Below are 57671 nucleotides of genomic sequence, written 5' to 3' on the forward strand. Positions count from 1 at the left end.
ATTTTATATAAAAATATATTTAAAATAGTTTTATAAAAATGATAATTATGATTTTTTTAAAAATAAAAAATTTTGTTGTTGTAGATAACTGTTAGTATCTATTTCATTGAGAGATGTATTTTTAATCTTGAAAAAAAGTTGCATAAAAATTGGGGGAGGAGGCAAAGTCTAAATATTGTATGAGTAAACAATGTAAGTGAACTTTATAGAAAATTCTTTACAGAATAATTCGTGTATTATCCTATTATACTGTACAACACCGTTGTTTAGAGCAGTAATAGGGGAAAATATATTATACATTAGGTATTTTTAGAATGAGTGCTAGGTGAAGTATTCAGGGCAGGGGGCCCATAGAGCCTTATGTAGGTGAACCATATAAGTGGTTAGCAGCATCTCCCTTAACACGTCAGATTTTTCTACAAACCGGTGCTGGGAGGAATCCTCTTCTTTTGAAGTGTGGGGAGAAGATTAAGAAGAAAAAGGGTAACACTTTAGTTACCCTTTTTTGAGCTGTTTTGTATAGATTTTATTTGTTCTTTGGAGCAATTTTTTTTCTTATAAACATAAAATACATTATGCCTAAGAAGATAAACCAAAAGATACTGTATTTTAAAGCTATTAGGGTATCGTGTTCTAATGTTAACAAATAGAGCATGAAAGCAAAAAACACTAACACAATCCCGCACATAATGACACCTCCCGGCATTTTGTAGACGGATTCAGCATGTAGATGAGGGTGATTGCGACGATACACAATATAGCTAATCAAAATGACGGACCATACGAATAAAAATGCAATAGCTGAAATACTTGTCACAATTGTAAAAGCACTTATGATGCTTGGAGATGATGATGCAATTGTATATCCTACTAAAATACATAGGCAGGAAAAGAACAGAGCATTGGCTGGAACATGGTATTTGGAAAGCTTCCCTAAAATTGGAGGAGCGCCTTTTTGTGTTGCAAGACCGTATATCATACGGCTGGTGGAAAAAATACCACTATTTGCTGAAGAGGCCGCTGAAGTGAGAACAACAAAATTGACCAAACCAGCAGCTATTGGAATGCCAGCAAGCCAAAACATGGAGACAAAGGGGCTTTTATCTGGAACTATTTGATCCCAAGGTGTAACTGACATAATCACAGCAAGAGAAAAGATGTAAAAGAGTACAATACGCACCGGTATTGCATTAATTGCTTTAGGGAGAACTTTTTTAGGTTCTTTGACTTCAGCTGCTGTTGTTCCAGCAATTTCAATCCCAACAAAAGAAAAAATGGCAATTTGAAATCCGGCAAAAAAACCTGTAATTCCTCGGGGAAATATATCTCCACCATTCCATACGTGACTGAGAGAAGCGACAGTACCATTTGGAGAGGTAAAGCCTGTAGTGATCATATAAAATCCAACAATAACTAATGCTAAAATTGCTACGACTTTGATAAGACCAAACCAGAATTCAAGTTCACCAAAAAATTTTACGGCAAGGAGATTAAGGATTAAAAAGAAACCAATGCAAGCAAAAACAACAATCCATGGATTAAGTGTTGGCCACCAGAAATGCATATAGTTAATGATTGCAATAATATCTGCAGCTCCAGTCACAACCCAGCTTAACCAATAGTTCCAGCCAACAAAAAAAGCGATTCCTGGCCCTAGCATATCGGTTGAAAAATCAATAAGAGATCGATATTGTGAATTAGAAAGCAATAATTCTCCCATTGCACGCATGACAAAGTATAGGGCACATCCAATAACGGCATAAACGAGTATGATGGAAGGGCCGGCTACACTAATCGTTTTTCCTGATCCCATGAAGAGCCCTGTTCCAATAGCCCCACCGAGGGCTATAAGTTGTACGTGACGGTTATCTAGACCACGTTGTAGTTTTTTCTGAGGATCATCTTTTAAATTTTGTTTACAGTTCATTTTTTGGGGGTTCCCTTTAATTATTTTGAGATTAAATTACACTCAAAGAGATATTATTCGTATCGAAGCATGATATAAATGAGGTGTAAAGGAAAAAAACATTTTTTATGGTTTTGTGTGGATAAAGATAAAGGGGGATAAACAAAAGAACATGGTTTTGAAAAAAGAGAATGTATTTCTCTTAAATAGCATAACAGATATTTGCATAGGGAGTTTATTTGTTATGAATAACAAATAAATAGCTCATGAAGAGGTTTTGATAGAGCGCCCTTTAAAATTATTTCAGAAAGTTGTTAGGTGTTTTTATAACTTTATGAAATTTATCGTTTATAATCAATATGTTGTTATTCATAATAGAGAGAGTTTAAATTTTTTGCTCAAGTAGCATTAGAGAGTTGGCATCTTAAGTGTAGGGAAAATTCTTTAATGATAAAAAATTTAAATGATTTCTAAAATCATTTTATTTGTTTTTATGATGCTATCATAAGTAAAAAAGAGGGCCTTTTTCACAAAGGAAAAGAGGGACACTTTAGCTTTTTTCTTCTAAAGTGGTGAATAAGAACTTCATTTAGATATTGATAAAACGTTGCGATAAATTCTATTGTTTACACAAAAGTTCTTGAGACTACGATAAAAAAGCAACGTTATTCAGTTTTACAGAGAAAATAAGAAAGAATTGGGGATTGTCTCAGCTTTGTGAGAGGTTAGACTCTTCAGAAGTGAGAGGCAGCGTCATGAAAAGATTACTCTGTTAGCTTTACGACCTCTTATCAAAAGAGGAAATGTTATCCAAAGAAAATGAAAAAAGAAAATAGCGATAAAACTGTTCCTGTTGCACTATTAATACATCCTTTTATTTTTTCCTTTTTTAGAGTGGCACTTGCAAATGATATAAAAATGGTCATTAAAGTAAACCATGCAAAGATATTGAAGGAATGTATTGTTACAAGTTCAAAGCCTTTTTTATGCTACTGCCAGAAGCTAAGAATTTTGGAAAGGCTGCTATGTAAAATATTGATACTTTGGGATTTAGTATTTGTGTTAAAAAATCATCCATATAGCTGGTGAAGAGCTTTGTTTTACCGACAATGCTTTTTTCATTCGTTGATATTTTTTCTTTTGAATTTAAGCTGTGTATTCCAGATTTAATCGATTTAAAGCCCATATATAATAAATAGCAGCCTCCCATGAGTTTTACTAAAAGGAAGAGCGTTTTGTTGTTGAGAATGAGTGCTGATACACCTAATATGGAAAATGCTCCATGCGCATATGTTGCTGTACACAACCCTAAGACGTTCGTAAATGCGTTCTTTTTCCCCAATCTCGTTGCATTATCGATGATAAGGGCCATGTTTGGTCCCGGTGAGATGACTAAAAAAAATGAAACAATGAAAAAGGTCAGTATTTGATGACTCATTTTACTTTTAGCTCTGAGATTAATTGATCTTCAAGATAGAGTTCTATTCTGTCAAATTTAGAGAGTTTTCCTACGCCCTGTGGAGTGCCGGTGTATATGATATCACCACGCCTTAGCTGAATGTAGTGACTTAAAAATGATATTATTTTCTCAAAGCTAAAGATCATATTTTTCGTATTGCCAACTTGCCTTATCTCGCTATTCAACTTCATTGTAAAGGTTATTGGGGCATTCATTTTTTCTTTGTTTATGAAGTCAGAGACGTATGCGGCTCCTTTAAAACCTTTAGATAAAAGCCAAGGAAGTTTTTTTTCTTTTAATTTTTTTTGCAAATCTCTTGCGGTTAGATCAAGACCTATTGCTACGGCATCATAACATTCTTTAGCTTTACTCTCATTGACCATAAAAATGTCCTTTGAGATTCTGAGCACAATTTCAGTTTCAAAATGGATTTCTTTGGAAAAATCAGGAAGATCAATTTGGTTTCCTAACACAAGTGAACTATTTGGCTTGCTAAATATAACAGGTTCATCTTCAACAACATTCCCCATTTCATGAACATGTTCAACATAATTGAGTCCGACACAGTAAATATTATTAATCATAGGAAAACTCCAAGTTTTTCTTTTCCTTTTATATAGAAAAGGTATCACTAGGGAAACAATGTTTTTTCTCATATCGATATGTGAGCTTTGTAAAAAAATATGCATTATGTGGATTAATAACCAATTTTGATGATAAACAGACAGCATTGTCTCTCCAAGCTTTAATGAGAGGGTGGCTATTGGGTGGTTCTATGGGGAGAATATCAGGGAATGCGTGTAACTTAGGATTTTCGCTTAGATGCTTTCTAAGCAATAAAAATCGCTGAGGATTTTATCCTTTGTGGCGTTCACTAAGATAGCTTTTTTCTTACTTTTTTGAGGAATTCTGAATTAATCATTCCCATATGTTTTGTTGGTAAGAGGGCAGTGGAGTGATACCATATCAGATTATCCTAGACGTGCATTCCTATCTTTTAAAAGTTTTGAAGTTGAGTGATTGAGTGATCAATGTATGGGTCATAGACAAGAATTTTGAATCCAGAAGGACTTAACGCTCTAGCGTTGCTTTTCCTATTTTCCCGAACTCAGCCAACTCGATGGTTTTATGCTTTGGACGTAATATTTTAAGATTGTTTTCTTGCCATATTTTTTGCTAAATCATTATGTCTGGATACTTGCCAGCATCCTTCCAAAATCATTGTTAATGCAGTATCAGCTACTTCATCTATACAATAAGAAGGGTTGTTAGCAAATTCAACACCGTGCTTTCTTAGCTCTTCGTAATCTAATTGCTCAAAACGGATACCAAATCGTCCTGCTATTTTTTTACATTTATGCAATTCCTTGGTTGTTTTCTCTGTTATTTTTGCATGCCAGATCAATAAGACATCAATTTTCCAGAATTTCATCATGAATGTTGTCTTCATGTAAAAAGTTGAAGAAATAAAATTAAGCGCCTAAGTCAGTCAGCGGTTTTTCAAATTCACTTATTTCAGTTATTCTATCGATTATAGTTCATCGTAGTTTTTCTCTATAATAGATAATCATTAAGAAAAATCTTTTTACTCACCTGATGAATCAAAAGAATTAGCTTTTTTCTGGTAACATAAGTGGAGAAATAAGGATTTTAGATATGTTTCGGCGTTCCATTTCAATCACTTTAAAGCGTAAACCGTCTGTTTCAAAACTTTCCCCCTCATTCGGCAAATGACCAAACTGCCAAAGCATAAAGCCTGCCAGAGTCGTATAACGGTCTGCCTCATCAACAAGATTTCGTCCAAGATAACCACTTAAACGGCGGATATCAGCATATCCCTCTACAAGAAGACTGCCATTTTCAAGTTGTTCTGCAATCATGAGCTCTTCATCGTCATCAGGAAAGTCTCCTGCAATAGCTTCAAGAATATCGGTTGGTGTTGCAATCCCTTCAAAAGATCCGTGCTCATCAACAATAATTGCAAGCTGAATCGAAGAATGACGTAATTGCTCCATCAATCGTAAAACACTTGTGTTTTCATGAACAACAAGGGGTTCTCGCATAGCTTTTTTCCAATTAATCTTTTTACCCTCTGCCAAGTTTAAAAGAAGATCTTTTGTCAATGCAACGCCAACAAATTCATCCACTTTTTCACGCGCAAGAATTAAGCGGCTATGTTTAACCTTTTGTAATTCTTCACGCATTTCATTTTCATCAGCATTTAAATCTAACCACTCAATCTCATTGCGCGGCGACATAATAGAGCGAACAGGACGATCAGCTAAATCGAGAACACCACGAATCATCTCCTTTTCTTCTGGTCTAAACAATTCAGAAGCTGCGGCTTGTTCAGCAATGACATCTACAGTTTCAGCAAGATGATTATCTTTACTTCCCCCTCCTAAGAGTCTTAAAACAGCATCAGCTGTTTTACTGCGTAGATCATTCGTTGTAATCATCTTTTCTCGGTTACGACGTCCAATTTGATTAAACGCTTCAATGAGAACAGAAAAACCAATAGCAGCATACAAATATCCTTTTGGAATATGAAAACCAAACCCTTCAACAATGAGTGTAAAACCAATCATCATCAAAAAACCAAGACAAAGGATCACAATGGTGGGATGACGATTAATAAAACGCATAAGAGAGCCAGAGCCACACATCATTACTCCCATAGCAGTAATGACTGCGAGATACATAACTGCTGCCTGCTCTTTTGCAATCATACCGGTTGCGGTAATAATACTATCGAGTGAAAAAACAGCATCTAGTACCACAACTTGAACAATTACTTGCCAAAAAACAGCATAAGCAACGCCTGTTTTTCTTTCATGCGATACCCCTTCTAACCTTTCATGCAATTCTAATGTTCCTTTTGCCAGCAAAAAGGCTCCACCACCAATTAAAATAAAGCTATGCCAACTAAAGACAAAAGAAGAAAGTGAAAGAATGACCGTATCAAGTCTCATAACCCATCCAATAACTGTAAGAAGGAAAAGCCGCATGATTAATGCTAAAGTAAGACCTATCAAGCGTGCACGGTCACGCAAATGCAGGGGTAATTTTTCAGCTAAAATTGCAATAAAAATAAGGTTATCTATTCCTAAAACAATTTCGAGAAAAACCAACGTGACCAAACCAAACCATGCATGGGGATCAGTGATCCATTCCATCATTTCTCACCTTTTAAAAGCTTAAAAGCGCGCGATCGACAAAAAAATCATGGGCTTTTATTCGTATATTGGATCATGAATATTGAATGTAAAAAACTTACATTCAAAGGGAAAAACAGAAAAATATTGCTTAAACGCATATGATTATTGATAAAACAAAACGATGCCCCATTCCGATAAAAACGACAAGAAGGCTCTTCTAAATTTTGCTCGGGCATTATGCTCGATAATCCTCCAACGATAGATTCTGTATAACAACCAGAACATGTATTTATAGAACCTTATAATGGGTTTATTTTTATATAAGATCAAGTGGTGAATATCATATTTTAAACCCTACAGACAATGAGGTTATATAAAAAACAACAAAATATCTAGACATCTATCCTTAGGAGCGTTATAGAAACGCTCATTCTCATCTTTTGGGAAGCTTATGGGTGATTAGCTCAGTCGGTAGAGCAGCTGACTCTTAATCAGCGGGTCGTGGGTTCGATCCCCTCATCACCCACCATTTATTTTGTACATAAATAATTTATTGATTGCGTAAAATTTTTTAAGATATAAGAGGCTAAATGAAATTGGGGGGGGGGAGCAAGCTTACGCCACCACACACTTTGCGAACCTCCAATGTTATCCCGACAAGCTCTTGGCACTTGAGATTCTTCATAAGAGGCATTTTTAGTCCTTTCTTATACAGTTCCACTCCATATGGCTCTTCCCGCTTATAACGTGCAAGCGAATGGTTCTGATTGATTCAACGTGGGAGAGATTTGAAATGAGAGAATCTTACGGTATTCAATGCTTTAATTCCAGTTGAATAACGATAAATTATTATTTATAAATCAATATATTGTATGTTATAGAAACGATTATTTTCTACACGGATAGTTGCTTTCAAGTTTATGGGCGTTATTTTGAAGTAAAATAGACAAATATTACTCTGTTTCTACTTAGAGTAAGCTATTTATAAAGGGGGTATTTCAAGCATAAAGGTAAAAAAGATAAATACAAATGATAGTTTTATTAATTGCATATATGCAATTGAACTTCAGCATAAATATATCACTTATACGTATACAAAAAAGAAGCCATTGATAGCCTTTATATTTATTTAGGTGGTGTTTTGGGGGCTCTTTTCCAATATTGTTGCGCTTCAAAAATGGCGACCACAAATAATGAAATGATGAGTGGTATGATCAAATAAAGTATTCTAAAGACAATAAGTGCTGCGATAACATCGGTTGGATTTACATCGGGCATACCGGTTATGAAGAGCGCTTCAAGAACACCTACTCCTCCTGCTGGAGCATTGGAGAGAAGCGTTATTGTAAAAGATGCTAGAAAAACACCAAGAACGGAAATAAAATGAATATCTGCATTGTAGGGGAGAACAGCATAGATAATTCCTGCTGCTCCTAAAAGTTCTAGGGGGCTAATGAGGAGCTGTTGAATGACAATTTTTAGTCGTGGATAGGAAAGTTGAATTTTCTTGCCCAAGCGTAAGGGTTTCAATTGAAGCCAACTACCAAACGTATAAAGTGCTACGCAACTGAGTAAAATTGCTCCAACTGTTGTTCCAAGCCATTCAGGAAGCTCTTCATGAATGAGGGTGATAATTTCGGGTTGCAGAACCAAAACGATCCCCAACAGTAAGATTGTGCCGATGACAAAAGTAAAAGAGCAAAAACCCACTAATATGGCGATTTCTGTTCCGTTTAATCCTTTCATTTTATAGGCGCGATAACGCACGACGGCACCAGAAAAAACTGAAGCACCGATATTGTGTGAAAGAGCGTAAGTTGTAAATGAACAGATAGCGATAAAAATCCAAGAAATTTTATGGCCTAGATGTTGCAAGGCAATGCGATCATATCCAGCAAGAGCAGCATAAGCAAGGAGAGAACATAAACAGGCTAATAACCAGTGTTGTGCATTTAAATTGCTCAAACGTTCCAATACGTCACCAAACGAAATGGCAGAGAGCTTTATATAAAGAATCCGAATAGATATCAGCATTGCTAAGATACCAATTAAGGGCCATATAAATTGCTTTATTTTCACGCTTCTTTATCCATTTTATGTTTTCTATAAATTTTCATGATTATGCATATTCTTTACAGACCTTTGCTCTGCGATATGCTCTATAATGCCATTGGCAATTTCTTCATCATCCGTTACTACAACATCAGCACCTAAATCAATGAGATAAGCTGTTTCTGTGTCGGATAATGCATGTGTGATTATCTGGATATCCTTCTTCATATCACGTATATTCACGATACATTCTCCTACTTCAATGGTACTCCGCATTGTAATAACAACTTTATGTGCATTATTTATATTGGCTGCGTTCATGATTTCTTGTTGAATGATATTGCCGCAAATAGCCTCAAAGCCATCTGAAATTGCTTTATCAGCGAGGCGTTTTGATTCTTCCACAATTACTATAGGTTTATCTCTATTTCTTAAAGATAATGCAACACACTTACCAATACGACTATAGCCAATAATGACGATATGGTTGTTTTTTAAGGTCATTGGTAAAAAATCTTGGTCAGGATCTTGTGGATTAATGTCAATAATTGTTTGGGTATTTTGTGAAGAGACAGAAAATTTTTCTAGACGTTTTTTAATTTTATTACAGGCAATGAAAACAAGAGGATTGAGCAAAATAGAAAAAATTGCTCCTCCAAGAATTAAATCATGAGCGTCATTGTTTAAAAGTCCTAAGCTTAGACTTAAACCAGCAAGGATAAAGGAAAATTCTCCGATTTGGGCAAGGCTTGCAGCAATTGTCAAAGCTGTTGCATTAGAATAGCGAAAAGCTTTAACGATGAAAAAAGCAACAGCAGATTTTCCAATGACGATAATGAATAAGGTTGCTAAGAGAGGAAAAAAATGAGTCAAAAGTTTTTCTGGATCAAATAACATGCCGACAGAAACAAAAAAGAGAACAGAAAAAGCATCGCGCAGTGGTAAGGATTCTTCAGCAGCACGGTGACTTAACTCTGATTCGCTCATGACCATACCGGCAAAAAAAGCACCAAGAGAAAGAGAAACACCAAATAAATGAGCAGCTCCGAAAGCTACGCCTAGGGCAATAGCAAAGACGCTAAGACGGAATAATTCACGTGATCCCGATTGTGCGCTCATTTTTAAGAGCCATGGGATAACGCGTCGCCCAATGACAAGCATTAGTGCGATAAATATAATTACTTTCAAGATGGTGAGACCAAAAACGCCCCAAATACTTAAATCCAACCATTGAACGAGAGGATCCAATGTTTCTTTATTGGTACTGTTAAGGGTGCTTGCCAAGGATGGGATGAGAACAAGGATAAGGACCATTGCTAAATCCTCAATAATCAACCATCCAACGGCAATGCGCCCTTTTTCTGTTTCAATAAGATGACGCTCTTGCAAGGCACGTAACAGGATAACAGTACTTGCTATGGATAAAGCAAGACCGAAGATCAAACTCCCGCTAAGGCCCCATCCCATAATCAGACCAAGGCATAAGCCTAGAAGAGTAGAAAATGCCATCTGTGCAATAGCAGCAGGAACAGCAATCGCTTTGACAGATAAAAGATCTTTTAAGGAAAAGTGTAGCCCAACACCAAACATGAGCAAAATAATACCAATTTCAGCAAGTTGATTGATAATAACGGAATCTATTTTAAATCCGCCTGTATTGGGCCCCACGATGACACCAGCTAACAAGTAGCCCACAAGGGGTGAAATTCGCAAACGGCTAGCAATCATTCCTAAGAGAAATGCTAAACATAAACCGGCAACAATGGTTGTAATAAGTGGTGTGTCGTGGAGCATGGATTATTTTCTATTCTTGATTAAAAAGCGAAGGAATGAAGATGCCTCTTATTTCTTTGAGACGGGAGGAATGATGTATCATATGCATTAAAGAACATTTTCATTTCGCTTTAGTATTTACACGACTATTTCGTTCACGCCACCAATTTCCTAGCAGGAGTAAAATAGGAGCGGCAATAAAGATAGAGGATGATGTTGCAATAATAATCCCAAAGACCATGGGCAATGCAAAATTATGAACGGCACTTCCACCCCATATCGCCATGGGGAGCATAGCAAGAATTGTTGTGGCTGATGTAAAAAAGCAACGGACAAGAACCTGATTAATTGATAGATCAATTAGTTCGCGCAATGGCATTTTTTTATAAAGACGCATATTTTCGCGCATTCTATCATAGACCACAACCTTATCATTTATAGAATATCCAACAATTGTTAAGAGTGCAGCGATGGCTGTTAAATTAAAATCAAATTGAAATAAAGCAAAAAAGCCAATCATTTTTGTGGTGTCTAGAATGAGTGTGACAATGGCTCCAATAGCAAAGAACCACTCAAAGCGTAACCATATATAGAGAGTCATGGCAATTGCCGCGAGAATAACAGCCGTAAACGCAGCTGTGGCAAGTTCGCCTGAAATTTTGGGGCCAACAACTTCTATTTGATCAAATGTGGTATCGGGATAGATATTTTGTACAGCTGTTTTGACTTTATCAATGGCTATGGTTTGTTGTGCTTCGCTCCCACTTTGTTTCTGTATGCGAATGAGTATGGTGTTTTCTTTATCGATATTTTGCAGGGTAATTTCACCAATATTAAGGGTAGAAAGCTTGGAACGCAGGGTTGCTAGGTTTGCTGGTACTTTCGTAGTAATACTCATTTGGCTGCCGCCAATAAAATCAATTCCGAAATTCAAGCCAGGCTTAAAAAAGAGAAAAACTGAAGCTATGGATAAAATAATTGAGATGCCAATACCAATGAATCGCGCTTTCATAAAGTGGAAAGTTGTATTTTGAGGGATAATGTTGAAAGCAGAATGAATATGCAATTTTTTTATTTTCCATTTACGAACAATCCAAATCATGATGATGCGTACAATGGTGATATTGGTGAACATAGAGATGATAATACCAAGCAACATTGTGACGGCAAAACCACGAACCGGACCGGTGCCAAACCAAAATAGTAAAACAGTCGCTATAATTGCCGTAACATTTGCATCAACAATGGTTGCAAAAGCCTGTTTAAATCCACGATCTAGGGCAGCAAAAGCACTCACACCTTTTCGACTTTCTTCACGGATACGTTCATTGATGAGAATATTCGCATCAACGGCAATCCCGATACCTAAGATAATACCAGCAATACCAGGCAGGGTTAGCGTTGCACCGAGGAGACTGAGGGCTGCAAATGTTAAAATCGTGTGGAGCGCTAGTGCTATATTGGCAATGAGCCCCCAAATCCGGTAGAGAAGAAAAATAAAAATTGCAACAAGCATAAAACCGATTATGCCGGTATAAAGTCCCATTTGAATGGCATCAGCACCAAGATTTGGTCCTACCGTTCTCTCTTCAATGACCGTGAGTGGGGCGGGGAGGGAACCAGCGCGAAGCAGAGCAGCCAGAGTTGAGGCTTCTTTTGGGTCAAAGTTTCCTGTAATTTGACCTTGTCCATTGGGAATAACACTATTGATGGTAGGAGCGGTTAAAACCTTATTATCCAGAACAATAGCAAAAGGACGGTTAATATTTTGTCGTGTTATATCGGCAAATATTTTTGCACCAGCGGAATCTAGTGTAAATGAAATAATAGAACGTCCTGGCATTTGCGGGTCGAAACCAGCGCGGGCGTCTTTAAGGACATTTCCATCTAAGGCAATTTGATCATAAATCGCATAATGTTGTGTTTCATCCGTATATCCAGGAAGGATAGAAACACCTATAGGGGGATTATTGGGGTCCACATTAGAAGGAACAAGATGAAAACTCATCTTAGCGGTCGTGCCTAAAAGATCTCGCAGTTGTTTTGGATCTTGTAAGCCAGGCAATTGGACCATAATACGATCATTTCCAACCTTTTGGATCGCTGGTTCTGAAACACCAACTTGATCGATACGGCGACGGATGATTTCTAAGCTTTGTTCAATAGCGTTGCTTACACGGTCTTTTATACCAGCTTCCGTTAATGTAACGCGAAGAGTTTCATTTTGAGCACTGATCATGATATTATGTTCTGTCGTGCCAAAGCTACTGCGTATGGGGGTTATTAATGTTTTTAAAGCAGAGAGTGCTTTTTCAGTTTGTGATGGATCAGAAATAAGGGCAACAACGCTATCTTCAACGATACGTACACTTGAGGTACGGATTTGTTTTTCGCGCAATGTATTGCGCACGTTGCTTAAAACGATGTGTAATTGATCGCGTTTTAACGTTTTGCTATCAACCTCGAGCAGGAGAGAAGAGCCTCCTTGAAGATCAAGACCAAGGGCTACACGGGTGTCGGGTAAGAATTTCGAATTTTTAACTTGTTCGTGTGAAAATAAATTGGGTAAGGCAATATAAATGCTGCTTAAAAGGATACAGCAATAAAGGGTAGTTAACCAACCAGGTGTACGCATGATATATTCCGCTAATAGGCAATCTAACTGTGATTCAAAGTTAAAAGCACAAATAAGATAAGATGATCGTTTTATAATTCAAGGAAAAGGATTAAGTGTGTTCATTGGGAGGAGCCCGTTTATTTGAGAAATATTGCATTTTGACGTTACGAAGTCGTGCGTCAATAGCTGGAATTTTTATTAAAAAGAAATCCAATGTTAGGATTTTTTGAAAGGTCCTCATAAAAATAGATTCTACATGGAGTGTTACACGCTTTTGGGTGTCAGTTGTGGTAACATTCAATTGATCATGCTTGCTTTGTAAATCAAATCTATTCGTAATAATATTCCTAATGATGTTACTGGTGTGTGATTGTTTGATTAAATCAGCAAGCGTTCCTAGGTTACTCGTCAAAAATACACCCAAACTGGATAGAAAAATCCAAGTCATCAAAGGGAGCAAATTTTCTTTTTTGCAATAGGGGTACAAAAAAAGCATGCGAGAGGTGCCTTCTTTAATCTTATTAAATTCAACTTACGATTATTCTTCTCTCTTATTATCAGTATTATAGGATAAGGGAAAGCTTTTATAAGATTATTCTACAAAAGTTGAAAATATCTGCCTTGTACTATATTTAAAAAAGGGTGGTATAGAATCCTTTTTGTGCACATAAGGTAGATATGTATTCATTTTGTAGAAAAAACACCCATATACTTTTCCTTCTTTTGGGGATTATCTTTGTTTTTAATTCTGGTGCATGGGGAAATAGGGAGGCACAAAATACAATTGTCGAACAAACAATAGCTTCTTATTCAGTTGATGAAATTATTCAACAACAACAGCTGATTATTGAGAATCTTGAAGAAAATACTGAAACTTTAAAAAGAGATTTTGACAGAAAATCAGAAGATGAGCGTGCTTTGGAAGAACTGCGCTTACGTGCACAAGATATCAGTGAACGTGCTATTAAGGCAGCATTTGTTTTGCGTTCACCTCTTAATGAGATTAATGCACTTCTTGATCAATTAACCGAGCTCCATCATGACGTAAAAAAACTGAAAAGCTCAGTGAAGGAATACGCTTACTTGATAGAGCAAAAGGCTAAAATTAATAGTATGATGCTTCGGTTTGAAGCAATTTTTTTGGCGACAAATAGAATAGCTGAACTTTCTATTTCTCAATCTCGTGAGCTTTTTAAACGCACACTGACAGATAGGGTTGAGTTTTCGATCCCGATGATTAAACATCTTGTCCAGAAAACAAAAGAGGCTTCATCAGATTTTCTTTTGCTGTTGAGCTCGTGGTGGAATTTTATATTTTATTTCAAGCCATTACAATTTTTTCTTTGCTTTTTGATTCCACTTTTTAGCATTTTGGGACTTTCATATTTTTCTCGCAAGATTCTTGTCCATGTGTATTGCCATTTTACCAAGTCTAACGAGGAGATATCTTATTTACAACGCTTATTGATTGCCTTTATTTCAGTTCTCTTACCTTCGCTTATCTGTGTTCTTTGCGTTTATCTTGTGTTGTTTTTGTTTCGTCATTTTAATTTAGATCCAGGTAAGCTTACGACTGTTTTTGATATGATCGGTTGTCAAATTATTTTAGTATTTTTAATCAATCGCTTAGCGGTTGTTCTTTTATCATCGAATATGCCCCATATCCGTCTTTTCAATGTTGCACCATCTTCTGCTTATCAATTGGTGATTTTACTTACTTCTTTAGGGGGCATTTTGGCGTTTGATGCTGTTTTTGATAGTATTTATCAAATTATTTCAGCGCCTCTATCTTTGACAATTGCTAAAAGTTTTATTGCTGTTTTTCTTGTCGCGATATTACTGTTTATAATAGCATTTATCCCTTTGCGGTTTAGTCGTAGGCCTTTTCAGGGAGAGAAAAGAGAAGCATATTTTTTGCCATTTTATATACGCATACCTTTTATTGGCTTGGGATTATTGCTCTTTGTGTTGAATTTTTTAGGCTATGTTGGTCTCGCGCGTTTTATTATGCAGCAAATTCTGATTGGTGGGGCATTTTTAGTTCTCATGTATTTAGGCATAAAAAGTTCTCAAGCAATTGGAATTAAAGGACAATTTATGAAGACAGCGGTTGGTCATTTTTTGATGCAGCGGTTTCATTTAGAAGAAAAAACGATGAATCAATTGGGAATTGTGGTAAGCGTTTTTCTCAATTTGTTTGTTGTTGTATTTTGTGCAATGCCAATTGCTGTACAGTTTGGATTTTCCTATTCTGATTTGAAAGCAGTTTTGTGGCAATCGGTGACCGGTTTTCAGATCGGAAATATGACTCTTTCTTTGTTTTCTCTTGTAACAGGAATTATTTCTTTTTGTGTCTGTTGGTTCCTTATTCGCCGATTTATTGGTTGGCTAGATCATGTGGTGTTGGCCCATGGAGAATTCGATTCTGGTATCCGTAATTCTATCAAAACAGTGATAAGTTATGGAGGCGTTGTTGTGTCTGCTTTGACAGGATTATCAATGGCAGGTTTGGATCTTAGAAATTTTGCTCTTATTGCTGGAGGACTTTCACTTGGTATAGGTTTTGGTTTACAAAATATTGTTCAAAACTTTGTCTCTGGACTTATTATTTTAGTTGGAAGACCATTTAAAATAGGAGACTATATAGAATCCGGATCAGTAGGGGGGGTTGTTAAGCGTATTAGTGTGCGTGCAACAGAACTTGAGACGATTCAGCGTAAAACGATTATTATTCCCAATTCAAGCCTTATTAATAATAACGTTAGTAATTGGACACGACGTAATAAAGTAGGACGAATTGATATTCCAGTGACTGTATCATCCAAGGTTTCTCCAGAGCATGTTGTTGAAATTTTGTTAGAGATTGCTTCTTCGACAGAAGGCGTTTTAAAAAATCCTATCCCACAGGTGAGTTTTACGGCATTTGATCGTAAGAGCTTTTCCTTTAATTTGGCTATTTATGTGCCTAATATTATTGCATCTTCTCATGTAACCAATACTCTTCGATTTGTCTTATATAAGCGTTTTGCTGAGGAAGGAATTTTAGAATGTTGAGATATATTTATGCTTTGATTACAGTTACTCTGTTGAATATTTCTACCATAACGGCCTTTGCTGCAACAGTGAAAAATACTGATTTAAAGATACAGTCTCTCATTATTGTCGAAGGAAGTATACCTTCAAAATTTTCTTTAAATATGCATCAAACAATAACAATTTGTATGAAGGGATGCTTTATCACTTTTCCTAATAAAGACCGTTTTGTAATAAAGGCAGACGATAATATAGAGATTAGTAGGGGAAGAGCAATTTTTAAATAAAATGATTGAGGACTTTTGTTTGGAGACAAACTTTAGAAGGATAAAGGTATTGCACTTGTTAATAATCTCACCCTTTGAAAAATGCTAGGAAAAAAGGGATGATTTTAGTGTAAGATAGGTGTTATTTTATATAGATAGAATCTATAGTATTCATTTTTGATATAGAAGTATTGAGTTATATTTATAATACTTTTAATAAATATTAATTTTATAAAAATACTTACATCATTTTTAAAAAGTTTAAAAATTTATCTCATTAAAAGAGACATAAAATATTCTATTTTGTGTTTTTTGTGAGATAATTTTGATGCAAAATGTTTTATATTTACTCATTTTAAAGTATATAATAGATAATTTTATTGAATATTTGTACTTTTTAGTATTTGTTATTCTAATATTTTTAAATTTATTAAAATTTAATTGCTAAACTTCAATTTTAATGTAATGATGTATTTATGTAGTGATTGATTTAAATGTAACTATAAAGGAGTACATGTGATTTTGCGGCATAAGATTTTATAAGACTTTGTTTTTCTAAATGTGATTTTTGATTATATTTAAATTTAGCAATGGGGTATAATTTTATGAATACAAAATTTATAACAGCATCTGTTTTTTCTTTGATTTCACCTTCTATAGTACAGGCTGCAGATGTGGTGGCTCCGGAAGAGCCAGTACATGTTGCTTCAGAGATTGTTGCTTCTTCACCTTTTTCTTGGGCAGGTTTTTATTTCGGAGGTCAAATTGGTGGCTTTTCAAGTAAAATTTCTGGAACAACGCCTGATGTTGAGGTTCCTCTCTATCCTGATAAGGAGAGTAAAAATAAGCCATGGGTGCCCCTTGAGAAACAGTATAAGCCTGAACTTTCTGGGTTTGTAGGTGGTCTATATGCGGGTATTAACTTTGATCTTGGTAATAATTTGATTGTTGGTCTTGATACGGATATCCTTTTAACGGAAAAAAAGGATACAAAAACGAAATTTCTAGATGAGAAATCGGATATTGAAGAAACCGAGTCTGGTGGATCGGGCACTGAAGGAGATAAACCTGGTGGATCGGGTACTGAAGGCACAGAAGAGAAAAGTTTGAGAAGTATAAGCTTTACCAATGGACGGGGGCGCAGCTTTTCTCGATCTGATCCAGAGGATAAAGAAGAGAAAAATAGTTTAACTTTTAATCATACGTTCAAACAAAAATGGACGGGTGCCACACGGGTGCGTGTTGGGTTTTCTGCGGGGCGGGTGATGCCTTATATTGCTGGTGGTATCGCTTATGGGCAGTTTGAAGATATTTTATCGATAGTCATTACGGGAGATGAGCGCTTCAATAAGACAGAGGATGCTACAAAAACGATGATTGGTTATACTCTTGGTGGTGGTGTTGATTTTGCAATGACAGATAATCTTGTTGTACGTGCGGAATATCGTTACTCGGATTTCGGTAAAAAGAAATTTAAAGACGAGATTGAACTTAAGTATAAGACGAATGACTTCCGTGCAGGGATAGCTTACAAATTCTAGTTATTTGTGAAAATAAAGAAGCTTAAGTTTAAGAGGTCCTATCTTGATAGGGCCTTTATCTTTTGAAATTTTATGCATTGTAAATGCTATTTTATGGTGAAGAAAAAGTTTTTGACTTTGAGTGACGATGAGGAGGTAAGGAAGAGTTACTCAGATTCTTAATTATTAAGAATGAATTTTTTGATTCATAAGGTATGGCTAAAATATTCCTTCTCACAGAAAGGGCGATTCGCCTTTCGCGTTATCACAGTTTCATTTGATAATATCATTACAGCATTGTTTAAAGATCATTTTTCTATCCAAATGATTAAAAAACAAAAAAATGCATAGAATGGTGCGGACGGCGGGACTTGAACCCGCAAGGTCTTCGACCGGCAGATTTTAAGTCTGCTATGTTTACCGTTTTCATCACGTCCGCGATGAAAGTCCTCTCATAAGCTATATCTTTTATTGAATCAAGAATTAATGACAAAAGAAAAAATTTTCATTTTTTTTAGTGAAATTTTGACTGACAATGCTTTTCTTTATCGCTAGAAGAAGCCTGTATAATATAAACAAAGCATGAAATGATCAGTGTTATGAGTAAATTTATTCAAGACGTTACAAAAGCTATGGTGGGATTGCATCACGTGTTTGCTGAAACACCCCTTCAAAGAAATGATTTTCTAAGCCAAAAATATGATACAGAAATTTATTTGAAGCGTGAAGATTTAACACCGGTACGGTCTTATAAGATTCGTGGTGCTTTCAATTTTGTTTCAGAAATGCTGAGCAGTATATCGTCAGATTCTGCATTTGTGTGTGCTTCAGCGGGGAATCACGCGCAAGGGGTTTCTTTTGTTTGTCGTTATTTTAAACGTAAAGGCGTAGTTTTTATGCCTATGACAACGCCACAACAGAAAATTGAGAAGACACGTATTTTTGGTAAAGAGTTTATTGATATTCGTTTGGTTGGTGAAACATTTGATCAATGTTATGAAGCTGCGCAATCCTTTGTCGTGGAGAGCGGTGGTGTGATGGCGCCTCCTTTTGATGATATTCGCATTATTACGGGGCAGGCAACAGTGCTCTGCGAAGCTGCTTTGCAATGGAAAAAACTCAATGGAGAAAGTGAGCCGGATTTAATAATTGTGCCGGTAGGGGGAGGTGGTTTGGCAAGTGGGGTGAGCAAGTTTTTACGGGAATATGGTTGGAATACAACGCTTCGTTTTGTTGAACCCCAAAGAGCTGCAAGCTTGCTTGCTTGTTTGGAGAGTGGAAAACGGGTCAAACTGGAAAATATTGATACTTTTGTAGATGGGGCTGCTGTGGCTGAAATTGGTGCACTAAACTATACAATTTTAAAGCAATTTTCTCCTGATTCTGTCATTACAGTTCCTGAAAATCGTGTTTGTTCTACGATGGTTGAAATGCTTAATGTAGAAGGTGTGGTTCTTGAACCGGCTGGTGCTTTATCGATAGATGCGCTTAACAGCATTCCACCTCAAGAGTTAAAGGGTAAAAAAATTATTCTCGTTATTTCAGGAGGTAATTTTGATTTTGAGCGTTTGCCAGAAATTAAAGAGCGCTCTTTACGTTTCCAGGGTTTAAGAAAATATTTTATTTTTAGTTTTCCGCAACATCCTGGTGCATTGCGTCATTTTCTTTCCACATTATCACCGGATGATGATATTGTGCGTTTTGAATATCTTAAAAAATCAGCGAGAAACTTTGGTTCTGTCTTGGTTGCGATTGAAACAAAAAAATACGATAATTTTCGTCTCTTAGAGGAAAAATTTCAAGTGTTAGGTTGGCGCTATCGTGATATTACCGATGATCAAACATTATTTGATTTTGTTATTTGAGAAATTGAAATTTTACTAAAACAAGAAGTGTAAAAATGAAATCTATTTTTTATTTTGTGTTGAGTCTGTTTTTCTTTTTGATTGTTCATCAACAGAGTTTTGCATCTCAGCCAACAACAATACAAAAAACTGAACTTTCAAAAATAGTTGTTGATGTCAATAATGCTATAAAAAGTGGAGATTTTTCGCTTATATCTCATTATATGCCTGAGCGGCTTTATAAAGAGATGGCACGTCGGTTGAATACAACAGAGGATGCTTTACGTGGTGATTTTCTTCAACAGTTGCATAAGCAATTTGAGAATTTGCCTTCTGGTGCTTATTGTTTAGATAAAGAAAATATAGAGTATCTTCAAACAGATAATGGTACTTTATATGCTTTAATTCCAACGGTTCTTGAGATGAAGGATCGCATTATTCAATATAAAACTTTGGCGATTTTTGATAAAACTCAATGGTATTTAATTTATGGCGGTCAAAAAACTTTACAAAATCCAGTTTTTCTCGAGATTTATCCTGATTTTATCAAGGTACATTTACCGATGGAGACAATTATCAAGAAATAAACGATTAATATTTTTTTGTTGCGGTAAATGTATTTCGTAAAGCCCTTGCTTTTTTATCATAATCCAAGGATAATAAGGGTGAAGGTATTTAAGCTGTTTTGTTAGCTTTTTGTATAAAGTAAAATTACATACCTTTCCCTTAATTTCAAGGTGCTCATGAGTTGCGCAGGTCGCTTTTCAAGCGTTGCTTCGTTTAAAATGTCAAGGATTTCTCTTGCGCGGATTCTTGAGTGGAGAGTTCAGCTGGTTAATTCGTGAAAGTTGTTCAGCTGAGGAAAGATTTTATTTTGCCTATAAAAAAAGAAGATGTTTTTACAAAGTTAGGTTTGCCTACTCTTTTGGTTAAAAATTTACGCATTTCTGGTATGAGTAAACCTAAGCCTATACAAGAACAAGCTATTCCAATGATGTTGAAAGGACACGATATTTTAGGGATTGCACAGACAGGTTCTGGAAAAACCTTGGCATTTGGCTTACCTATTTTAAGTCAAATTTTAGCTTTGGGTGATAAACGCTGTCCTAAAACTGCACGCGCTTTGATTTTAGCTCCAACGCGTGAACTTGCTGTTCAGATTGATGAAGCAATTCGCACCATGGCGAAAGGAGCGCATCTTTCGACGTGTCTTGTTTTTGGAGGGGTATCACGTTTAAAACAAATTAAACGTATGGCAGCAGGTGTGGACGTTTTGATCGCGACTCCAGGGCGTTTGAGAGATCTTGTTCGTGAAAAGTGTATTGATCTTTCTCAATCTCGTTTTTTGATTTTGGATGAAGCAGATCGTATGTTGGATATGGGGTTTATTCATGATGTTAAGCAAATTGCAAAGCTTTTGCATCAAGAGCGTCAGACAGCCCTTTTTTCTGCGACAATGCCGAAAGAAATTGCTGTGCTTGCAAAGTGTTTACTCAATGATCCGGTTAAGATTGAAGTTGTTCCGCAAGGCACTACGGCTGTAGAGATTACCCAGAAATTATATTGTGTTCCTACCAGTGAAAAAAAGAATGTTTTAAGTAAACTTTTGACAAATCCAGCTTTTGATTCGGTTATTGTTTTTACTCGAACGAAACATGGGGCTGATGCTGTCACACGTCATTTAGCAAAGATAGGCTATTTAGTTGCAACAATTCATGGGAATAAATCACAAGGTGCTCGCCAATCTGCTTTAAAAGCTTTTCGTGAAAGATCGGTACAGATCCTTGTTGCAACAGATATTGCTGCACGTGGTATTGATATACCAGGGATAAGCCACGTTATTAATTACGACTTACCAGATGAAGCTGAAAGTTATGTACATCGTATTGGTCGTACAGGACGCAATGGTGCATCTGGTGAAGCACTTACGCTTTTTGATGAAAAGATAGAAAGGACACGGTTGCGTGCTGTAGAGCGCTTGATTCGTATGAAATTGGTGTCTGAATCTGTTCCAGAACAATTTGCAGCATTTCCAGAAAAGCTAAATGTGCCCCAAAGTGGAGAAAAAGAAAACAATAAAGAACGCCGTTTAAAAAAATCTAAGCGTCAGAAACGGTTTTTAGGTCGAAAAGATGATGCTGCACAGTTACAGCGGAAGAAATTTTCATCTCCAAATGAGAGGCATAAAAAAGCAAAAATAGCGGCAAAGCATGCAAAGTCTTTTCGTTTCCGCAAGTCAGTCAAGAAGGCGGCTTAAATAAAATCTTGAAAAGAGATCATGTCCTGGGCATTTTTTACTTTTATCGATTCCTTTTCAATTCAAAAGAGATATACAACACTCTTATCAAAACAAGAAAGGTTTTCATTTTTTAGAAATGAAAACCTTTGAATGCTTAGATTGAAAATATTTTGAAAAGAAAGCCTCATTGTAGAGGCGATTATTTATTTGCTTTATTTTGATTTTAAAAAATATGAATAAAGATAAATTTTATTCATATAAAGGATGTGTTTTAGCTTTAATGATAGCTTTTAATTTAAAAATTTGATTATCTAATAATAAATGATTGTTTTATATATTAAATAATCCACCTATATCGTAAAATTTTCTCATTTCGAATCTGTTTATATTGATCCATTAAAACTATTCGTTTGCATGTTACAAACGAGATTATTGTGTGGAAAAATTTAAGCAATCAATAAAATGATTCTTGTAACTCATTGTAAATAAAATAAATATTGCTAACATTGAGCGTGAGAAAATAGTATGATGGTATGGCTTTTATTGTGGATCAAAGATGGTGCTCATCAATGGATTTTTATACCATTTACGGGAGCCATTGTGAAACGGGTTTGGGGGGATTTAAAGGACGTCTTTCAATATGTGTGTAGATGCACAATACAATGGATAAAAACGATGGAGAAAACGCTCATGATTTGTTGAAGGCTTTCATAGCATGCTCAACAACTTAGATTGTTATACTGTTTGCACTGTAAAAACACCCTTGTTTAGGGTTGTGATATAAAGCCTATAAAATTTTACGCACTAAGGGTTTTTATGACAGTATAATGAATATTCAAGACAAGGCTGTTTTTAGAATTTATGCAGTGATTAAGTAGGAGGAACCTGCTAGATAAGAAGCTGGACTTTATTACAGACTTTTCGATTGGGAGTTTCTGCTTTTAGGGTGGGGAGGAAGTATGGAGTGTAGGGAGATAATATAGATAATTTTGATTGTGTTTTCCCGTTTTTCAAAATGATTGCTTCAAGAGCAGATTTTTGAGTTTAATTGTTTTATTGAGTAAAAATCATTTTTGGGTTGAGAAACAAAGTTTATACGAAATCTTTTTCATTACTGGTGGTGTTTAATAATTTTCTCTCATGAAAGAAATCGTAATTTATAACGTGCAAACAATTACAGTGCTCTCTGATAGAGAGCGCGGTAGTTTGAAAGAAGTAATTATTTGAAATTAACCAATAAGAAAAATACTTGTACAACAGTTTTCTCTTTAAAATAAATTAATTGTTTGCATTCATTGCAAAAAAACATCCCGTAGGATATTGCATTTCTACTCTATTGCAAAAATCCTACACCCTCACTTTTATTAACGAATCCCTCATGTTTAAAAATGTGAATAAAAACAACTTTCTGTATGGGATAAAAAAGAAGTGGCTCCCCGGGCCGGATTCGAACCAGCGACCAACCGGTTAACAGCCGGTTGCTCTACCGCTGAGCTACCGGGGAACGATGCTCAATCATCTAGCTGAAGAGGCTATAGCAAAGCAATACTGATTTGCAAAGAATAAAATTACTTTTTTTAAAAAAAATATGATAAATTGTGTAATAAGAGGAAAAAAGGCGAGAGAAAATTTCTACACCTTGACGGATGCTTTACCTTCCCTTATTGAGACTTTTGTATTTGTTGATGAGGCCTTGTGGCGGAATGGTTACGCAGAGGACTGCAAATCCTTGTATCCCGGTTCGATTCCGGGCGAGGCCTCCAGCCGATTTTAAACGAAACGGCTTTTAGGGGAGCTATAGGAAAAGAGATTATTTCCCTCTACAGTTGTAAAAACACCTTTGTATGAGAGATTGTACTGTTAGAATTGAGTTGTTGACTGTCTCATCTTTTTTTGTAACACCCATAGTTTAAGAGATCTTAGTCCCTCATTGTTGCTGTTTTGTTTGTTTTTTGTAGGTTAGGAGAAAATAGTCGTTATGGTTGCAGATTTTGCTGAGCTGCGTCGCAAAATGGTTGACAATCAAATTCGTACAGTCGATGTAACGGATTTATCAGTTCTTGAAGCGTTTTTAACGATATCTCGTGAAGAGTTTGTATCGGAAGATATGAAAGCATTAAGCTATCTTGATACCGATATTGTTTTATGTCCAGTGCGAGATGAGGTTCCAGCACGCTATTTGATGAAGCCTGCATCTCTCGCGAAATTATTACAGCTTGCTGCTGTAAAATCATCAGATGTTGTTTTAGATATTGGTGCAAATAGTGGTTATTGTGCAGCTTTGCTTTCAAAACTTGCAGGGTCTGTGATTGCGTTGGAAAATAATAAGTCTCTTTTTGAACGTGCTCTTGAAGCTTTAGAACGTAATCAATGTGATAATGTGGTTGTCATTCATGGTCCATTAGAGCAGGGATATGCCGTTGAGGGACCTTATGATGTGATTTTTATTGAGGGATCTGTCGATTTTATTCCACAAGGTATCTTTGACCAAATGAAAGACAATGGACGTCTTGTTGTGGTTGAAGGAGATGGAAATGCTGCTGTAGCACGAATCTACATCAAAGAAGATGGAATCATTTCAGCCCGGCGTGCTTTTAATCTCGCTGTAAAACCTCTTCCTTGTTTTTTAAAAACACCTGATTTTGTATTTTAGTGCTTGTTCGTTTTATGAATAAAAGATATTTCTGTTATTTGTTTGGGGTTTGTTATTGTGTGTATTGTGTTTAAAATAAACAAGAAGTTTCAGGCATGTTTTTTGCTGGTTTTGAGTCTTTTATTATCAGAGGCTGTTTGTGCTGAAACATTGATGGATGCCTTTTCTAAAGCTTATAAACACAATGCTAAGTTGAATAGTGAACGGGCGGCTGTTCGTATAGCCAGTGATGACGTTGTCATCGCGCGATCAGGGTTATTACCACAAGTTGAAGGGGTTGGGAGCTATGGGCGGAATAAGTCTTTTACAGGTCCTTATGTCACTTCTGGATCTATAGGCGTGAAATTAAATCAAAGATTATTTGACGGTTTTATCACGCAAAATATGTTTTCTTCAGCCCAAGTTAAGCTGCAGGCGCAACGTGAGTATCTTCGTAATGCTGAACAAAATACGTTTCTGGAAACTGTGACAGCTTATGCTAATGTCTATCAGACGCGTCGTGTTGCCGATCTTCGGAGAGAAAATTTGGCAGCTCTTGAAGAGCAGGTTCGTTCCAATAAAGCAAAATTTGATGTGGGTGAGGGAGGTCGTGTTGATCTTGCTCAAGCTCAAGCTGCACGTTCCGTGGCGGTTTCAGAACTGAGTCTTGCTCGTGCTGATGTAAAAGCAGCAGAGGCAGTGTATCGACAAATTATTGGTTCTGATCCTGAAAAGTTAAAACGCCCACCCGTCGCCACAGATTTTCCCGTCAATCTTGATACGGCTTACCAAATGAGCGTTGTGATGCATCCAGCAATCCTTTATGCTCAATATTTAGTCGATGCGAGTGGTTACAATGTAAAGGCGAAAGAAGGAGCGTTGCTTCCTAAAGTTGATTTTTCTGCAACAGCATCTTATAATCGGATTTACAGCGGTGCTGGAGAAGATGGCGTTTCTAAATCAATAGGATTGTCAGTGAGTGTTCCAATCTTTGAAGGGGGGCGTACGTCTGCGCAGATTCGCCAATCGAAGGAACAGCTTGGACAGGCGCAGCTTCAACTCGATTTGGCGCATAGTAATACGAGACAAGCACTTACTTCTGCTTGGTTTCAGTTGGAAGGTGCACGCGCATCTGTTATTGCTTACCGTGAAAGTGTTCGTGCTGCTGAAATTGCTCTTAAAGGTCGTGTGCAAGAAAATCGTGTAGGGCAGGCAACGACATTGGATGTTTTAAATTCTCGTACTCAATTGATTAATGCTCAGATTGCGCTTGCAATGGCAGAACGTAATGCTGTTGTGGCGAGCTATAGTGTTCAATCCTCTATTGGTAAATTGACTGCAAATTATCTAGGCTTAAAAACAATTCAATATATCCGTTAATGCATAAAAGTAGCTCTTTGATCTCAAATCATTTTAGTTTTTAAAATATTAGTTAATCAGTCGTTGGATATGTTGAAAAATAGAGCGGTTATATGTTTTTTTTAGTGCAGAAAGTTGTGTGTAGCGCCCTCTTTATGGCAAGCATATTTGAAAATATCACGAGAGGCATGTTGATCTTATGATTCTTTTGCATACACTGAAAATATGATTCTATTTGTTGTTGCGTCTCTGAGAGGTTGTAAAGTATGGTACAGAGTTCAAGCGTGTTACGTGAGCCAAGTATGGATGAAATTTTGACATCTATTCGTGAAATAATCGAAGAAAATACGGTTCAATCTGATCACTTTTTAAATGAAGATGTTGCAAATGCTTCGGAAGATCGTTTGGAAGTTGTATCAGAAGGTCTTTATGATACCACCCTATCTGTTGATGATGCTATGAAGGCTTTAGCTGATCGTATTGGTCTTTCTACTGAAAATCAAAGGGGAAGGAGCGCGCAAGAGAAAGAGGATACAGAGGTAGAAAATAATACAGTTGGTGTGGATGTGCAAAAGATGAAGTTTTCTTCTGAAGAGCGAAATTCTGTTTATAAAGCAAAAGAATATGAAGATGGGATCAGGAAGTCACAGTCAGAAGTTGGAGGAGCTGGTTGTGTGGAGTTGTCTGCCTATTGTATTTCTTCTGCAGAAAAGATTGCAAAGGATGTGTTGCGTCCGGCTATAGCAGAATGGTTACAGTCTAAATTGCCTGTTTTGCTGGAAGATATTTTACGTGAAGAGATTGTGAAGGCGATTAAAAAATCGTCTTAATTATTTTTTACATTATTTTTATGCTTTTCATTTTATGAGCACTTTGTTTGAGGTTTTGCGGGCTCTCTAGTGAGTGGTGAGGTTTGCCGGATTTTGATCGGGGTTTGGTCATATATTGTGTTTTTCAGCGGCGTTATGGATGGATAGAATGTTAGAAAAAAACTATGATGCTGCTTCCATAGAGCAACGGGTTGCAAAGAGATGGGAGACTCGTGGGGCTTTTAAAGCGGGAGCGGGCTCTAAAAGTGGTGCAGAACCTTTTTGCGTTATGCTTCCACCTCCTAATGTTACAGGCTCACTTCATATGGGGCATGCGCTCAATACGACAATTCAAGATATAATGGTTAGATTTCAGCGCATGCGTGGCAGAAATGTGTTGTGGCAGCCCGGTATGGATCATGCTGGGATTGCTACACAAATGGTTGTAGAGCGTCAACTTGCAGAGCGCCAAGAGCCAACACGTCAAGAAATGGGGAGAGAAAAGTTTATTGAGCGTATTTGGGAATGGCGTCATGAAACGGGGGGTATTATTGCAAACCAGTTGCGTCGCCTTGGCGTTTCATGTGATTGGTCACGTGAGCGGTTTACAATGGATGAGGGGTTGTCGCTGGCTGTTCGTGAAGTTTTTGTCACGCTTTATAAGCAAGGATTGATATATAGAGATAAGCGCCTCGTCAATTGGGATCCTAAATTGTTGACGGCTATTTCGGATCTTGAAGTTGAGCAAAAAGAAGTTCAAGGACATTTGTGGCACTTTAGATATCCACTTGAGGGTAAAATTTTTGATCCAAATGATGCGACAACTTTTATAACAGTGGCGACAACGCGTCCAGAAACAATGCTTGGTGATACAGGAATTGCCGTTAATCCTGAAGATGAGCGTTATAGAAATCTTATAGGTAAAAATGCTCTTTTACCACTTGTTGGTCGTAGATTATTGATTGTGGGTGATACGCATGCTGATCCTGAGGCTGGAAGTGGTGCTGTAAAAATTACCCCTGCTCATGACTTTAATGATTTCGAAGTGGGACAGCGTCATGATTTACACTTAATCAATATTTTTACCCAAAAAGCCGAGATTTTTCTCTGTGAGAATGAAGCGTTTTTTGATGGTTTGGTTTTATCAGATGAATTAAAAATGTTAGTAGAAAATCTCGATAAAGCTGATCGTTTTGTTGCGCGCCAGAAGATTATTTCTTTGATGGAAGAAGGAGGGTATTTAGCTTCTATTGATGATCATTCCCATATGGTTCCTCATGGAGATCGCAGTGGTGTACCTATTGAACCTTTTTTGACAGATCAATGGTATGTTCATGCTGCTGAATTAGCAAAGCCAGCGATAGAAGCTGTTCAACAAGGAAAAACGCAGTTTGTTCCCGATAACTGGAAAAAGACCTACTTCAATTGGATGCAAAATATTCAACCTTGGTGCATTTCCCGCCAATTATGGTGGGGACATCAGATTCCTGCTTGGTATGGTCCTGATGGAACAGTTTTTGTTGAAAAAAGTGAAAAAGAGGCTTTAGATTCGGCTTTTGCTCACTATGGTGAGGTGGTTGAATTAATCCGTGATCCGGATGTTTTAGATACTTGGTTTTCATCAGCTCTTTGGCCTTTCTCAACATTAGGATGGCCAGATAAAACGGCTGAATTATCTACTTTTTATCCAACATCTTTATCCGTTACAGGATTTGATATTATTTTTTTCTGGGTTGCTCGTATGATGATGATGGGACTTCACTTTATGGGTGAAGTTCCTTTCCCAACGGTTTATGTGCACGCTCTTGTCCGGGATCAAAAGGGTGCAAAGATGTCAAAATCAAAGGGAAATATTATTGATCCCTTAGAGCTTATTGATCAGTATAGCGCTGATGCCCTTCGTTTTACTTTGGCTATTATGGCAGCGCAAGGTCGTGATGTAAAACTTGATGCTTCCCGCATTGCTGGTTATCGTAATTTTGCTACGAAATTGTGGAATGCTACCCGGTTCGCACAGATGAATGGTGTGAAGCATGATCCAGCTTTTAAGCCAGGACAAGCAAAGTTGGCGCTTAATCGTTGGATTTTAACAGAGCTCTCTAAAACGATTTCAGCAGTGACAATGGGTATTGAACACTATAAGTTTAATGAAGCAGCAGCTGCACTTTATCGTTTCATTTGGAATACATTCTGTGATTGGTATTTGGAACTTCTCAAACCACTTTTTCAGGGTGAAAATGAAGATGCTAAAAATGAGGCTCAAGCTTGTACTGCTTGGGTTTTAGATGAAGTCTATAAACTTCTTCATCCCTTTATGCCGCATATGACAGAAGAGTTGTGGTCTCTTACAGAAACGCAAGGGATCAAGCGTGAGGATATGCTCGCATTGACAAAATGGCCAGAGGGAACATTGATAGATGAGGAGGCTGCTGCTGATATTAATTGGCTTATTGATGTGGTCACGGGGATTCGGTCTGTACGTTTTGAAATGAATATCCCTGCTGCTACACAAGCACCTCTTGTCGTTGTCGAAGGAGGGGAAGTAACGCGAGAACGTGTGCAGCGTTATGATGCACTTCTTAAAAAGTTAGCGCGTATTGAAGTCATTGATTTCTCCGATAAAGTTCCGGAAGTATCGGCACAAATGATTTTGGGTGAGGCTGTTTTTTGTTTGCCATTAGGACAGTTGATTGATTTGGAGGCTGAACGTATTCGTTTGAGGAAGGAGGCCCGTAAAATTGAACAAGATATTGAAAAAATATCGCTTAAGTTAAATAATCCCAAATTTATAGAAAATGCGAAAGCAGAAATTGTTGAAAGTGAACAAAATAGGGTTGTAGAATTGCGTGCGGCGCAGAAAAAAATATCTGTTGCTTTAGAGCGGTTGGGCTGATTCTAGTTTCTGTTTTTTTGGGTGATTTCATAGCATTACGGCTGGTATCGCTTTTTTTAAAGAAAACTTTTTCTTTTGTTCATCTTTGGTGAATGCGATCATGAAATCTCTACTGGGAGCCCCATTTTTATGTTCATCATTTAAAGAGAAACCTCTTAAGATACTTAAGCTCATTTTGCGCCGGCGCCCGTGAATGGTATAACAGTAAATCCATTGAGCCTCCCCATCTTTACGCTTGTGAAGTAACCAGTCGGCGCCATTACACACTTTGCCAGCGGCCCAATGGTGTGGGGGGATAGCCCTTGGCACTTAAAACGGTTCAATTGGTGTTGTTAGTCCTTTCTTACACAATTTCACTCCATACGGTTCTCCCTGCTTGTAACGTGAAAGTGTATGATTTTGATTGATTCAACATGGAACAGGTTTGGAATGAGAGAATCTTACGATATCCGGGGGGATCGTTCAATAAGCAAAAAAAGTATATTATCTTTATCAATCAATATTTATCTATGAAGCAAAGCATATAAAGTGAACAGCAGTTAGAATCTACCGAAAAAACCAGATTTTTTACCGATTGATGGGAGTGAGAAACTTCATCTTTCAACTGGAGAGACAGTCGTGAAGTTATAAGATAACGATCATCATTATATTTATCCATCTTTCATGTTTTTTTTCTACTTAAATGTTTACAATTCACCGTATATTCTCTCCATTCTCGAAATTCTATTCAAAGCGCAGGTTGTTTTATTGAACGATTTTTACTCATTCATATAAATTTTAAAGACAACACAATCCTATAACGTTAAAGAATGTGTTACAAAATATAGAGTGGTGATTTGTATTTAAAAATCAAATTGTTGTATATAAAAATGAACGCTTAATTTTATTGAATGCTTTTGATAATTTTCATTTATTTGTCTTTTCTTTTAAAAATTTTACTTTAAAATCTCCCATATTTCTTATTAAGAAGAAGAGTTTACAGATCTACAAAGAAATTTGTAACAGATAGAACATTAACATTGAGGGAGGGGGAAATGGTCAAGAGATTTCAGATATGGAAAAAAGCTACGATTGTTGTGACTTTAGGGGGATTTTTTTCGACTGTTTATACAATAGATGTTAATAGCTTGCAGGAAGTGCATGATGGTTCGTTTTATTTTTTGAAACGTGGCATTTCTGCTTATAAAAATGGGCAGATAAATCAGGCACTTTCAGCGCTACGTTGTGCCGCTAAGAGGGGCTATATTGGTGCGAATTGGAAACTTGGCTCTATCTACGCAAACGGTGATGGTGTTCCTAAAGATGATTACAAGGCTTATCATTTTTTTGCCTATATCGTTGAAAAAGGTGCTGATCTTGGCTCAGAGGATGAAAGTTATGTTTCTGATGCATTGGTTAAGCTTGCTGGGTATATAAAAAAAGGTATTCCTCAATCTCCTGTGAGACCTAATCCTTCTTATGCTGCTCGTCTTTATATGCAGGCTGCGGTGAACTATGGGAATCCTAAAGCTCAGTATCATTTAGGAAAAATATTTTTAAAGGGAGAGGGAAGGGAGAAGAATCTTATACAAGCAGCACGGTGGTTTCAACTTTCAGCAAAAAAAGGAAATCCTTCTGCCCAAGCGATGCTTGGAAATATGTTGCTTCAAGAAGGAAAAATCATTCGCGGTGCGGCAATGCTAACTGCTGCTTATGAAAAAGCGAACGTAAAAGATAGAAATTGGATTCGCCCTTTGCAAGAGCAGGCTTTTTCTCTTTGTAATGAATTTGAGAGACGTACAGCAATTTCAATGGTTGCTGATATTTTAAAAAATAAGCACTTTTAACAATCTGATTGTAATATCTTTTATACTCTCTCATTTGTTATTAAATTCTACTTTCTTGTGTCCAAGTTTACAGTAGAGATAGCTTTTTGCGATAATATAACGGCTAATGACTTAGGATTTTAGACAAAAACTCTTGTGTTCTTGGTGTCCTTTCTTGCGGATGAGAAAAGAACTCTTTAGATGAACAGTCTTCAAGAATTGTTCCTTGATCTATGAAAATAACACGCTCCGAGACTCTTTGTGCAAATCCCATTTCATGTGTTACACAAATCATTGTCATACCTTCTTCTGCTAAACTGATCATGACATCAAGTACTTCACCTACCATTTCAGGATCTAGAGCAGAAGTTGGTTCATCAAAAAGCATAACAAGTGGATCCATGGTTAAGGCACGTGCAATAGCAACACGCTGTTGTTGCCCTCCAGAAAGTTGACCTGGATATTTATCTTTATGCTCAATGAGTCCAACGCGTTCAAGATATAACAAACCACGTTCAAGTGCTTCTTTTTTGCTTCGTTTTAGGACTTTGGTTTGTGCAATTGTCAAATTTTCTGCGACAGATAAATGGGGAAAAAGCTCGAAGTGTTGAAATACCATTCCCACCTGACTCCGCAATTTAGGCAGATTCGTTTGTTTTGAATGAACAGGTATTCCATTAATCCAAATTTCACCTTTTTGAAAGGGAACGAGAGCATTAATTGTTTTAATGAGTGTTGACTTTCCTGATCCAGATGGCCCACAAATAACAACCACTTCCCCTTTACTAATATTGGTTGTACAGCTTTTAAGGACTTGAACTTCGCCATACCAATTAGAAACATTTTTTATTTCGATCATATGAGTGGACATTTTTTCCTCGTTAGCGAATAATGGATACTTTTTTTTGTAAATATAAAACGATTTGTGACAGTGTAAAACAGATAACAAAATAGAAAATAGCCGCTAAAATATAAGCTTCTTGTTTTACACCAAAATTATTAGCAGCAATATCAAAGCCATTCAAAAGGCTATGACCGCTGATGGCATAAACAAGGGTTGTATCCTGAAAAAGAATAATGACTTGTGTTAAAAAGACTGGAAGCATATCCCTAAAGGCTTGAGGAAGAATGACAATGTACATACTTTGCCAATACGTCATCCCAAGAGCTTGCCCCGCATATTTTTGTCCTTGCGGAACTGAATTGATACCAGCACGCATAATTTCAGCAAAATAGGCTGTTTCAAATGCGGTAAAGGTAATAAGTGCTGATTTATTGGCTCCGATGGATGTCCCCGTAAAAAAAGGCAGAAGCACAAAAAACCACAAGATAACCATTACAAGTGGTATTGAACGCATAGCTGTTATGTAAATGATTGCAAACCAAGAAAGAAGTTTTATGGAAGAAAGGCGCATCATTGCTAAAAGGGTGCCGAAAACAAATCCCAATATTGTTGCAAAAAGCGTTAGAAAAACGCTAAAGAGTAAACCTGATAAAATGTAAGAACGAAATACATCAAAGGTAAAAAAAGAAAAATCAAAGTCGGAAAAATTGAAAGGAAAATAAAGTCCAAACTGAGAGCTTATGAAATTTATCATATTCAATTTCCCTTTGTTTGAAAATTAGGAATTTTGAGCATTTGTTCAATGACTGTCATCACAATGAATACGAATAAGGCTATAAGAATATAAAGAATCGTAACAAGCAAATAGTTTTCGTAAACATGGCTTATCTCTTCAATTGTTTGGTATTGAAATTGCATGAGTTCATTTATTGAAACGGCAAATGCTATAGACGAATTCTTCACAATGCCCATTGCTTCTGAAGTAAGCGGCGGCATAATTGCACGCATAGCACGCGGTAATATGATATAGCGATAGCTTTGATAAGTTGTAAACCCCATTGCCATAGCAGCATAGCGTTGTCCTGAAGGAATGGCTTCAATGCCTGAACGAACCTGTTCTGCAATACGTGCCGATGTGAAGAATCCCAACGCGCATGTTATTAAGAGAATGGGGGAAAATTTCATCGCCGGTGGATAAATCTTAGGAACAACAAAATACCATAAAAATACCTGTACAAGGAGAGGAATGTTACGCATAATTTCTACCCAAATAGCACCAATAGTGCGACATACACAATTGATGATGGACGTTTTAGGTAAAGTGCGCATTGTTCCTATAATAACACCACAAAATATAGCTAATATAAGTGAAGTGATGGACAATATAACCGTATTTTTAAAGCCATCAAGAAGTGTATCTAAATAGGTATGACTTACGCCGGGAGTGCCCAAGCATCCTGTTACCAGTGTTTGAGTAAGGTCATCTCTACAAAGGAAAGAAAAGTCCATTAATTGATATTCCCTCAAATTAGTCATTCACAAATAGGACAATAAATCAAGCGTATCTACATAGGCGGAATTTATTAAAAAGTGAACTAAAATATAAACCACACTCAATTTTTAAAGAGTGTGGTTCTTTTTTTCAAATTCTATAAATCTTTTTCTGTGTAGCTTTCCCGTGGCTTATTGTTTGGGTGATCCCAAGCATATCTTGTTTGTTTTGATAAGGGAAGATTCATAACAGTATTAGCAGGTGGAATAGGTTTCATAAACCACTTATTATAAAGCTTTTCAAGTGATTCGTCTTTAATCTGACGTAGGATACTATCGTTAATGGCTTGTTCAAAGTTTTTGTCATGTAATCTAAGCATGCAGGCGATGGGTTCGACTGAAAGTACGGTGTCAAGAATGACATAATCAGATGGATTTTTTGATTTCGCAATATGTCCAGCAAGAATTGAAGCATCCATAACAAATGCATCGGCACGACCAGATTCGAGTAATAAGAAACTATCTCCGTGATCTTTTCCTTTGACGACTTTAAAGTGAATGTTTTTTGCACGTTTGTTTTTACGAATAAGTTGAACAGATGTTGTACCGGTAGTTGTTGCAACTGTTTTTCCATTTAAATCGTCAAGAGATTTAATGTTAGAGTTTTTCTTTACAGCAATCCGAACCTCTTCAACGTATGTCGTATAAGCAAATGCTGCTTCTTTACTGCGGGCAATATCATTTGTTGTTGAGCCGCATTCAAAATCATAGGTCTTATTTTTTAAGAGAGGGATTCTATTTTGAGAAGTGATGGGAAGATAATGAATTTTAATCGGTTTACCAATTTTTTTTGAGATATCATCAATGATACGTTCTGCCATTTCTGTATGAAAACCTACATATTTATTATTACCAAGGGCGTAGGCCAAACCAGATGATTCACGGACACCTAAAGTGATTTCTCCTGTTTGTTTTATTTTTTCAAGCGTATCATTTTCAGCATGAGCGACACTTGTGAGCCCAATGGCTGCTGCTGCAATAAACATTAACAATGATTTCTTCATTTATGTCCTCCATTCATTTATTTTTATTTTAGTTACTTAAGATATACTGTTTGCACGGTGTAGCATAGTTATTCTCTTAAGTGGAATTTTTTTGTTGTCTCATGAAATAAGGACTATACTTTCTTAATTGACATTAAGGTGAATCCAAACAGGAACATGGTCGGATGGTTTTGGGTATCCCCTTACTTCTGTTTGACTATGAGCGCAAATAAGGCGATCAACCGCTTCTGGTGATAAGAGTAAATGATCAATGCGAATCCCATTATTTTTAGGCCATGCCCCAGCTTGGAAATCCCAAAAACTGAAGGAGGGCGTATCAGTGACATTCCGGATAGCATCGTACAGTCCTAAATGAAGAATACGTTGGAATGCTTTTCTTGTTTTTTGAAGAAATAAGGCATCTCGATTCCATTCTTGAGGATTTTTGGCATCTAATGGGGTAGGGATGACATTATAATCACCGGCTAGAACAAGGGGTTCTTCATAGGCAAGCAATGATTTTGCATGTGTATATAATCTTTCCATCCATTCCATCTTATAGGAATATTTTTCACTCTCAATAGGGTTTCCATTTGGCAAATAAAGAGATGCAATACGCACAACACCTTTGTCTGTTGAATAAACGGCTTCAATGTAACGTGTTTGTTCATCGTTATCGTTGCCTGGTAAGCGATGGATCACTTCATCTGGCGTTTTTTTAGAGAGAATCGCAACGCCATTAAAACTTTTTTGTCCGTGTGTTTCTATATGGTAACCTAGATTTTCAATTGCATCACGTGGAAAATTTTCATCAATACTTTTAATTTCCTGTAGACAGACTATGTCTGGCTGACTTTTCTGTAGCCATTGATACAATGTTTCATGTCGTGCTTTTATTCCGGCAATATTCCACGTTGCTATTTTCATGGTGATCATCATTCGATATCAAATATGCAATTTAATTTGCTGCATTAATGTTTTACTGCAGTTACATCGTTGCTTTTTTATTTATAGGGCGATATTACTATGGTAAATTGATTTATCAAGAGTCCCGATAAAAGCAAATTTAAAGTTTAAAATTTAATTTATTTTCATTTTTGAAAACTTTCTGCTGTTTAGTTCTTGACGAATGTCTGTGTTCTCGCTATTAGACAAAAACATAACCGATGTGGAAGTGATCATTTATGATCGTTGAAATGGGTGTTAAAAAGATTAAAAGCAAATGCTAGTGCAAAAGGCTATTGCCTTCTCTGCTTGTGATCGGGTAAACTGTTTTTAGCAGGTGTGCCCGATTTTGTGTGTAGAATGAGGCATCTATTCCAATTTTGTTGGAGTGGATGGAAATAGAAATAGAAAAGCCCGATTGGGTGAGACGAATGTAGATCGAAAAGAGGAAGGTTGCATGCCTACCGTAAACCAGTTGATTCGTAAGCCGCGTGTAGCGCCAGTTAAACGTAATAAGGTTCCTGCTCTGCAGTCGAACCCGCAGAAGCGTGGTGTTTGTACCCGTGTTTATACAACAACGCCGAAGAAGCCTAATTCTGCTCTTCGTAAAGTTGCTAAAATTCGCTTGACGAATGGATTTGAAGTGATTGGTTATATTCCTGGAGAGGGGCATAATCTTCAAGAGCACTCTGTAGTGATGATCCGTGGTGGTCGTGTGAAAGATTTGCCAGGGGTTCGTTATCACATTATTCGTGGTTTGCTTGATACGCAAGGTGTCAAGAATCGTAAACAGCGTCGTTCAAAATATGGCGCTAAGCGTCCAAAATAATATTGAGAGACAAAGCCAATGTCCCGTCGTCATAGAGCAGAAAAGCGTGAAATTAATCCAGATCCTAAGTTTGGTGATTTGGTTATTACAAAATTTATGAATGCCATTATGTTTGATGGTAAAAAGTCAGTTGCAGAGCGTATTGTTTATGGTGCGCTTGATTCTGTAGAGAAAAAAGTAAAAACAGATCCAGTGGAACTATTTCATCGGGCTTTAGAGAATGTTGCTCCTCATATTGAGGTTCGTTCGCGTCGTGTTGGTGGTGCTACTTATCAGGTTCCGATTGATGTTCGTCCTGATCGCCGTCAGGCTCTTGCTATTCGTTGGTTGATTTCGGCGGCGCGTGGACGGAATGAGACGACGATGATTGAGCGTTTATCTGGTGAATTGATGGATGCGGCTAATAATCGTGGTTCTGCCGTGAAAAAGCGTGAGGATGTTCATCGTATGGCTGAGGCTAACCGTGCATTCTCGCATTATCGCTGGTAGAGTTTTTAAACTAAGGCAAATATAATGGCTCGCGAATATAAAATTGAAGATTATCGTAATTTTGGTATTATGGCGCATATTGATGCCGGTAAGACTACGATGACTGAACGTATTCTGTTCTATACGGGTAAGAATCATAAAATCGGAGAGACCCATGATGGTGCTTCTACGATGGATTGGATGGAGCAGGAACAAGAGCGCGGTATTACAATTACATCTGCTGCGACGACGACTTTTTGGGAAGGTAGTGACGGTCGGAAGCGTCGCTTCAATATTATTGATACGCCAGGGCACGTTGATTTTACAATTGAGGTTGAACGCTCTTTGCGTGTTCTTGACGGGGCGATAGCGTTGTTGGATGCTAATGCTGGTGTTGAACCTCAGACAGAAACTGTTTGGCGGCAGGCTGAGAAATATAGTGTCCCTCGCATGGTTTTTGTTAATAAGATGGATAAAATAGGTGCTGATTTCTATCGCAGCGTAGAAATGGTTGGTTCTCGGTTAGGGGCTAAAGCGCTTGTTGTACAGTTGCCGATTGGTGCTGAAAATGACTTTGAAGGTGTTGTTGATCTTGTTGAGATGAAGGCTTTAAAGTGGGATGGTTCTATTGGTGCTCCGGCGGTGATAGGTGAAATTCCTTCTGATTTAAGAGAAAAGGCTGAAGAGTATCGCGAGAAACTCATTGAAATGGCTGTGGAGGTTGACGAGGCTGCCATGGAGGCCTACTTAGAAGGCATTATGCCAACCAACGAGCAACTCGTTTCTCTCATTCGTAAGGGAACCGTAGAGGTTCAGTTTCATCCGGTTCTTTGTGGTACGGCTTTTAAAAATAAGGGTGTGCAGCCGCTTTTGGATGCTGTTGTCTCTTATCTTCCTTCTCCGGTTGATATTCCGGCAATTAAGGGGATTGATGTGAAGACTGAGGCTGAGACGACGCGCGAATCTTCTGATGATGCTCCACTATCTATGCTTGCTTTTAAAATTATGAATGATCCTTTTGTTGGTTCGTTGACTTTCTGTCGTATTTACTCTGGTAAAGTTCATAAAGGTATTTCTCTTGAGAATACTGTGAAGAAGAAAAAGGAGCGTTTAGGGCGTATGCTTCAAATGCATTCAAATTCTCGTGAGGATATTGAAGAAGCATTTGCTGGTGATATTGTTGCTCTTGCCGGTCTTAAGGAGACAACGACAGGGGATACGCTTTGTGATCCTTTGAAGCCTGTTATTTTGGAGCGGATGGAATTTCCAGAACCTGTTATTGAGATTGCAATTGAACCGAAAACAAAAGCAGATCAAGAAAAAATGGGTATTGCTCTTAATCGTTTGGCAGCGGAAGATCCTTCATTTCGTGTTAAGTCAGATGAGGAGTCAGGTCAGACTATTATAGCTGGAATGGGTGAGCTTCATCTTGATATTATTGTTGATCGTATGCGGCGTGAGTTTAAGGTTGAGGCAAATGTTGGGCAGCCTCAGGTTGCTTATCGTGAGTCAATTACTAAAATGGCGGAAATTGATTACACTCATAAGAAGCAATCAGGTGGTGCTGGTCAATTTGCTCGTGTAAAAATTATTTTTGAGCCTCATGAAGGTGATGATTTTATTTTTGAGTCGAAGATCGTTGGTGGTGCTGTTCCTAAAGAATATATTCCAGGTGTTCAAAAGGGGATTGAAAGCGTTATGGGGTCGGGGCCTCTTGCAGGATTCCCTATGCTTGGTGTAAAAGCAACTCTCATTGACGGTGGTTATCACGATGTTGATTCTTCTGTGCTGGCTTTTGAAATTGCTGCTCGTGCAGCTTTTCGTGATGGGGCAAAGAAGGCTGGTGCACAGCTTCTTGAACCGATTATGAAGGTAGAAGTCGTTACGCCAGATGATTATGTTGGTGATGTTATTGGTGATCTCAATTCTCGTCGAGGACAGATTTCAGGAACTGAAGCGCGCGGTATTGCAACGGTTGTCAATGCGATGGTTCCATTGGCAAATATGTTTGGTTATGTGAATACCCTTCGCTCTATGAGTCAGGGTCGTGCGCAGTATACAATGCAGTTTGATCATTACGAACCTGTTCCTTCGGCTGTTGCTTTGGAGATTCAAAAGAAATACGCGTAATTTCAGGTTGGTAAATTAATTTTTAACTTAGTCCTTGGCTTGGACAGAAAATGGAGAGCTCAAATGGCGAAGAGCAAATTTGAACGTACAAAACCGCATGTTAATATAGGTACGATTGGTCACGTTGATCATGGGAAGACATCATTGACAGCAGCGATTACGAAATTTTTTGGTGAGTTTAAAGCATATGACCAAATTGATGCAGCACCAGAAGAGCGCGCCCGTGGAATTACCATTTCTACAGCCCACGTTGAGTATGAAACAGAAAATCGTCACTATGCCCACGTTGATTGCCCCGGACACGCGGATTATGTGAAAAACATGATCACAGGGGCAGCGCAGATGGATGGTGCTATTCTGGTTGTTTCTGCGGCTGATGGTCCAATGCCTCAGACGCGTGAGCATATTTTGCTAGCCCGTCAGGTTGGTGTTCCTGCGATTGTTGTTTTTCTTAATAAAGTTGATCAGGTTGATGATAGCGAACTTTTAGATCTTGTAGAGCTTGAGGTTCGGGAGCTTTTATCTAAATATGATTTTCCTGGTGATGATGTGCCAATTGTTAAAGGTTCAGCGTTGGCTGCCCTTGAGGACAAGGATAAAAGCATTGGTGAAGATGCGGTTCGCCTTTTGATGAGTGAGGTTGATAAGTATATTCCAACCCCTGAACGTCCTGTTGATCAACCATTCTTGATGCCGATAGAAGATGTCTTTTCGATTTCAGGTCGTGGAACGGTTGTTACGGGTCGTGTTGAGCGCGGTGTTATTAAGGTTGGGGAAGAAATCGAGATTATCGGAATTCGTCCAACATCTAAGACAACAGTCACGGGTGTAGAAATGTTCCGCAAGCTTTTAGATCAAGGGCAAGCGGGTGATAATATCGGTGCTTTGCTTCGTGGTGTTGATCGTGAAGGGATTGAGCGAGGTCAAGTATTGGCGAAGCCCGGATCTGTTACACCTCATACACGTTTTAAAGCAGAGGCTTACATTTTGACGAAGGATGAAGGCGGTCGTCATACACCGTTTTTCACGAATTATCGCCCTCAGTTTTACTTCCGTACGACGGATGTTACGGGTATTGTCACGCTTCCAGAAGGAACGGAAATGGTTATGCCAGGGGATAATGTTGCGATGGATGTGTCTTTGATTGTTCCAATAGCGATGGAAGAGAAGCTTCGTTTTGCTATTCGTGAAGGTGGTCGTACTGTTGGTGCTGGTATCGTCTCTAAGATCATTGAATAAATAATGCTTGCTGAGCGCCTTGATTATTGAAGGCGCTTTATATGACAGGGAAATAAAGAGCATGAACAGTCAAAATATTCGTATTCGCTTGAAAGCGTTTGATCATAGAATTCTTGATACGTCGACGCGTGAGATTGTATCGACTGCTAAACGGACTGGTGCAAATGTCCGTGGTCCCATTCCGCTTCCGACGCGGATTGAGAAATTTACGGTCAATCGTGGACCACATATCGATAAGAAGAGCCGTGAGCAGTTTGAAATGCGTACGCATAAGCGTCTTCTTGATATTGTTGATCCAACACCGCAAACAGTGGATGCGCTTATGAAGCTCGATCTTTCTGCTGGTGTGGATGTAGAAATTAAGCTCTGAGGTTTGAGGACAGAAGGAACAGACCCGATGCGTTCAGGTGTAATAGCACAGAAGCTGGGCATGACCCGTATTTATAATGATGCTGGTGAACATGTGCCGGTGACAGTACTTCGTTTGGAGAATTGTCAAGTCGTTGCTCAGCGTACAGTTGAAAAGAATGGTTATACTGCTGTTCAATTAGGTGTAGGCTTTGCTAAGGTTAAGAATACTTCACAAGCTCTTCGTGGACATTTTGCTAAGGCTTCTGTTGAGCCTAAGTCCAAAATAGCAGAGTTTCGTGTGAGTCCCGATAATCTTCTTGATATCGGTACTGAGATTACGGTGGAGCATTTTGTTCCAGGGCAGCGCGTTGATGTGACGGGTACCAGTATTGGTAAGGGGTTTGCCGGTGTTATGAAGCGGCATAACTTTGGCGGGCACCGTGCTTCCCATGGTAATTCGATTACACATCGTGCTCATGGTTCTACGGGACAGTGCCAAGATCCTGGTAAAGTTTTTAAAGGGAAAAAAATGGCTGGCCATATGGGGCAGGTGCGTGTAACAACACAAAATATTGAAGTTGTTTCCACTGATATTGAGCGTGGTTTAATTTTAGTGCGCGGTGCTGTTTCTGGTTCTAAGGGTTCTTGGATTTTGGTGAGAGATGCCGTGAAGAAGCCGCTTCCTGATAATGCTCCAAAGCCTGCTGGTATTCGCCGTCTTGTGAAGGAGAAAACGGAAATGGTTGCTCCGGTGACGGAAGCCTCTGAAGTTGAGGGAGCCTAATAATGGATCTTGTAATTAAAACTCTTGATGGTCATGAAGCTGGTAAATTAAAGGTTTCTGAATCTATCTTTGATCTTGTTCCGCGTGAGGATATTTTACAGCGTGTTGTTCGTTGGCAACTTGCACGTCGTCAACAGGGAACCCATCAATCACAAGGGCGCTCTGATGTGTCACGCACAGGGGCAAAGATGTTTAAACAAAAGGGAACTGGGCGTGCGCGACATTCATCGGCCCGTGCTCCTCAGTTTCGAGGTGGAGGTAAGGCACATGGACCGGTGGCTCGTAGCCATGCGCATGATCTTCCTAAAAAGGTTCGTGCTCTTGGGTTACGTTTTGCTTTATCTGCAAAATTAAAAGCAAAAGATTTAATTGTTGTGGATGAGTTGACTATTAAGGATGCTAAAACGAAAAAGCTTGTTTCTCATTTTTCTAAGCTTGGGTTTAATAATGCTCTCTTGATTGGTGGTAAAGAGATTGATATTAACTTTTTCCGTGCGGCATCGAATATTCCTAATATTGATATTTTGCCCATTCAGGGAATTAATGTTTATGATATTTTGCGTCGCAGCAAACTTGTTTTATCAAAGGCAGCTGTTGAGGCTCTTGAGGAGCGTTTTAAATGACAGATCTTCGCCATTATGATATAATTATTAGTCCAGTTATTACTGAAAAGTCGACTATGATTTCTGAATATAATCAAGTTGCTTTTAATGTCGCGCCGAAAGCGACGAAACCTGAAATTAAGGCTGCTGTTGAGGCGCTTTTTAGCGTAAAAGTTAAAGCAGTTAACACGATAGTCCGTAAGGGTAAAGTGAAACGTTTTAAGGGTATTGTTGGTCGGCAGAGTGATGTCAAAAAAGCGATCGTAACTCTGGCCAGTGGTCAGACTATCGACGTTTCGACAGGTCTTTAAAGAGGCTCGGAGATAGGAATAATGGCACTTAAGCAATTTAATCCAACAACACCTGGGCAGCGTCAGCTTGTTATTGTGGAACGTTCTGGTCTTTATAAGGGAAAACCCGTAAAGATGTTGACTGAAGGTTTGTCTTCAAAGGGTGGACGGAATAACCGCGGTCGTGTTACTGCTCGTTTTCAGGGTGGTGGCCATAAACGAAGTTATCGATTTGTCGACTTTAAGCGTCTTAAGCGTGATGTTTCAGCAAAAGTTGAGCGTTTAGAATATGATCCTAATCGCACCGCTTTTATCGCTTTAATTCGCTATGAGGATGGGCAATTAAGTTATATCCTTGCACCACAGCGTCTTGGTGTTGGTGATTCTATTATCGCTGGTTCAAATGTTGATGTTAAACCAGGGAATGCTATGCCCCTTGGCAATATGCCGGTTGGTACAATTATTCATAATGTTGAAATGAAGCCAGGAAAAGGGGGGCAGATTGCACGTTCAGCGGGTGCTTATGCACAATTGGTTGGACGAGATCATGGTATGGCTATTCTTCGTTTAAATTCTGGTGAACAGCGTTTGGTGTCTAGCAGCTGTTTTGCAACTGTTGGTGCTGTTTCAAATCCTGATCATGGGAATATTAATGATGGTAAGGCAGGTCGCTCACGTTGGCGTGGTAAGCGTCCACATGTTCGTGGTGTTGCTATGAACCCTGTTGATCATCCGCACGGTGGTGGTGAAGGTCGTACATCGGGGGGGCGTCATCCAGTGTCTCCTTGGGGTAAACCTACGAAAGGTAAGCGTACGCGCTCCAATAAAGCCACTGATAAGTTTATTATGCGTACGCGTCATCAGCGCAAGAAATAAGAAAGGTAGTCTGAAGTGGTTCGTTCAGTTTGGAAAGGTCCGTTTGTTGACGGCTATCTTCTTGGTAAAGCAGAGAAGGTACGTGCAAGTGGGCGCAATGAAGTTATAAAAATATGGAGTCGTCGCTCTACTATTTTGCCGCAATTTGTTGGTTTAACTTTTGGTGTTTACAACGGCAATAAGCATATTCCTGTTTCTGTTTCTGAAGAGATGGTTGGACATAAGTTTGGTGAGTTCGCTCCTACCCGGACTTATTATGGTCATGGTGCCGATAAAAAAGCGAAGAGGAAGTAGGAATGGGAAAAGCTAAGGTTCCGCGCCAGCTTAAAGATAATGAAGCAAAGGCTGTTACACGAACAATTCGTGTTAGTCCGCAAAAGCTTAATTTAGTTGCTGCAATGATTCGTGGTAAAAGAGTTAATGTGGCGCTCGCTGATTTGATGTTTTCGCGTAAACGTATTGCTGCTACTGTGAAAAAAACGCTTGAATCAGCGATTGCAAACGCAGAGAATAACCACGATCTTGACATTGATTCGCTTATTGTAGCAGAGGCTTATGTTGGTAAGTCGATCGTGATGAAGCGTTTTCATGTTCGTGGTCGCGGGCGTGCTAGTCGAATTGAGCGTCCATTTTCACATCTTACTGTTATTGTTCGTGAAGTTAGCGAAAAAGTGGAGGCCGCGTAATGGGTCAGAAGATCAATCCAATAGGACTTCGTCTTGGTGTTAATCGGACATGGGATTCTCGTTGGTATGCTGATAGTGGTGAATATGGACGTCTTCTTCATGAAGATTTGAAAATTCGTTCTTATGTGCTTGAAGAGCTTAAGCAGGCAGCTATTTCTAAGGTCGTTATTGAACGCCCTCATAAAAAATGTCGTGTTACGATTCATTCTGCGCGTCCTGGTTTGATTATCGGTAAAAAGGGTGCTGATATCGAGAAACTTCGTCGTAAGCTTTCAGAAATGACCAATGCTGAAACTTCATTGAATATTGTGGAGATTCGTAAGCCAGAGATTGATGCTACGATTATTGCGCAGTCAATTGCTCAACAGTTAGAGCGTCGTGTTGCTTTCCGTCGTGCGATGAAGCGTGCTGTTCAGTCTGCTATGCGTCTTGGTGCGGAAGGTATTCGTATCAATTGTTCTGGTCGTCTTGGTGGTGCTGAAATTGCTCGTATGGAATGGTATCGTGAAGGTCGTGTTCCACTTCATACCTTGCGTTCTGATGTCGATTACGGTACAGCAGAAGCTAAGACCGCTTACGGTATTTGTGGTATTAAAGTTTGGGTCTTTAAGGGTGAGATTCTTGAACATGATCCGATGGCTTCAGAACGTCGTGCTACGGAAGCTGATCAATCTGGTTCTTCATCGAATCGTCGCCGCGAAAATGCTTAGTTTTTGAGATTAAACTAAAATTTGGAGTAGAGAACAATGTTGCAGCCAAAGCGCACAAAGTTCCGTAAGCAGTTCAAGGGCCGTATTCACGGTGTTGCGAAGGGTGGTACGGATTTGAATTTCGGTGCCTACGGTTTGAAGGCTGTTGAGCCGGAGCGGGTTACTGCTCGTCAAATTGAAGCGGCGCGTCGCGCGATTACACGTTATATGAAACGTTCTGGTCGTGTATGGATTCGTATTTTTCCAGATCTTCCGGTTACATCTAAACCGACTGAAGTTCGTATGGGTAAAGGGAAGGGTAGTGTTGATTATTGGGCTGCACGTGTTGCTCCTGGGCGCATCATGTTTGAGCTTGATGGGGTTCCTGAAGATGTTGCACGTGAAGCACTAAGGTTGGGCGCTGCAAAGTTGCCTATAAAAACGCGTTTCATCCAGCGTATTGCTGAATAAAGAGGTTAAGCGATGAGAGCCAGAGAATTACGGGCGCAAACGCTCGACCAAATGAAAGATGAATTGGCTAAATTAAAGAAAGAGCAATTTAATTTGCGCTTTCAAAAAGCAACAGGTCAATTAGAAAAGACTGCGCGTGTTAGACAAGTTCGTCGTGATATTGCGCGCATTAAGACTTTTCTTCGTCAAAGATTAAGTGAAAGTAAGGTTTAAGGAAATAAGAGATGCCTAAACGCGTTTTGCAGGGTGTTGTTATTAGTGACAAAAGCGATAAGACTGTCGTTGTTAAAGTTGAGCGTCGTTATTCTCATCCGCTTCTTAAGAAGACTGTTCGGCAGTCTAAAAATTATAAAGCGCATGACGAAAACAATCAATTTAAGATTGGGGATCAAGTTTCTATTCAAGAATCTAGACCAATTTCGAAAGATAAATGTTGGATTGTTGTAAAAGACAATGTAGCGTAATGGGTTAAGTTTATTGTTTTAGAATTTAACAGTGGTTTTTCGTTGGTAAATTTGAAGGCGATAACTTTATCGTTATTTGGCAGGCAAATTCGAGTGTATAAAAGATACAAGCGGATATAGATGTTAAGAAAAGGTGGCCAGTCATGATTCAGATGCAAACAAACCTCGACGTTGCTGATAATTCTGGTGCTCGTCGTGTCATGTGCATCAAGGTGTTAGGCGGTTCAAAGCGGAAATATGCTTCGGTCGGTGACATTATTGTTGTTTCGGTTAAGGATGCTATTCCTCGTGGCCGTGTTAAAAAGGGTGATGTTATGAAAGCTGTTGTGGTTCGTACTGCTAAGGATATTCGTCGCGCAGATGGTAGTGTCATTCGTTTTGATAGTAATGCTGCGGTTTTAGTGGATAACAAAAAAGAGCCGATTGGTACGCGTATCTTTGGACCTGTTCCCCGTGAATTGCGTGGGAGGAACCATATGAAGATCATCTCGCTCGCTCCTGAAGTTCTGTAAGGAGTTAATATTATGCAGAAGATTCGAAAAGGTGATAAAGTTGTTGTTTTATCCGGTAAGGATAAAGGATGTAGTGGTGAAGTGATTAAGGTTAGTCCAAAAGAGAATAAGGCTTTTGTTCGTGGGATTAATATGATTAAACGTCATCAACGTCAAACGCAGAAACAAGAAGCTGGGATTATTTCTAAAGAAGCTCCGATTCATCTGTCTAATTTGGCGATTGCTGATCCTAAAGATGGTAAGCCTACACGCGTAGGCTTTCGTATGAATGCAGATGGTGATAAGGTACGTGTTGCCAAGCGTTCGGGAGAGTTGATTAATGGCTGAAGAAAGACAAATACCGCGTATGAAAGCGTATTATTTTGAAGTGATTCGTAAAGCACTTCAAGAGAAGTTTAATTACAAAAATGCGATGCAAATTCCGCGGATTGATAAAATTGTAATTAATATGGGGATAGGTGAAGCAACTGCTGATTCGAAAAAACCTTCCCTTGCCGCTGAGGATTTAGGACTCATAACAGGTCAAAAGGCTGTTGTTACCCGTGCGCGTAATTCTATTGCGACCTTTAAGGTTCGTGAAGGAATGCCTCTTGGGGCCAAAGTGACATTGCGTAAAGATCGTATGTTTGAGTTTTTAGATCGCCTTGTTACGATTGCTCTTCCGCGGGTTCGTGACTTTCGTGGTTTAAATCCAAAGAGTTTTGATGGTCGTGGCAATTTTGCTATGGGTATTAAAGAACACATTGTGTTTCCAGAAATCAACTATGATAAAGTTGATCAAATTTGGGGCATGGATATTATCGTTTGTACGACAGCAAAAACAGATGATGAAGCTCGTGAATTGTTGCGTGCTTTTAATTTTCCTTTTCGTTCGTAACGGCAAACGTAGCGAGGTGAAATTATGGCCAAAGTAAGCGCCGTTGAAAAAAATAAGCGTCGTGAAGTGATGGTGAAGCGTTATGCTGCACGTCGCGCACGTTTGAAAGCAATCGTTATGGATCAGAAGGTTTCTCTTGAGGAACGTTTTAAGGCTTCTGTTCAATTAGCGGAATTGCCGCGTAATTCTTCGAAAGTTCGTATTCGTAATCGTTGTGAGGTTTCAGGTCGTCCGAGGGCTTATTATCGTAAGTTAAAAATGTCACGGATTGCATTGCGTGAACTTGGCTCTATTGGTCATATTCCTGGTATCGTAAAGTCTAGTTGGTAAGAGGAGATTATTTAATGTCTATGTCAGATCCTCTTGGTGATATGTTAACACGTATTCGTAATGCGCTTGGTCGCAAAAAAGGCAAGGTGGTTACTCCAGCTTCGAAGCTTCGTGCGCACGTTCTTGATGTGCTTCAGTCTGAAGGTTATATTCGTGGATATAATCAAGTCGATTTAGGTGATGGAAAGTCTGAAATTGAAATCGAGTTGAAATATTTTGAAGGATTAGCTGCTATTCGTGAGATTTCACGTGTTTCAAAGCCTGGTCGTCGTGTGTATGTTTCTGCCAAGTCACTTCCGCAGGTGGCAAATGGTTTAGGTATTTCGATTTTATCGACTCCTAAAGGTGTTATGGCTGATCATGAAGCGCGTGAACAGAATGTTGGTGGAGAACTCCTTTGTCGTGTTTTCTAAGGTATGTTAAGAAAACGGAAGAAAAAGTAGGTTAGAACAATGTCTCGTATTGGAAAAAAACCCATTTCAATTCCTTCTGGGGTTACTGCTACTGTTGAAGGTCAGCTGGTTAAGGCAAAAGGTCCAAAAGGTGAACTAAGTTACGTCGTTAATGATGAGGTCTTAGTTAAATTCGAGGAAAATGTCATATCAGTTATGCCGCGGGATCAGTCAAAAGATGCACGCTCTAAATGGGGTATGTCACGCTCAATGATTGAGAACATTTTTTGTGGCGTAAAAGATGGTTTTGAAAAAAGGTTAGAGATCAATGGGGTTGGTTATCGTGCTGCTTTACAGGGTAAGGATATTCAACTATCTCTAGGTTTTTCGCATGATGTGGTTTATAAAGTTCCATCGGGTGTTACTGTAACTGTTCCTAAGCCCACAGAGATTGTTATTTCTGGAATTGATAAACAGCAAGTTGGGCAAGTTGCAGCGGAGATTCGCGAGTATCGTAGGCCTGAGCCTTATAAAGGTAAAGGTGTTAAGCATGCAGATGAACGTATCTTCCGTAAAGAAGGTAAAAAGAAATAAGGATTTTGTATTATGGTTTCATCTAAGGACATTATCCAGCGTCGTGCAAGACGTGTTCGTCGTAGAATAAAGATGGTTTCTCATGATCGTCCTCGGCTTAGCGTTTATCGTTCAAATCAGAACATCTACGCGCAAGTTATTGATGATTTACGGGGATGTACGCTTGTTTCAGCTTCTACTCTTGAAAGTGATTTGAAAAAATCATTAAAAAGTGGTGCTGATAAAGAAGCCGCTTTTGCTGTTGGTAAGTTAATTGCTGAGCGTGCAAAGCAAGCTGGTGTTAATGAAGTGGTTTTTGATCGTGGAGCCTATGTATACCATGGTCGAGTCAAAGCTTTGGCTGAGGCTGCTCGTGAGGGTGGTTTGAGCTTTTAAAGTTTCCTCCTTTTTGGATGGGGAGGGATACTTTAAAGTATTTCGTTTAAGTTCTTCTGGTTTGATGAGGAGCTTTGTTATCGTGCTTCCGGAAAAGAAAAAGGAATGAGGAATGGCACAAAAAGAACGTGGTGAGAGAGAAGAACGCGATAATGAGTTTGTCGATAGGCTCGTTCATATTAATCGTGTTGCTAAGGTTGTAAAGGGTGGTCGGCGTTTTGGTTTTGCTGCTCTTGTTGTCGTTGGAGATCAAAAAGGGCGTGTAGGTTTTGGACATGGTAAAGCCCGTGAAGTTCCAGAAGCCGTTCGTAAAGCAACTGAATCTGCAAAGCGTGGGATGATTTATGTTCCACTTCGGTCTGGACGTACATTGCATCATGATCTTGAAGGTCGTCACGGAGCGGGGCGCGTTTTGCTCCGTTCAGCGTCTGCTGGTACTGGTATTATCGCAGGGGGACCGATGCGTGCTATTTTTGAAGCTCTTGGTATGCAGGATGTTGTTGCAAAATCACTAGGATCATCAAATCCTTATAACATGGTTCGTGCGACATTTGATGCATTGAAACATCAAATGCATCCGAGAGATATTGCTGCTCAGCGTGGTATAAAATATTCGACTTTACAGGCGCGTCGTCGCCATTTGGTCGACGTAGAAGGGTAGTTTCTGAGATTGTCAGAAAAGGAATTAGAAAATGGTTCAGAAAAAATCTCAGAGTGGTAAAACTGTGACAGTAGAGCAAATTGGAAGCCCTATTCGAAATTCACAGATTCAGCGTGCAACCTTAAAGGGGCTTGGACTCAATAAAATGCGTCGGCGGCGCGTTTTAGAAGATACACTGTGTGTACGGGGTATGATTGCTCGGGTTCGGCATCTTGTTCGCGTTATAGATGAAGATTAAGGGTTGCAGGAGTATTAGATATGAAACTCAATGAACTACGTGATTGCGAAGGCGCAACAAAAAATCGTAAGCGTGTTGGGCGTGGTATTGGTTCGGGGACTGGCAAAACTGGTGGTCGCGGTGTAAAAGGGCAAAAATCCCGTTCTGGTGTTTCCTTGAATGGTTTTGAAGGTGGGCAAATGCCTATCTATCGTCGTTTACCAAAACGTGGATTTAAAAATTTCTTTTCTAAAACCTACAATGAAGTTTCACTGGGACGTATTCAATTGGCCGTTGACGCTGGTAAGTTGAATATTGAAAAGCCTGTTGATATGATTGCTTTGAAAGAGGCTGGTATTATTCGTCGCCAGAAGGATGGGATTCGCCTTCTTTCTGATGGTGATTTGAAAGCTAAAATTACCTTTCATATTTCTGGTGTTTCACAAGCTGCTCGTGTTAAGATTGAAAAAGTGGGTGGTCAGGTTATTTTTCCTGAAGTTGTTGGATAATTTTTTGATATCAGTCGTTATTTAAAGAAGAGGTACATCTATTCTTTTGAATTTTTTGTGGAGAATTGTTTAAGTTCTGCAATTATTTGTGTATAAAGATATGAATTTTAGGATACTTCTGTGATTTAAAGAACTGGAGTGTGAAGTGGAGACGTTTTATGGCATCAGCAGCAGAGCAATTTGCTTCCAATATAAACTTCGGTACCTTTTCGCGTGCAACTGAATTAAAAAAACGGATCTGGTTTACTCTGGCGGCACTTCTTGTCTATCGTTTCGGCACTTATATTTCTCTTCCGGGTATTAATATTGATGCTTTACGGCAAACATTTGAGCATCATGCATCGGGTGTCCTAGGACTGTTTAATATGTTTGCTGGAGGTGCTGTTGGGCGTATGGCAATTTTTGCTTTGGGTATTATGCCTTATATATCGGCATCTATTATTGTACAATTGCTCACCTCCATTATTCCTTCTTTGGAGACCCTAAAAAAAGAGGGTGAGGTAGGTCGTAAGGTTATTAATCAATATACGCGTTATGTAACAGTTATATTGGCTATTCTGCAAGCTTTTGGTATTGCGGTTGCGCTTGAAAGCGGTATAGGGACAGGGCTTCAAATTGTTGTAGAACCAGGTCTCATGTTTCGTATCTCTTCTGTTATTACACTTGTTGGCGGGACAATGTTTCTCATGTGGCTTGGCGAGCAAATTACATCACGCGGTGTTGGTAATGGGGTTTCTCTTATCATTTTTACAGGGATCGTAGCCAACTTTCCTTCTACTTTTGCTCAGCTTTTGACCGCGCATAGTCAGGCTGATTTATCAACTTTTCTTTTAATAGCAATCGTTCTTATTGCTGTTTTGGTTATCGCACTTATTGTTTTTATAGAACGTGCTCAACGGCGAATTCTTATTCAGTACCCGAAACGTCAGGTTGGTAATCAAATGTTTCAAGGTGATATGTCGCATCTTCCTTTAAAATTGAATACTGCTGGTGTTATTCCGCCTATTTTTGCTTCATCTTTATTGTTATTACCCGCCACTATTAATAATTTTTCTGATAAAATGCCCCAATGGATGCAAGCCATTTCTTATTCTCTTGGCCATGGGCAACCACTTTATATGATTATTTATGCATTTTTAATGGCGTTTTTTTGCTTTTTTTATACGGCTATTGTGTTTAATCCAAGTGATACTGCTGATCAGTTGAAAAAACATTCTGGTTTTATTCCAGGAATTCGTCCAGGTGAGCGTACAGCGGAATATATTGATTATGTTTTAACGCGTATTACTGTTGTGGGTGCACTTTATATTATCTTGGTTTGTTTACTCCCTGAATTTATGATATCTGCATTCCAGGTTCCTTTTTATCTTGGGGGGACGTCTTTGTTGATTGTTGTGACTGTTACTCTTGATACGGTTGCTCAAATCCAAGGGCATCTTGTTGCGCACCAATATGAAGGGTTGATAAAAAAATCAAAACTTCGTGGAGGTCGAAGAAATCGATGAGAGTTGTTCTTTTAGGCCCTCCTGGAGCGGGGAAAGGGACGCAAGCTAAAATGTTAACTGAGGAATATAATATTCCTCATTTGTCAACAGGGGATATGCTGCGTGAGGTTATTGCTAAAGAAACGGAAGTTGGTAAAAAAGCTAAAGCTATTATAAGTTCTGGTGCTTTGGTTCCTGATAGTATTGTTAATCAAATCGTATCAGATCGGATTGATGAAGCTGATTGTATAAACGGTTTTATTTTGGATGGATATCCAAGAACTGTAGGACAGGCAGAAGCGTTACAACAGATGCTTGAGTCAAAAAATATGCCGCTTGATGCTGTTATTGAGTTGTGTGTTGATGAAGACGCATTGATTGAACGTATGAAAAAGCGTGTTCAGGAGACGGTCGCGGCTGGTGGACAAGTCCGTTTAGATGATAATCCTGTTGCTTTTGCAAAAAGATTAGTAGAATATCGTGAAAAAACATCTCCTTTATCAAAATTTTATTCAGAGAGAGGAATGTTGAAGGTTATTGATGGAATGATTGGTATTGCTGAAGTGACACGTATAATTAAAGGTTTTCTTGCATAAGATTTTTTTGAGAAGTAAATGAAAAGAGTTGACTTTTGAGATAAAATCTATCACAAACAACTTTAATTTATTTCAGTTCAATAGGCGGATTCGGAAGAGTTTTGTTCTGAGTCTATTTTTTTCTGTAAGGTACATCAGTTATTTTATAACAATTTGTCAACATAATTAAGGAGAGTAGGCGTGGCTCGTATTGCTGGCGTCAATATCCCGACAAATAAGCGTGTAATTATTGCGCTTCAATATATCCACGGGATTGGACCAAAATTTGCTCAAGAAATTACTGAAAAGGTTTGTATTCCCACGGGGCGTCGTGTGCATGAGCTTTCAGATGCCGAGGTGTTGCAGATTCGTGAGGCGATAGATCAGGGCTATCAAGTTGAAGGTGATCTTCGTCGTGAAGTTGCCATGAATGTTAAGCGTTTGATGGACCTTGGTTGTTATCGTGGATTGCGTCATCGTCGGTCTTTGCCAGTTCGGGGACAGCGTACACATACGAATGCTCGTACGCGTAAGGGACCTGCTAAGGCAATTGCTGGTAAGAAGAAATAAGAATCTGTGTGAGAGGTTTTTTATATATTCTGTTTCTTGTTGAAGTTGGTTTGACAAGGGAAAGAAGGTGGAGCTGCTGATATTACGGCAGTGATGAGATCGTTGAAAGGAAAAATATGGCCAAGGAAGCCACACGTGTTCGTCGTCGCGAACGTAAGAATATTTCATCAGGTGTTGTGCATATCAATTCAACATTTAATAATACAATGATTACGATTACTGATGCGCAGGGAAATGCAATTGCGTGGTCATCTGCGGGGGCTCAAGGGTTTAAAGGGGCGCGTAAATCTACACCTTTTGCCGCTCAAGTTGCTGCGGAAGATTGTGCGAGAAAAGCACAAGAACATGGTATGCGTTCTTTGGAAGTTGAAGTTTGTGGTCCTGGGGCAGGGCGCGAATCTGCTCTACGTGCGTTGCAATCTGTTGGGTTTGTCATTACTTCTATTCGTGATGTAACACCAATTCCTCATAACGGATGTCGTCCGCGGAAAAGACGGCGTGTTTAATTGGGTGTTGTTTTTTGTTGTCGGAGATTTCTCTGATGTTCACATTGGTCGTTACGATTGAATGGTAACGGAACTAAAGAACGGGAATAAAAATATGATCCAGAAAAACTGGCAAGAACTTATTAAACCCAATAAGGTTGAATCATGTACCCATGATAATCCAAATATTACAAGCGTAATTGCTGAGCCTCTTGAGCGGGGCTTTGGTTTAACACTAGGAAATGCCCTTCGTCGTGTGTTGTTATCTTCGCTTCGTGGTGCTGCTATTACTGCTGTACAAATTGATGGCGTCTTACATGAATTTTCATCAATTCCGGGTGTTCGTGAGGATGTTACAGATATTATTCTGAATATAAAGGAAATTGCACTTCGTATGGAAGAAGAAGGGCCTAAGCGTCTCGTCGTTTATAAAGAGGGGCCTGGTGTTGTGAGAGCGGGGGATATCAATACCGTTGGGGATATGGAAATTCTTAATCCAGATCATGTTATCTGTACGCTTGATGAAGATGCTGAAATTCGTATGGAATTTATTGTCAACACAGGAAAGGGGTATGTTCCATCGGATCGTAATTGTGTTGATGATGGGCGCATAGGACTTATTCCAATTGATAGTCTTTATTCACCAATTCGTAAAGTGTCTTATAAAGTGGAAAATACGCGTGAAGGTCAAGTTCTCGATTATGATAAATTGACGTTAACGATTGAAACGAATGGTGCTGTTAATGGAGAAGATGCTGTTGCTTTTGCAGCACGCATTCTCCAGGATCAATTATCATTATTTATTAACTTTGAAGAGCCACAGAAGGAGCCTGTTGAGGAGGCTGATTCTGAGCTTTCCTTTAATCCTGCACTTCTCAAAAAAGTGGATGAATTAGAACTTTCCGTTCGTTCGGCAAATTGTCTTAAGAATGATAATATTGTCTATATTGGTGATCTTATTCAAAAAACAGAATCTGAAATGCTTCGGACACCAAATTTTGGTCGTAAGTCATTGAATGAGATTAAAGAAGTTTTGGCATGTATGGGATTGCATCTTGGAATGGAAATTCCTGCATGGCCGCCTGAAAACATTGATGATCTTGCTAAACGTTATGAAGATCAGTATTGAAATTAGAATTTAAGGAGAGGGCTTATGCGCCATAGTAAGTCAGGCCGCAAGTTGAATCGGACTGCCAGTCACCGTAAAGCGATGTTTGCAAATATGGCAACGTCGTTGATCGAGCATGAGCAGATTGTGACAACACTTCCAAAGGCTAAAGAAATTCGTCCTATTGTTGAAAAACTTGTTACTCTTGGTAAGCGTGGTGGTTTGCATGCACGTCGACAAGCAATTGCAGCACTTCGTGATACAGGGAAAGTTGCAAAGTTATTTGATACACTTGCGCCGCGTTATGCATCACGCAACGGTGGGTATTTGCGTATTATGAAAGCGGGGTTTCGTACCGGTGATAATGCGCCCATGGCTGTTATAGAATTTGTTGATCGTGATGTTGAAGCGAAGGGGGCTGGGGATCGTGCTCGTATCGAAGCTTCTGAGAATGAGAAGGGAACGTCCTCATAAGTTTTTTATTTTGTTGGATTTTTAAAGGCCGCCTTATCTTAGGCGGTTTTTTTATACATATTTTTAAGTTTGTTTTACTTGAGAAATAGATGGTGAGAGAGAATTATAGGATATTGAATTATTTGATTTTTATAATATTTATTGTTTAAATGGGTTGTTTTTATTCTCTATTATGAAATATTAATGGAGATCCTTTATTTGCGGGGATGCTTTTTTAAAATTCTATGAATCTTCAACAGAATAGGCTGATTTTATAAGGAGTAGATTATGAGGTATTCTTTTTGGGTGCGGCTTTTTTTTGCGATTATGATGCTGATATCGTTTGATCATATCTATGCTCATGTTCCTCAGACAGAAAAAGAAATCACTCTTTCATTTGCTCCTTTAGTTAAAAAGACAGTTCCATCTGTTGTAAATATTTATGCAGCACGGCAAATTAGAGCGCGATCACCTTTTGCGGGTGATCCATTTTTTGAGCAATTTTTTGGTCGTTTACAAAATAATTTTCCTGTTCGTAAGCAATCATCATTAGGGTCAGGCGTGATTGTTGATGCACGTGGTTTGATTGTTACAAATTACCATGTCATTAAAGATGCAAGCGAAATTAAAGTGGCTTTTTCTGATGGGCGAGAGTTTGAGAGTAAGGTCGTGCTCAAAGATGAAGCAACGGATATTGCCATTCTTGAAGTTGATGCAAAAGATACTCAGTTTCCTGTTCTTCCTTTGGGGGATTCTGATACTGTTGAGGTTGGTGATCTTGTTCTGGCTATTGGTAATCCTTTTGGTGTTGGTCAAACGGTTACAAGTGGTATTGTTTCAGCGCAAGCGCGTACACGTGTTGGGATTTCCGACTTTGACTTTTTTATTCAAACAGATGCAGCCATTAATCCAGGAAACTCTGGTGGCGCTTTAATTGATATGAAGGGGCAATTAATCGGAATTAATACAGCTATTTATTCGCGTTCCGGTGGTTCTGTAGGGATTGGTTTTGCTATTCCAGTTAATCTTGTAAAAGTGATGCTTGATACTGTTAAACGCGGTGGAAAATATTTTGTGCCGCCTTATATCGGGGCATCCTTTCAAAATGTTACACCTGATATTGCTGGTGGTTTAGGTTTAGAACGTCCTTATGGGGCTCTTATTATTGAAGTTATTAAAGACAGTCCTGCTGAAAAAGCCGGCTTGAAAGTAGGTGATGTTATTTTGAGTGTGCAGGGGGTGCGCGTTGATAGTCCAGATAGTCTTGGGTATCGTTTGATGACGGCTGACGTTGGTCATAGTCTTGCTTTAGAATATTTACGAAGTGGCAAAACTTTAAAAACACAAATAAAGGTTGCATCAATATCGGAAACTACATCTGTAAAATCTGAAAAAATTACGGGTGATAGTCCTCTTGCTGGTGCCGAAGTGTTAGATTTAACACCGCAAAATAGTCGACGTTTTCATCTTCCCATATCGGCAAAAGGTGTTGTGATTACCAATCTTGATGAAATGAGCAATGCTTCTGGAATTTTTCGTCCCGGAGATATCTTACGTGTTGTAAATGGCCATAAGATTCAAACAGTTCATCAGTTGAAAAAAGTTCTTATGCAAACGCGTTCGCGTACTTGGCAATTGGAATATGAACGTGATGGTATGTATATTCGCCAATTTATTCGTTGAGGTTTTTTTTGGAGAAAGATTTTTTTACTTCGTCATTTGATCCTAAAGTTAATAAAAATCAGCCACTTGCAGAAAGAATGCGTCCTTGTTCTCTCAATGAAGTTGTGGGACAAAAGCATTTAATTGGAGAAGATGGCTTGCTTTCACGGATGGTGGCAGCGGGCTCAATTGGATCGATGATTTTTTGGGGGCCTCCAGGGACGGGAAAAACAACAGTTGCACGTTTGTTAGCACTTGAAACAAATTTCGCCTTTGAACAAGTTTCTGCTATTTTTACAGGCGTTGCTGAACTTAAAAAGATTTTTGAAGTTGCGCAGAGGCGTTTTATGTCTGGGGATAAAACGCTTCTCTTTGTTGATGAAATTCATCGCTTTAATCGTGCACAGCAGGATAGTTTTCTTCCTGTGATGGAAGATGGTACGGTGGTACTTATTGGTGCAACGACCGAAAATCCTTCTTTTGAACTTAATGCTGCTCTTCTTTCGCGTGCACGGGTTTTAACATTTCTTTCTCATGATCATGAAAGTTTGGACATGCTTTTGAAGCGTGCTGAAGAGGTAGAAGGAAAGTTTCTTCCCTTGGATGATGGTGCTAGAGACGTTTTGATAGGGATGTCTGATGGTGATGCACGGGTAGCATTGACATTAGCAGAGGAAGTGTGGTCTGTTGCGCGCTCGGGAGAGATTCTTGATGCTGGTGCTTTGCAAAAAGTTATTCAGCGTCGTGCACCCATTTATGATAAAGGACGAGATGGGCACTATAATCTCATTTCAGCGTTGCATAAATCCGTTCGTGGCTCTGATCCTGATGCGGCGCTTTATTATTTAGCACGTATGTTGGATGCTGGTGAAGATCCTCTCTATATTGGGCGAAGATTGGTTCGTATGGCTGTTGAAGATGTTGGTTTGGCAGATCCTCAAGCTCTTGTCATTTGTAATGCGGCAAAGGATGCCTATGATTATTTGGGGTCACCAGAAGGAGAGTTGGCTTTGGCACAGGCATGTCTTTATGTTGCAACTGCACCAAAGTCAAACGCGACATATCTTGCGTATAAAGCAGCACTGCGTTGTGCGCGCAAAAATGGTTCTTTACCGCCTCCTAAGCGTATCCTTAATGCACCGACGAAATTGATGAAGGAAGAGGGGTATGGAGATGGTTATTGTTATGACCATGATGAACCAGATGCTTTTTCAGGACAAGAATATTTTCCTGAAAAACTTGGGCGACAGAGTTATTATAAACCAGTTGAGCGTGGATTTGAGCGTGAAATTGTGAAACG

General features: G+C 38.7%; 57 protein-coding genes and 4 tRNA genes (1 of these 61 running past the window's edge). 46 read left to right on the forward strand and 15 right to left on the reverse strand.

From position 1 onward, the window contains the following. Positions 1–526: 526 nt before the first annotated feature. From PVV66_RS06185 to PVV66_RS06205, 5 genes are all read right to left on the reverse strand, one after another. Positions 527–1927, reverse strand: coding sequence for an amino acid permease (locus PVV66_RS06185; protein ID WP_273717785.1), 1401 nt, complete (start codon positions 1925–1927; stop codon positions 527–529). 943 nt (positions 1928–2870) lie between these two features. Beyond that, entirely contained in the window at positions 2871–3344 is a 474-nt protein-coding gene (locus tag PVV66_RS06190) for a LysE family translocator (protein ID WP_273760963.1), read from the reverse strand. Next, entirely contained in the window at positions 3341–3949 is a 609-nt protein-coding gene (locus PVV66_RS06195; RefSeq protein ID WP_273717781.1) for a fumarylacetoacetate hydrolase family protein, read from the reverse strand. The genes PVV66_RS06190 and PVV66_RS06195 overlap by 4 nt, the downstream gene beginning before the upstream one ends. A gap of 563 nt (positions 3950–4512) precedes the next feature. Continuing rightward, positions 4513–4800, reverse strand: a complete 288-nt coding sequence (locus PVV66_RS06200; protein ID WP_273717779.1) for a hypothetical protein — start codon at positions 4798–4800, stop codon at positions 4513–4515. A gap of 175 nt (positions 4801–4975) precedes the next feature. Continuing rightward, positions 4976–6544: a TerC family protein gene (locus PVV66_RS06205; RefSeq protein WP_273760964.1), complete on the reverse strand. Its 1569-nt coding sequence runs from the start codon at positions 6542–6544 to the stop codon at positions 4976–4978. A 432-nt stretch (positions 6545–6976) separates the two neighbouring features. Here PVV66_RS06205 and PVV66_RS06210 point away from each other — a divergent pair. Continuing rightward, positions 6977–7052, forward strand: a tRNA-Lys gene (locus PVV66_RS06210). Positions 7053–7648: 596 nt separating this feature from the next. On the opposite strand, the gene PVV66_RS06215 is transcribed toward PVV66_RS06210, so the two are convergent. From PVV66_RS06215 to secD, 3 genes are all read right to left on the reverse strand, one after another. After that, positions 7649–8602, reverse strand: coding sequence for a YbhN family protein (locus PVV66_RS06215; protein ID WP_273717775.1), 954 nt, complete (start codon positions 8600–8602; stop codon positions 7649–7651). Positions 8603–8626: 24 nt separating this feature from the next. Then, the gene (gene ybaL, locus PVV66_RS06220; RefSeq protein ID WP_273717774.1) at positions 8627–10369 is read right to left on the reverse strand and encodes a YbaL family putative K(+) efflux transporter; all 1743 of its coding nucleotides are present in this window, start codon (positions 10367–10369) and stop codon (positions 8627–8629) included. Positions 10370–10469: 100 nt separating this feature from the next. Next, positions 10470–12983 carry a protein translocase subunit SecD gene (gene secD / locus PVV66_RS06225; RefSeq protein WP_273717773.1) on the reverse strand — a complete coding sequence of 838 codons (2514 nt, stop codon included), beginning with the start codon at positions 12981–12983 and terminating at the stop codon, positions 10470–10472. Positions 12984–13643: 660 nt separating this feature from the next. On the opposite strand from secD, the gene PVV66_RS06230 reads away from it, so the two are divergent. The 3 genes from PVV66_RS06230 to PVV66_RS06240 all read left to right on the forward strand — a co-directional run bounded on the left by PVV66_RS06230 (position 13644) and on the right by PVV66_RS06240 (position 17805). Next, entirely contained in the window at positions 13644–16019 is a 2376-nt protein-coding gene (locus PVV66_RS06230) for a mechanosensitive ion channel domain-containing protein (protein WP_273717772.1), read from the forward strand. Continuing rightward, positions 16013–16285, forward strand: a complete 273-nt coding sequence (locus PVV66_RS06235) for a hypothetical protein (RefSeq protein WP_273717771.1) — start codon at positions 16013–16015, stop codon at positions 16283–16285. Before PVV66_RS06230 ends, PVV66_RS06235 begins: the two co-directional genes overlap by 7 nt. 584 nt (positions 16286–16869) lie before the next feature. Further along, complete coding sequence (locus PVV66_RS06240) at positions 16870–17805, forward strand: outer membrane protein (RefSeq protein WP_273717769.1); 936 nt, start codon at positions 16870–16872, stop codon at positions 17803–17805. Positions 17806–18137: 332 nt separating this feature from the next. On the opposite strand, the gene PVV66_RS06245 is transcribed toward PVV66_RS06240, so the two are convergent. Continuing rightward, a tRNA-Leu gene (locus PVV66_RS06245) sits at positions 18138–18223 on the reverse strand. Between the two features lie 148 nt (positions 18224–18371). Between PVV66_RS06245 and ilvA the strand changes: the two genes are divergently transcribed. From ilvA to PVV66_RS06260, 3 genes are all read left to right on the forward strand, one after another. Beyond that, complete coding sequence (gene ilvA / locus PVV66_RS06250; protein WP_273717767.1) at positions 18372–19649, forward strand: threonine ammonia-lyase IlvA; 1278 nt, start codon at positions 18372–18374, stop codon at positions 19647–19649. A gap of 35 nt (positions 19650–19684) precedes the next feature. Further along, positions 19685–20215, forward strand: coding sequence for a hypothetical protein (locus tag PVV66_RS06255; protein ID WP_273717765.1), 531 nt, complete (start codon positions 19685–19687; stop codon positions 20213–20215). Positions 20216–20502: 287 nt separating this feature from the next. Further along, complete coding sequence (locus tag PVV66_RS06260) at positions 20503–21885, forward strand: DEAD/DEAH box helicase (protein WP_273717763.1); 1383 nt, start codon at positions 20503–20505, stop codon at positions 21883–21885. A gap of 1411 nt (positions 21886–23296) precedes the next feature. Here PVV66_RS06260 and PVV66_RS06265 read toward each other — a convergent pair. Beyond that, a tRNA-Asn gene (locus PVV66_RS06265) sits at positions 23297–23371 on the reverse strand. 185 nt (positions 23372–23556) lie between these two features. On the opposite strand from PVV66_RS06265, the gene PVV66_RS06270 reads away from it, so the two are divergent. The 6 genes from PVV66_RS06270 (at position 23557) to PVV66_RS06300 (ending at position 31386) form a co-directional block, all read left to right on the forward strand. Then, positions 23557–23630: transfer RNA gene (locus PVV66_RS06270), tRNA-Cys, on the forward strand. Between the two features lie 215 nt (positions 23631–23845). Further along, entirely contained in the window at positions 23846–24520 is a 675-nt protein-coding gene (locus PVV66_RS06275; protein WP_273717762.1) for a protein-L-isoaspartate O-methyltransferase, read from the forward strand. Positions 24521–24577: 57 nt separating this feature from the next. Continuing rightward, a complete protein-coding gene (locus tag PVV66_RS06280) occupies positions 24578–25879 on the forward strand; it encodes a TolC family outer membrane protein (protein WP_273717761.1) in 1302 nt (433 codons plus the stop codon). A 245-nt stretch (positions 25880–26124) separates the two neighbouring features. After that, positions 26125–26688: a DUF2497 domain-containing protein gene (locus PVV66_RS06285; protein WP_273717760.1), complete on the forward strand. Its 564-nt coding sequence runs from the start codon at positions 26125–26127 to the stop codon at positions 26686–26688. Positions 26689–26836: 148 nt separating this feature from the next. Beyond that, positions 26837–29560: a valine--tRNA ligase gene (locus tag PVV66_RS06290; protein ID WP_273717759.1), complete on the forward strand. Its 2724-nt coding sequence runs from the start codon at positions 26837–26839 to the stop codon at positions 29558–29560. Between the two features lie 1034 nt (positions 29561–30594). Next, entirely contained in the window at positions 30595–31386 is a 792-nt protein-coding gene (locus PVV66_RS06300; RefSeq protein ID WP_273717757.1) for a tetratricopeptide repeat protein, read from the forward strand. A gap of 103 nt (positions 31387–31489) precedes the next feature. On the opposite strand, the gene PVV66_RS06305 is transcribed toward PVV66_RS06300, so the two are convergent. The 5 genes from PVV66_RS06305 to xth all read right to left on the reverse strand — a co-directional run bounded on the left by PVV66_RS06305 (position 31490) and on the right by xth (position 35670). Further along, on the reverse strand, positions 31490–32236 hold the full coding sequence (locus PVV66_RS06305) for an amino acid ABC transporter ATP-binding protein (protein ID WP_273717755.1): 747 nt from the start codon (positions 32234–32236) through the stop codon (positions 31490–31492). Between the two features lie 10 nt (positions 32237–32246). Beyond that, positions 32247–32963, reverse strand: a complete 717-nt coding sequence (locus PVV66_RS06310; RefSeq protein WP_273717753.1) for an amino acid ABC transporter permease — start codon at positions 32961–32963, stop codon at positions 32247–32249. Positions 32964–32965: 2 nt separating this feature from the next. Next, positions 32966–33718, reverse strand: a complete 753-nt coding sequence (locus PVV66_RS06315; protein WP_273717751.1) for an amino acid ABC transporter permease — start codon at positions 33716–33718, stop codon at positions 32966–32968. A 140-nt stretch (positions 33719–33858) separates the two neighbouring features. After that, positions 33859–34764, reverse strand: a complete 906-nt coding sequence (locus tag PVV66_RS06320) for a transporter substrate-binding domain-containing protein (protein ID WP_273717749.1) — start codon at positions 34762–34764, stop codon at positions 33859–33861. 123 nt (positions 34765–34887) lie between these two features. Beyond that, positions 34888–35670 (reverse strand): exodeoxyribonuclease III, encoded by a 783-nt coding sequence (gene xth, locus PVV66_RS06325; RefSeq protein ID WP_273717748.1) that lies wholly within the window; start codon positions 35668–35670, stop codon positions 34888–34890. Positions 35671–36145: 475 nt separating this feature from the next. Between xth and rpsL the strand changes: the two genes are divergently transcribed. The 33 genes from rpsL to PVV66_RS06490 all read left to right on the forward strand — a co-directional run. Beyond that, on the forward strand, positions 36146–36517 hold the full coding sequence (gene rpsL / locus PVV66_RS06330; RefSeq protein WP_005773262.1) for a 30S ribosomal protein S12: 372 nt from the start codon (positions 36146–36148) through the stop codon (positions 36515–36517). 18 nt (positions 36518–36535) lie between these two features. Next, positions 36536–37006, forward strand: coding sequence for a 30S ribosomal protein S7 (rpsG, locus tag PVV66_RS06335; protein ID WP_273717745.1), 471 nt, complete (start codon positions 36536–36538; stop codon positions 37004–37006). 24 nt (positions 37007–37030) lie between these two features. Continuing rightward, complete coding sequence (gene fusA / locus PVV66_RS06340; RefSeq protein WP_273717743.1) at positions 37031–39115, forward strand: elongation factor G; 2085 nt, start codon at positions 37031–37033, stop codon at positions 39113–39115. Positions 39116–39178: 63 nt separating this feature from the next. Further along, the gene (tuf, locus tag PVV66_RS06345; protein WP_012231465.1) at positions 39179–40354 is read left to right on the forward strand and encodes an elongation factor Tu; all 1176 of its coding nucleotides are present in this window, start codon (positions 39179–39181) and stop codon (positions 40352–40354) included. 61 nt (positions 40355–40415) lie between these two features. After that, on the forward strand, positions 40416–40724 hold the full coding sequence (gene rpsJ, locus PVV66_RS06350; protein ID WP_005773267.1) for a 30S ribosomal protein S10: 309 nt from the start codon (positions 40416–40418) through the stop codon (positions 40722–40724). 27 nt (positions 40725–40751) lie between these two features. Then, positions 40752–41489, forward strand: a complete 738-nt coding sequence (rplC, locus tag PVV66_RS06355; RefSeq protein WP_273717739.1) for a 50S ribosomal protein L3 — start codon at positions 40752–40754, stop codon at positions 41487–41489. Positions 41490–41491: 2 nt separating this feature from the next. Further along, complete coding sequence (gene rplD, locus PVV66_RS06360) at positions 41492–42112, forward strand: 50S ribosomal protein L4 (RefSeq protein ID WP_273717737.1); 621 nt, start codon at positions 41492–41494, stop codon at positions 42110–42112. Then, positions 42109–42402, forward strand: coding sequence for a 50S ribosomal protein L23 (locus PVV66_RS06365; RefSeq protein WP_273717735.1), 294 nt, complete (start codon positions 42109–42111; stop codon positions 42400–42402). The genes rplD and PVV66_RS06365 overlap by 4 nt, the downstream gene beginning before the upstream one ends. Before the next feature lie 21 nt (positions 42403–42423). After that, positions 42424–43257 carry a 50S ribosomal protein L2 gene (rplB, locus tag PVV66_RS06370; RefSeq protein ID WP_273717733.1) on the forward strand — a complete coding sequence of 278 codons (834 nt, stop codon included), beginning with the start codon at positions 42424–42426 and terminating at the stop codon, positions 43255–43257. Between the two features lie 15 nt (positions 43258–43272). Next, the gene (gene rpsS / locus PVV66_RS06375) at positions 43273–43551 is read left to right on the forward strand and encodes a 30S ribosomal protein S19 (protein WP_004855734.1); all 279 of its coding nucleotides are present in this window, start codon (positions 43273–43275) and stop codon (positions 43549–43551) included. Positions 43552–43553: 2 nt separating this feature from the next. After that, on the forward strand, positions 43554–43943 hold the full coding sequence (gene rplV, locus PVV66_RS06380; protein ID WP_273717730.1) for a 50S ribosomal protein L22: 390 nt from the start codon (positions 43554–43556) through the stop codon (positions 43941–43943). Beyond that, positions 43943–44653 (forward strand): 30S ribosomal protein S3, encoded by a 711-nt coding sequence (rpsC, locus tag PVV66_RS06385; protein WP_005773275.1) that lies wholly within the window; start codon positions 43943–43945, stop codon positions 44651–44653. Before rplV ends, rpsC begins: the two co-directional genes overlap by 1 nt. A gap of 36 nt (positions 44654–44689) precedes the next feature. Further along, a complete protein-coding gene (gene rplP, locus PVV66_RS06390; RefSeq protein ID WP_139413397.1) occupies positions 44690–45103 on the forward strand; it encodes a 50S ribosomal protein L16 in 414 nt (137 codons plus the stop codon). Between the two features lie 12 nt (positions 45104–45115). After that, positions 45116–45316: a 50S ribosomal protein L29 gene (gene rpmC, locus PVV66_RS06395; RefSeq protein ID WP_100129418.1), complete on the forward strand. Its 201-nt coding sequence runs from the start codon at positions 45116–45118 to the stop codon at positions 45314–45316. 11 nt (positions 45317–45327) lie between these two features. After that, complete coding sequence (rpsQ, locus tag PVV66_RS06400) at positions 45328–45567, forward strand: 30S ribosomal protein S17 (RefSeq protein WP_012231991.1); 240 nt, start codon at positions 45328–45330, stop codon at positions 45565–45567. Between the two features lie 143 nt (positions 45568–45710). After that, the gene (gene rplN, locus PVV66_RS06405; RefSeq protein WP_004855715.1) at positions 45711–46079 is read left to right on the forward strand and encodes a 50S ribosomal protein L14; all 369 of its coding nucleotides are present in this window, start codon (positions 45711–45713) and stop codon (positions 46077–46079) included. Between the two features lie 12 nt (positions 46080–46091). After that, complete coding sequence (gene rplX / locus PVV66_RS06410; protein ID WP_273717729.1) at positions 46092–46406, forward strand: 50S ribosomal protein L24; 315 nt, start codon at positions 46092–46094, stop codon at positions 46404–46406. Further along, positions 46399–46956, forward strand: a complete 558-nt coding sequence (gene rplE / locus PVV66_RS06415; RefSeq protein WP_100129417.1) for a 50S ribosomal protein L5 — start codon at positions 46399–46401, stop codon at positions 46954–46956. Before rplX ends, rplE begins: the two co-directional genes overlap by 8 nt. Positions 46957–46980: 24 nt before the next feature. Next, positions 46981–47286 (forward strand): 30S ribosomal protein S14, encoded by a 306-nt coding sequence (gene rpsN / locus PVV66_RS06420; protein ID WP_005773283.1) that lies wholly within the window; start codon positions 46981–46983, stop codon positions 47284–47286. Between the two features lie 14 nt (positions 47287–47300). Continuing rightward, the gene (gene rpsH / locus PVV66_RS06425; RefSeq protein ID WP_273717728.1) at positions 47301–47699 is read left to right on the forward strand and encodes a 30S ribosomal protein S8; all 399 of its coding nucleotides are present in this window, start codon (positions 47301–47303) and stop codon (positions 47697–47699) included. 39 nt (positions 47700–47738) lie between these two features. After that, on the forward strand, positions 47739–48272 hold the full coding sequence (rplF, locus tag PVV66_RS06430) for a 50S ribosomal protein L6 (RefSeq protein ID WP_039758092.1): 534 nt from the start codon (positions 47739–47741) through the stop codon (positions 48270–48272). Between the two features lie 12 nt (positions 48273–48284). Beyond that, positions 48285–48647, forward strand: coding sequence for a 50S ribosomal protein L18 (rplR, locus tag PVV66_RS06435; RefSeq protein WP_273717727.1), 363 nt, complete (start codon positions 48285–48287; stop codon positions 48645–48647). Positions 48648–48759: 112 nt separating this feature from the next. Continuing rightward, positions 48760–49308, forward strand: a complete 549-nt coding sequence (gene rpsE / locus PVV66_RS06440) for a 30S ribosomal protein S5 (RefSeq protein WP_005773287.1) — start codon at positions 48760–48762, stop codon at positions 49306–49308. 31 nt (positions 49309–49339) lie between these two features. Further along, positions 49340–49546 carry a 50S ribosomal protein L30 gene (gene rpmD / locus PVV66_RS06445; RefSeq protein WP_012231985.1) on the forward strand — a complete coding sequence of 69 codons (207 nt, stop codon included), beginning with the start codon at positions 49340–49342 and terminating at the stop codon, positions 49544–49546. Positions 49547–49566: 20 nt separating this feature from the next. Continuing rightward, positions 49567–50034 carry a 50S ribosomal protein L15 gene (gene rplO, locus PVV66_RS06450; protein ID WP_273717726.1) on the forward strand — a complete coding sequence of 156 codons (468 nt, stop codon included), beginning with the start codon at positions 49567–49569 and terminating at the stop codon, positions 50032–50034. A 158-nt stretch (positions 50035–50192) separates the two neighbouring features. Continuing rightward, positions 50193–51539 carry a preprotein translocase subunit SecY gene (gene secY, locus PVV66_RS06455; protein WP_273717725.1) on the forward strand — a complete coding sequence of 449 codons (1347 nt, stop codon included), beginning with the start codon at positions 50193–50195 and terminating at the stop codon, positions 51537–51539. Next, the gene (locus tag PVV66_RS06460) at positions 51536–52114 is read left to right on the forward strand and encodes an adenylate kinase (protein ID WP_273717724.1); all 579 of its coding nucleotides are present in this window, start codon (positions 51536–51538) and stop codon (positions 52112–52114) included. Before secY ends, PVV66_RS06460 begins: the two co-directional genes overlap by 4 nt. A 180-nt stretch (positions 52115–52294) precedes the next feature. Beyond that, positions 52295–52663, forward strand: a complete 369-nt coding sequence (gene rpsM, locus PVV66_RS06465; RefSeq protein ID WP_273717723.1) for a 30S ribosomal protein S13 — start codon at positions 52295–52297, stop codon at positions 52661–52663. A 116-nt stretch (positions 52664–52779) separates the two neighbouring features. Next, positions 52780–53169: a 30S ribosomal protein S11 gene (gene rpsK / locus PVV66_RS06470; RefSeq protein ID WP_005773294.1), complete on the forward strand. Its 390-nt coding sequence runs from the start codon at positions 52780–52782 to the stop codon at positions 53167–53169. 94 nt (positions 53170–53263) lie between these two features. Continuing rightward, on the forward strand, positions 53264–54277 hold the full coding sequence (locus PVV66_RS06475) for a DNA-directed RNA polymerase subunit alpha (protein WP_273717722.1): 1014 nt from the start codon (positions 53264–53266) through the stop codon (positions 54275–54277). Positions 54278–54301: 24 nt separating this feature from the next. Next, positions 54302–54730 (forward strand): 50S ribosomal protein L17, encoded by a 429-nt coding sequence (gene rplQ / locus PVV66_RS06480; protein WP_273717721.1) that lies wholly within the window; start codon positions 54302–54304, stop codon positions 54728–54730. A 267-nt stretch (positions 54731–54997) separates the two neighbouring features. Further along, the gene (locus tag PVV66_RS06485; protein WP_273717720.1) at positions 54998–56392 is read left to right on the forward strand and encodes a DegQ family serine endoprotease; all 1395 of its coding nucleotides are present in this window, start codon (positions 54998–55000) and stop codon (positions 56390–56392) included. A gap of 8 nt (positions 56393–56400) precedes the next feature. Next, positions 56401–57671, forward strand: the 5' portion of a protein-coding gene (locus tag PVV66_RS06490) for a replication-associated recombination protein A (RefSeq protein WP_273717719.1). It continues 49 nt past the right edge of the window; 1271 of the gene's 1320 nt are visible here — the first part of the coding sequence; it begins with the start codon at positions 56401–56403; the stop codon falls past the right edge of the window.

This window comes from Bartonella sp. AU16XJBT (genome assembly GCF_028618665.1).
In the GTDB taxonomy this organism is placed as follows: domain Bacteria; phylum Pseudomonadota; class Alphaproteobacteria; order Rhizobiales; family Rhizobiaceae; genus Bartonella.

What these genes read in the sequence shown, in the direction of transcription:
- rplO (WP_273717726.1), top strand. Translation starts at nt 49,567, where the DNA reads ATGAAACTCAATGAACTACGTGATTGCGAAGGCGCAACAAAAAATCGT.
- PVV66_RS06200 (WP_273717779.1), bottom strand. Translation starts at nt 4,800, where the DNA reads ATGATGAAATTCTGGAAAATTGATGTCTTATTGATCTGGCATGCAAAA.
- tuf (WP_012231465.1), top strand. Translation starts at nt 39,179, where the DNA reads ATGGCGAAGAGCAAATTTGAACGTACAAAACCGCATGTTAATATAGGT.
- rplX (WP_273717729.1), top strand. Translation starts at nt 46,092, where the DNA reads ATGCAGAAGATTCGAAAAGGTGATAAAGTTGTTGTTTTATCCGGTAAG.
- secD (WP_273717773.1), bottom strand. Translation starts at nt 12,983, where the DNA reads ATGCGTACACCTGGTTGGTTAACTACCCTTTATTGCTGTATCCTTTTA.
- rpsN (WP_005773283.1), top strand. Translation starts at nt 46,981, where the DNA reads ATGGCCAAAGTAAGCGCCGTTGAAAAAAATAAGCGTCGTGAAGTGATG.
- secY (WP_273717725.1), top strand. Translation starts at nt 50,193, where the DNA reads ATGGCATCAGCAGCAGAGCAATTTGCTTCCAATATAAACTTCGGTACC.
- PVV66_RS06475 (WP_273717722.1), top strand. Translation starts at nt 53,264, where the DNA reads ATGATCCAGAAAAACTGGCAAGAACTTATTAAACCCAATAAGGTTGAA.
- PVV66_RS06235 (WP_273717771.1), top strand. Translation starts at nt 16,013, where the DNA reads ATGTTGAGATATATTTATGCTTTGATTACAGTTACTCTGTTGAATATT.
- PVV66_RS06185 (WP_273717785.1), bottom strand. Translation starts at nt 1,927, where the DNA reads ATGAACTGTAAACAAAATTTAAAAGATGATCCTCAGAAAAAACTACAA.
- PVV66_RS06195 (WP_273717781.1), bottom strand. Translation starts at nt 3,949, where the DNA reads ATGATTAATAATATTTACTGTGTCGGACTCAATTATGTTGAACATGTT.
- PVV66_RS06240 (WP_273717769.1), top strand. Translation starts at nt 16,870, where the DNA reads ATGAATACAAAATTTATAACAGCATCTGTTTTTTCTTTGATTTCACCT.
- rpmC (WP_100129418.1), top strand. Translation starts at nt 45,116, where the DNA reads ATGAGAGCCAGAGAATTACGGGCGCAAACGCTCGACCAAATGAAAGAT.
- rplE (WP_100129417.1), top strand. Translation starts at nt 46,399, where the DNA reads ATGGCTGAAGAAAGACAAATACCGCGTATGAAAGCGTATTATTTTGAA.
- rpsK (WP_005773294.1), top strand. Translation starts at nt 52,780, where the DNA reads ATGGCCAAGGAAGCCACACGTGTTCGTCGTCGCGAACGTAAGAATATT.
- rpmD (WP_012231985.1), top strand. Translation starts at nt 49,340, where the DNA reads ATGGTTCAGAAAAAATCTCAGAGTGGTAAAACTGTGACAGTAGAGCAA.
- ilvA (WP_273717767.1), top strand. Translation starts at nt 18,372, where the DNA reads ATGATCAGTGTTATGAGTAAATTTATTCAAGACGTTACAAAAGCTATG.
- PVV66_RS06365 (WP_273717735.1), top strand. Translation starts at nt 42,109, where the DNA reads ATGACAGATCTTCGCCATTATGATATAATTATTAGTCCAGTTATTACT.
- rpsQ (WP_012231991.1), top strand. Translation starts at nt 45,328, where the DNA reads ATGCCTAAACGCGTTTTGCAGGGTGTTGTTATTAGTGACAAAAGCGAT.
- PVV66_RS06205 (WP_273760964.1), bottom strand. Translation starts at nt 6,544, where the DNA reads ATGATGGAATGGATCACTGATCCCCATGCATGGTTTGGTTTGGTCACG.
- PVV66_RS06460 (WP_273717724.1), top strand. Translation starts at nt 51,536, where the DNA reads ATGAGAGTTGTTCTTTTAGGCCCTCCTGGAGCGGGGAAAGGGACGCAA.
- rplD (WP_273717737.1), top strand. Translation starts at nt 41,492, where the DNA reads ATGGATCTTGTAATTAAAACTCTTGATGGTCATGAAGCTGGTAAATTA.
- PVV66_RS06300 (WP_273717757.1), top strand. Translation starts at nt 30,595, where the DNA reads ATGGTCAAGAGATTTCAGATATGGAAAAAAGCTACGATTGTTGTGACT.
- rplN (WP_004855715.1), top strand. Translation starts at nt 45,711, where the DNA reads ATGATTCAGATGCAAACAAACCTCGACGTTGCTGATAATTCTGGTGCT.
- rpsH (WP_273717728.1), top strand. Translation starts at nt 47,301, where the DNA reads ATGTCTATGTCAGATCCTCTTGGTGATATGTTAACACGTATTCGTAAT.
- PVV66_RS06190 (WP_273760963.1), bottom strand. Translation starts at nt 3,344, where the DNA reads ATGAGTCATCAAATACTGACCTTTTTCATTGTTTCATTTTTTTTAGTC.
- rplR (WP_273717727.1), top strand. Translation starts at nt 48,285, where the DNA reads ATGGTTTCATCTAAGGACATTATCCAGCGTCGTGCAAGACGTGTTCGT.
- PVV66_RS06485 (WP_273717720.1), top strand. Translation starts at nt 54,998, where the DNA reads ATGAGGTATTCTTTTTGGGTGCGGCTTTTTTTTGCGATTATGATGCTG.
- PVV66_RS06310 (WP_273717753.1), bottom strand. Translation starts at nt 32,963, where the DNA reads ATGATAAATTTCATAAGCTCTCAGTTTGGACTTTATTTTCCTTTCAAT.
- rplQ (WP_273717721.1), top strand. Translation starts at nt 54,302, where the DNA reads ATGCGCCATAGTAAGTCAGGCCGCAAGTTGAATCGGACTGCCAGTCAC.
- PVV66_RS06315 (WP_273717751.1), bottom strand. Translation starts at nt 33,718, where the DNA reads ATGGACTTTTCTTTCCTTTGTAGAGATGACCTTACTCAAACACTGGTA.
- rpsJ (WP_005773267.1), top strand. Translation starts at nt 40,416, where the DNA reads ATGAACAGTCAAAATATTCGTATTCGCTTGAAAGCGTTTGATCATAGA.
- PVV66_RS06285 (WP_273717760.1), top strand. Translation starts at nt 26,125, where the DNA reads ATGGTACAGAGTTCAAGCGTGTTACGTGAGCCAAGTATGGATGAAATT.
- PVV66_RS06320 (WP_273717749.1), bottom strand. Translation starts at nt 34,764, where the DNA reads ATGAAGAAATCATTGTTAATGTTTATTGCAGCAGCAGCCATTGGGCTC.
- PVV66_RS06255 (WP_273717765.1), top strand. Translation starts at nt 19,685, where the DNA reads ATGAAATCTATTTTTTATTTTGTGTTGAGTCTGTTTTTCTTTTTGATT.
- PVV66_RS06290 (WP_273717759.1), top strand. Translation starts at nt 26,837, where the DNA reads ATGTTAGAAAAAAACTATGATGCTGCTTCCATAGAGCAACGGGTTGCA.
- rplF (WP_039758092.1), top strand. Translation starts at nt 47,739, where the DNA reads ATGTCTCGTATTGGAAAAAAACCCATTTCAATTCCTTCTGGGGTTACT.
- fusA (WP_273717743.1), top strand. Translation starts at nt 37,031, where the DNA reads ATGGCTCGCGAATATAAAATTGAAGATTATCGTAATTTTGGTATTATG.
- xth (WP_273717748.1), bottom strand. Translation starts at nt 35,670, where the DNA reads ATGAAAATAGCAACGTGGAATATTGCCGGAATAAAAGCACGACATGAA.
- rplC (WP_273717739.1), top strand. Translation starts at nt 40,752, where the DNA reads ATGCGTTCAGGTGTAATAGCACAGAAGCTGGGCATGACCCGTATTTAT.
- rpsC (WP_005773275.1), top strand. Translation starts at nt 43,943, where the DNA reads ATGGGTCAGAAGATCAATCCAATAGGACTTCGTCTTGGTGTTAATCGG.
- rpsL (WP_005773262.1), top strand. Translation starts at nt 36,146, where the DNA reads ATGCCTACCGTAAACCAGTTGATTCGTAAGCCGCGTGTAGCGCCAGTT.
- PVV66_RS06275 (WP_273717762.1), top strand. Translation starts at nt 23,846, where the DNA reads ATGGTTGCAGATTTTGCTGAGCTGCGTCGCAAAATGGTTGACAATCAA.
- rplP (WP_139413397.1), top strand. Translation starts at nt 44,690, where the DNA reads ATGTTGCAGCCAAAGCGCACAAAGTTCCGTAAGCAGTTCAAGGGCCGT.
- rplB (WP_273717733.1), top strand. Translation starts at nt 42,424, where the DNA reads ATGGCACTTAAGCAATTTAATCCAACAACACCTGGGCAGCGTCAGCTT.
- PVV66_RS06230 (WP_273717772.1), top strand. Translation starts at nt 13,644, where the DNA reads ATGTATTCATTTTGTAGAAAAAACACCCATATACTTTTCCTTCTTTTG.
- rplV (WP_273717730.1), top strand. Translation starts at nt 43,554, where the DNA reads ATGGGAAAAGCTAAGGTTCCGCGCCAGCTTAAAGATAATGAAGCAAAG.
- rpsG (WP_273717745.1), top strand. Translation starts at nt 36,536, where the DNA reads ATGTCCCGTCGTCATAGAGCAGAAAAGCGTGAAATTAATCCAGATCCT.
- ybaL (WP_273717774.1), bottom strand. Translation starts at nt 10,369, where the DNA reads ATGCTCCACGACACACCACTTATTACAACCATTGTTGCCGGTTTATGT.
- PVV66_RS06305 (WP_273717755.1), bottom strand. Translation starts at nt 32,236, where the DNA reads ATGTCCACTCATATGATCGAAATAAAAAATGTTTCTAATTGGTATGGC.
- rpsE (WP_005773287.1), top strand. Translation starts at nt 48,760, where the DNA reads ATGGCACAAAAAGAACGTGGTGAGAGAGAAGAACGCGATAATGAGTTT.